Genomic DNA, 46,329 nt, shown 5'->3' on the forward strand with positions numbered 1-46,329 from the left:
ACTCGACCGCTCGCTGCAGGCCTGGGTGACCGACTACAACAACGAGCGCCCGAACAACGGTGACTACATGGCCGGCCGTACGCCATTGCAGGTCAAGAAGGAACTCAAGCGCCGAATCCGCCAGACTGTCGCCTGACCATCCGGTCAACAGTCCAAAGACATCGAACTGTCACCCCGACGCGTGCTCCGAAAGGCCCAGCCGACCAGATCGAAGGTGTCGCCGGCGAGCTCTCACCATTTGAGGAACTGCACGGCTTCAGCATCGATGGCGTCGACCTGAAGACGGCGATCCTCCCCGACGGCTGGCGCAACCGACTGGTCAAGGTGCAGAACGCAAACACCGCGGCGGCAGGCGGCGAACCGCGCTTCGCAGGCTGGTGTCTGCAATGGACTCGTCCCCTTCCGGCCATCCTTGACGGCAGACGCCACCGGATGGGACGTGGCATCAGACAAGGCAGATCCTGCCCGCCCCAGCGCTGGGGTGCAGGGACACCTTTGGGTCAGCGGCTTGTCCGATACGGACATGGCGAATCAGGTGAACAGTGTGGGCACAATCTGGCGCGGCGGCATGCCTTCCATCGGGGCCGGGAAAGCTAAGCGCTTGCGCCCTTCTACCCGGACGACCGTGGTCCGCGAGGTCGTAGGTGGCGCCCCGTACCCGAGCGACAACTCAGGTGCGCGCAGCGGACAAATTCTCGGCGGGAAGCCCCAGGTATCTCCGACCCACTTCGGTGATCTTGTGGGAAGTGTCGCTACGGGACCCGGTGGGGAGCGCGAGGTGGCTGACAGTGAGGCGTACCAGGGCGTCAGCCGCGTCGAAGACCTCCTGTACGTCGAGGTCCGGGAAGTTGGACGTCACCCAGCGCGCAAGCGATCTAGTCGCCAGATCGAGCGACCGCGCCGATGTGGTGAGGAGGGGAAGCATGCCCGTCGCGGACTGGGAAGTCGGGTCGCCGTTGGCGATCAGCACCGCTCGGAGAAGGGGACTGCGCTCCGCCTCTTCCAGGGTGTAGTCGACGGCAGCCGCCAAACCCCGAGACACATCGGAGCGAAAACACTCCAGCACCCCCTCGATCCCGTCGACGAAGCGCACCGCTTCCCTCAGAACCACGGCCTCCCCCAGGCCAGGCTTGTCCTTGAACTCCTTGTAGAGCAACGCCCGCGAGACGCCGACAGTATCTGCGATCTCCCCCATGCGGACCCGGTCCCAGCCACGCTCAACGATCATGTCGTGTGCCGTCTCGAGGACGGCGGCGCGGACATGGTCGCGGTAACGCTCCCGCATCGACTGACGTGGCACGACGGACACACTAGGCCATTTCTGTTGACAACGAGACGCGTGTCACGTCCCACGCATGGGTGACATGCTCATCAATCCGGTCTAAGTTTCGACAATCGTATCTATTTGTTCATAGGAATGAGCCATGGTCAGCCACGACGATTCTCACGTGATCACCTACCCTCATCGGCTCGGGGGGCACTGCGGTTCGGGTGCGATGCGGGACCTGCTTGAGTGGGCGGGCCTGGGCTGGGACGGGCCCCCAAGCGAAGGCCTCGTCTTCGCGCTGAGCGGGTCCTTGGACCTTTCCTACGTCCGCGACGCCCAACTCCTGCCGCCGATCTACTTGGTTGGTCGTGGAGGCGAATTGGAGACCGACCTGCCGAAGCGGCTCGGTGCCGAGGTCACCGTCCGCGCCACCGATGCCCCCCAAGAGGGGTGGGCGTGGGTGCAGGAATCCGTAAAGCGCGGCCGACCGGCCCTGGTCTGGGCCGACATCGCCGAGCTGCCCTACCTGCGCGTTCGCCTGCAGATGAGCCGCCACGACATCGTCGTGATCGGCTACGACGACGAGCAGCAACTCGCCCACGTCGTCGACAACGACCGCGAGGCAGTCCAGCTCGTGCCCTACGACGCGCTCGCCAAGGCACGGTCATCGCAGGGCTTCCCGGTGCCGACTCGACACACCTTCTTTGACATCGAGTGGCCTCAGACGCTGCCGGACCTGGAGCCCCTCAGCCACGCAGCTTTTGCCCAGGCCTCGGCCGCCATGACCATGTCGAGCGGGCCATCAATCATCCCCGACAACGACACCGCCGCCGGGGCCACCGGCCTCGCCGCCGTCGATCTCTTCGCCGAGGACTTGGCCCGTTGGCCTGATGTGTTCCCCGAGGAAGTGCTCCACCTGGTCCTCCTAGGGCTGAGCGCCTTCGTCGAGAAGGCCGGGACTGGCGGCGGCCTGTTCCGCAGGCTGCTTGCCAGTGGCGCTCGCGACATCGCGCGCCTGACGGAGAACGAACACGCCGACCACGTCGCCCTCGCCGCTCACGCCAGCGCCGAGGCCTGGTCGGAGGTCGCCTCCCTGGCCCGTCGGGAGGGGGCACCGGCTGGACGTGCTGAAGCTGCTGCCAGGGCCGCCGCCGCACTTCCCTCGCTCGAGCGCGAGCTGGTCCAAGCGCTTGGTCGCGCCGGAACAGCCCAGGACGCCAGGGTCGGCGCCTGATGGCCGACCACGCAACCCCGCGCGAGGCCCTGGCTCCGGGACAGTTCGTGGACAGCGACCATCCCGCCATCCGCGACTTCGCCTCGACCGTCACCTTCGGCGCCCGGGACCCCCGCGAGCAGATCCAACTCCTGTTCACCGAGGTACGAGATCGCCTCCGATACGACCCGTACAGCGTCACGTCCGACCGCGACGACTACCGCGCCAGCGCCATCTTGGACGGCGGCCCGACATGGTGTGTTCCGAAGGCGATCCTTCTCACCGCCAGCCTCCGAGCCATCGGCGTCCCCGCCGTGCTCGGCTTCTCGGACGTGCGCAACCACCTCAACAGCAAAGCCCTCCTGGCTCTCATGGGCACGGACCTCTTCGTCTACCACGGGTGGTGCGGGGTATACGTCGACGGTCAGTGGCGCAAAGCCTCCCCTGCCTTCAACTCCGAACTGTGCCAGCGGTTCGGCGTCCCACCGTTGGAGTTCGACGGCACGCAGGATGCGCTACTCCACGCCAACGACGGAGCTGGGCAACGCCACATGGAGTACGTCCGTGAGCGGGGGATGTGCCTCGACCTCCCGTTTGAGCAGATGATGAACACCCTCCTCGATACCTACGGGCCAACAATGATGACTAGCGCCGACAGACAGCGCACGCCAGACGCAACCTTCGGCCACTGAGCACGCGTCGAAGCACAGAGACCACGCGCGCAGGGGTTTCCACGCAGCGGGGTGCCACTCGAGCCAGCCCCTGAATACACCACGCCCATGGTCTCCACGAGCACCGGTGCGGGCACCTCGGAAGGCAAGTGGTGAACACAGAATCAACATTCTTACGGCCGGTGAACAAACGAACTTTGTGTCTCTCAGTCAAGCCCGACCGAACTACGAGGAGCCCATCCATGAGTGACTCTTTCCAGCACATCGACGGCGTGGTCGAGCAGGGCGTCGCGGGCTCCGGGGCCGAGCCCGGGGCCGAGGCAACGACGTTGGAGACCTGGATACGTGGAATGTCCGGTGCCGCAGAGTCCACACGGGGTCGCCTTCCCTCCCACTCCCCCACCTGTGCCGGGTGTGGACCGGAAAATCCCGCGAGCTTGGCGTTGCAAGTCGATGCCACCGAGGGGGGCGTGCGCTCAGTGCATCGTTTCGACCCCCGACAGGAAGGCGCGCCGGGGATCGCCCACGGCGGCATGGTGGCAGCGGTGTTCGACGACCTCTTCGGCTTTCTGCTCTATCGCGTGGGAGAGCTCGCGGTGACTCGATCCTTGTCAGTGGAGTACCTCCGCCCGATCCTGCTCGAGACCGACTACGAGTTCACGGCTCGTGTTCGAGAGCGGGCGGGACGACGCATCGAGGTGAACGCGGAAGCATCCAGTCTGGACGGCGACAAGCTCGCGACCGCGCATGCGACCTTCATCATCGTCAGCCACGAGCACTTCGAGCAAGGTGTGGACCGGACTCAAAACTGATGTCTCACTCGGGGACGAACGGCTCGAGCTCGACCACGGGATCAAGAACGATGCCGCGGCGAGTCACCGCGTCTTGGAGCACGAACATGACGTGACAGCCGCTCGGCCACGACCTCCATCGACTCGTCGGGCGCTGATCCAGCCACCAGATGACGGCGGCGACCAGCATGCCCATCACACAGACCCAGATGCCTTGCGGGAAGCTTGCGTGAACGATTACCCGCATCGGTCGCGTGTGGGCCGACCTGTGTGTGTCCCAGATCTACGCGGGCAGCTCGGACATCGTGAAGCCGTTCGTTGCGAGCCCGCACTCCCGAACCACGAACCTCGGCCGACCGGCACCATCCGGGCGACTCCGGCGTCGCAGCGTCGGAACTTGTGCGCGGGTCCGGGCGTGGTTGCCGAGAATTGAGCATGCGCACAAGACGGGAGGTTACCGAATGTGGGACCTTGCCTCATCGCCGCAGGACGGGAGTAGCTGCGACCGACTGCGTGTCGACATCGCTGAAACGGCCCGAGTCCGTCCTGGCGCTGATCCCAACCGAATCGCCATCCCTCGCGCGACTCCACGTCGCAGTCGCACACCTCTCGGGGCGACCAAGATCCGGAGAGCGGGCACAACAACGGACACACCCCCCCATCACCGACACAATCCGCTCGAGAGGACCCACCCATGAGTTCGAATCACTACGACGTCCTCATTATCGGCTCAGGCTTCGGGGGCTCGGTCACTGCGATGCGCCTTGCAGAGAAGGGGTACCGCGTGGGGGTGTTGGAGGCCGGCAAGAGATACACCACCGACGAACTCCCGGCCACGTCCTGGGACGCTCGACGTTTCGTCTGGGCACCGAAACTCGGCTGCTACGGCATCCAGCGCATCCACCTGCTCCGTGACGTCGTCATCCTCGCCGGAGCCGGCGTGGGCGGGGGCTCACTCAATTATGCCAACACCCTGTACCAGCCGCCCGCGCCCTTCTTCAACGACCCTCAGTGGGCCCACATCACCGACTGGCGCGCAGAGCTCGACCCTCACTACCAGACGGCACGCTGGATGCTCGGCGTCGTCGAGAACCCCCACATGACACCGTCGGACGAGGTGCTGCTGGACGTCGCCAGGGACATGGGGGTCGGACACAGCTTCACCTTGACACCGGTCGGGGTCTTCTTCGGTGAGCCCGGCAAGGAGGTCGACGACCCGTACTTCGGAGGCGCAGGGCCACGCCGTACGGGCTGCACCCAGTGTGGGTCGTGCATGACCGGGTGCCGGGTCGGCGCGAAAAACACCTTGGACAAGAACTACTTGTACTTCGCCGAGAAACTCGGCGCAGAGGTGCACCCGCTGACCACGGTCGTCGATGTACGCCCGCGACGTGGCGGCGGCTACTTCGCCGACACTGTGCGCACGGGCAAATCCGCCCGCCGTCGCACGAACCGAGAGACGTTCACGGCCGAACACGTGATCTTCGCAGCCGGGACCTACAACACTCAAAAGATGCTGCACCGCTTCAAGTCAACTGGGTCGCTCGCCCACATCTCCGATCGACTCGGCATGCTCACTCGCACGAATTCCGAAGCGATTCTCGGCGCGAAATCCCGCAATCGGTCGAGCGACTACACCCGGGGTGTCGCCATCACCTCCTCGATCCATCCCGACGAGTTCACCCACATCGAGCCCGTTCGCTACGGCAAGGGCAGCAACGCCATGTCACTGCTTCAGACCGCCCTCACCGACGGTGATGGCCCCGGGCCCCGTTGGTGGCGATGGTTGAGGACGATCGCGACCGACCCCTCGCACCTGACATGGTTCAGCCCGCGGCGTTGGTCGGAAAGGACCGTCATTCTGCTGGTCATGCAGACTCTCGACAACTCGATCACGGTTCGGACGAAGAGGAATCTGTTCGGCCGGCCCACCATCACCTCCGGACCCGGCCACGGGGCACCAAACCCGACGTGGATCCCCGTGGGCAACGAGGTCACTCATCGCGTCGCCGAGAAGATCGACGGCGTCGCGGGCGGATCCACCGGCGAGATTGCCAACATCCCGATGACCGCGCACTTCATCGGCGGCTGCATCATCGGCGACTCCCCCGAGACGGGGGTGATCGATCCCTACCACCGCCTGTACGGCCATGACGGGATCTACGTCGTCGACGGCTCGAGCATCTCGGCCAACCTGGGGGTCAACCCGTCGCTGACGATCACCGCCCAGGCCGAACGTGCCGCCTCGCTGTGGCCGAACAAGGGCGATCTTGACGAGCGCCCGCTACTCGGAGCCGCCTATGAACGACAGGCCCCCATCGCCCCGGCGAATCCTGCGGTTGTCCTGCCGAGCGACGGCACGACACCTGCAGGGCATCGGGGCCCCGACACGGACTGGGAGTGACCTTGGACCGCTGCGATCACCTGTGTGCTCGCAGCGGTCCACTTGCTCGTCAGCGTCCAGGGCAGCGTCTGAACCTACCCATGCGCAGCTCAGCTTCTGCTGACCCGCTCTAGGTAAGCCTGGCGGGCAGCGTGGTCGACCCGGTCGAGGAAGACCGTGTCGGTCCCGAGGAACGCGCCGAGCGGGGTTGCGAGCCGCTCGGGCACGAACTTCATGGCCGCGACCATGGAGCCCGCCACGCGTGTCACGCGCACGAACGGCTGTGGTCGCTCGATGAGCGCCGCTGTCGCGCGCGCGATCTCCTCGGGCTCCGCGTTCCGCATGGCTTTGGCTCCACTCGTCCCGGCCACTAGTTCGGTGTTGGTGAAGGTCGGGCGCACCGTGGACAGGGTGACACCCGACTTGCGGTACTCCAGCCTGGCGGCCTCGGTGAAACCGATGACGGCGAACTTGGTGCCGCAGTAGGTCGCCAGACCCGGGACGGGGAGCTCGCCTGCGAGCGAGGCCGTGTTGATGATGTGCCCCTGGCGGCGCGGCAGCATCCGCTGCAGTGCGAGCTTGGTGCCGAAGATGACACCCAAGATGTTGATCTCCACCTGACGCCGGGTGACGTCATCGGCTTCTTCGTGAGTATGTCCGGTCGGCATCACTCCGGCGTTGTTGATGAGGACGTCGATGGCGCCGAGCGTTCCCTCGGTGACGTCAAGGAAGGAGGCGATCGACTCCGGGTCGGTGACATCCAGCCGAACGGCCACCTCGACCCCGAGGTCCTCGGCGGCAGACTTGAGTTGCACCTCGTCGATGTCGCCGATCGCGACGCGGTGACCACGCCTGATGAGCTCCCTTGCTGTGTGGTAGCCGATCCCTCGAGCGCCGCCGGTGATGGCGACGACCCGTGATCCAGTGGTTGTCTTCATGGTGCCTTTCCTTTCAGAGGCCGAGCCGCTGTCGCAGGCTGCGGCCGGCAGCCAAGCGCAGCGCGCGGCTGGCGATGGCCGTACGCCGGGCGGAGTACGGGTACCAGGTGAGTTCTTTGGTGGTCAGCGCGATTCGCGGCTCGGTGATGGCCTGCACGCGGCAGTACTTTCGCAAACCCTGTGCTCCACCTAGCCGTGCACCGAGACCAGAGGACTTCCAGCCGCTGTGCGGCAGCCCGACCGCGAACAGGTTGCTGAAGACGTCGTTGACATTGACTGCCCCCACGTCGAGCCGGTCGGCAATTCGCCGTCCGCGTGCAACGTCCCGTGTCCACACCGTCGCTGAAAGGCCGTACTCGGAGTCGTTCGCCAGGCGCACCGCCTCCTCCTCGTTGGCTACCTTCATAACCGGCAGCGTGGGACCGAAGGTCTCCTCGGTCATGCACGCCATGCGGTGGTCGACGTCGACGAGCAGAGTCGGAGGGTAGAAGTGCCCCTTCGAGTCGCTGGCACCACCGACCAACACACGGGCCCCCGACTTCCGGGCATCCTCTACGTGCCGCTCCACGGTCTCCACCTGCTCCCGGGTGACCATGGCCCCCACGTCATCGCGAGACCCGGAGCCTTGCTTGAGCGATCCGAGCGCGGCCGCCACCTTCTCCACGAACTGGTCGTAGACCTCCTCGGCCACGTAGACCCGCTCGACGGAGATGCACACCTGGCCGGAGTTGAACATGCCGCCCCAGACGATTCCGTGCGCAGCGCGGTCCAGATCCGCGTCCTCAAGCACGATCGCGGCATCCTTACCGCCCAACTCCAGGCTGACCGGTTTGAGAAGTTCCGCGCAGCGCGTGGCCACCCTGCGCCCCGTCGCCGTGGATCCGGTGAACTGCACGAAGTCGACGGCCTCGACCACTGCTGCTCCCGTTTCCCCTGCGCCCGCAACATGAGCGATCACGGGCGGCGCACCGATCTCGTGCCAGCCCTCGATGACACGAGCGCAGGTCAGCGGCGTCAACTCCGAAGACTTCGTCAGCACGGCACAGCCTGCGGCCAGCGCCGGTGCGGCATCCATGAGGAAGAGGGTGATGGGAAAGTTCCACGGGATAATGAGTCCCACCACGGGGTAGGGCCGGAAGGTACGGGTCAGCCGCTTGGGCAGGCTGAGCAACCCGCCCGCCGCGACCCTCTCAGGGGCGAGGAACTTCTTCGCCTGATCGGCGTAGTAGGAGATGAACTCACACGAGGCCGTCGTCTCGACCAGCGCGTCGGGCCGGACCTTGCCTGTCTCTGCGACAAGCAGATCCGTTAGCTCGTCGGTGTGCTCAAGAATCCACGTTCGCCAGCGGCGCAGCCACATCGCTCGCGCCGAAGGACCCATGCTCTGCCATTCAGCCTGCGCAGACCGGAGCCCGTCAGCGACCGTGTGTACGTGAGCGGCGTCCGCGACTGGCACCAAGCGGATGGCCCTCCCATCCGCGGGCCGGCGAATGTCAAGTGCGGAAGCGGACGATGCGTTCATGAGAGTTCCTATCGAGGTGCGCTGAGGGATGGAGCGGAGCAACGAGTCGAGCACCGGTCGAGCGTCGTCGACCAGGAGTGGCCGACTCAGGGTGCGTGCGACTAGGTGACGCTGACGAGGTCGGTGGCGAAGGAGCCTGGAGGCGGCGTGACACCGTTGTCGCGGCACCAGCCACCGGGCTCGCGCTGGCTGCGGCGCGGGATGCCGCTCGACGGCTCGATCTGCATCGGGATCGGCGGCAGCGGCGGCATCTCCTGGTCCTTCTCGGCCTCGAGCTCGTCGGCGTCCTTCTCCTCCGACATCCCGATCGGACCGACGCGCTGGGCGTTGAGGAACTGACGCACCACCGGCTCCTGCGAGCTCAGCAGCATCTCGCGCGGGCCGAACATCGCGAGGTGCTTGTGGTAGAGCAAGCCGATGTTGTCGGGCACGGTGCGGGCGGTGTTGATGTCGTGGGTGACGATCAGGAACGTCGCGTCGATCTGAGCGTTCAGGTCGACGATCAACTGATTGAGGAACGCCGTGCGCACCGGGTCGAGGCCGGAGTCGGGCTCGTCGAAGAGCACGATCTCCGGGTCGAGCACCAGGCCACGGGCGATGCCGGCGCGCTTGCGCATTCCACCGGAGATCTCACCCGGGAGCTTGTCCTCGGTGCCGAGGAGGCCGACGAGGTCCATCTTCTCCAGGACGATCTCGCGGATCTGCGACTCGGACTTCTTGGTGTGCTCGCGCAGCGGGAAAGCGATGTTGTCGTAGAGGTTCATGGAGCCGAACATCGCGCCGTCCTGGAACAGCACGCCGAACAACTTGCGGATCTCGTAGAGGTCCTTCTCCGAGCACGAGGCGATGTCGGTGCCCTCGATGACGATCGAGCCGCAGTCGGGCTTCAGCAGACCGATAAGGGTCTTCAAGAACACCGACTTGCCGGTGCCGGACGGCCCCAGCATCACGCAGATCTCGCCAGCCGGGATCGTCAGCGAGACGTCCGCCCAGATGAGGCTCTTTCCGAAGCTCTTGGTGAGGTTGTCAACCTTGATCTCTACACCCATGTCAGTCCTTCTGCTTTCGCGGTGAAGCCCTGCTGATACGGCCTGGGTCGACTCGTCATTTGGTCTCCAACCCGGCGATCTTCCAGGTTGACCCGACGCGTTGCATGGTGACGTCGACCCGACTGCCGCTCACCACGGGATCAGGGGAGTTCCGACTTGTGGTCGACTGGGTCAGGAAGATGAGCAGCACGACCTCGTCGTTCTTCGTGGAGACCACGCCTGCCGCATTGACGCTCGCCTGTGTCGTGATCCGCCGATCTGTGGCGGTGTCGCGTACGACGTCGTCGAGCAGAGTCCGAAACTCTTCCGTGAAGGCGCCCGTGGTCTGGCCCAGTGCGGTCGCGAGATCCTCGTCCAAGGTGGTGTGACGGTAGCTGAGCAGCAGGGATATTCGTTCTCGACCGACGTTGAGCGCTTCGTCTCGGGCCGACGCCAGATCGTGGATTTGGCCGGTCCGCCACGTCGCGAACCCGGCAACGGTCGCGAAGACAATCGCCACGCTCAACAACAGCATGGACAGGCCGCGTCTGCGCCCATTTCCGGAGGAGGCAGAAACGGACTGATTCTCAGCGGAATGCTCGCTGGTCCTGTCGCTCATGCCACGAACCGTAGGGTCGAGACCAACCACATGCCGTCAACCTGCTTGAACTCGACCTCGAGCCGATAGTTGCGTGGTTCTGGTTCTCCGGTGTTGAGGTTGTCGACGGATCCCTTCGCAGCCACGATGACCGTCGCTGCGTCGTCTTCAACGCTCACGACTCCCGTAGAGACGACCTCGCCCGTGGCCACAACCTCGTTCTTGATGACCTCGTCACGTATCCGACCGGCTTGCGCACGTAGGTCGTCGCGGAAGGACGCCGTAGCCCCGGCAATGAGCTCGTCAAGGTCCTCCGCCGTCGTCTCCGCGCTGATAGTGATCAGCCCTAAGACCTGCTTTTTCGCGGCCTCCACGACTTCGCTTCGTTCCTGCTCACGCTCGTGAGCGTCCCGCCACGCGACCCCGCGCTCCCATGCAGCGCCGGCCGCGAGGACGACGAGGAGAGTGACAACGACCTGCAGCCCGAGCGGACGCCATCCCCGCCACCAGGTTGTCGCCCTGTCCGCGAAGAACTCCCGGACGTTCTTCATCGCGCCTCCAGCGGACCGAGCATCAGCATCTGCCAGCCCGAACGTTCTGCACTGTCCGGACTTGACGAGCCTTGCAACCCCCGGGCGAGATCAGACCCACGGGACGATCCCCGATTGTTGGGCCACACACCCTTCCCGAACTCGAGTCCGCAGGCCGACGGCAACGGACCGCGCTCCGCGCTTTGTGGGCACGGAAGGAGTCGGGCGCCCCGCACCGATTTGGGGTCCGGGTCAGGCACCGTGCAGTGTGCCAACCGGTCAACCTTACGGACACCTTCGACCGAAGGGTCCCGCCGTTGACTCGCTGGCAAATAGCCCTGAGAGCAGGCGGGTGGGTTGTTGACATTGAGGCGAAGGTCAAGGTTGACGTCCCCGAACTCTTCCCTCGGGTTGATGGCGCTCTGAAGGCGCGCGACGGTGACCGGGTAGTAGACCAAGCCCTCCTGGATCTGCGGGAGGTATGTGTTGAGGACCTCGGCGTTCGTGGTCAAGTTGGTCACGAGGAGGGGAAGCGTCGGCTGGAGGTCGGTGACGAGTCCGGTGGCCGACTCCAGACCGTCGGGTGCTTCATCCAGCAGCGAGCGCAGGTCTCTGTCTCGGTCAGCGAGCTCTGCGGTGAAGGACGCGAGTGACTGTGCGTAGCTGAGGGTCGTGCCTCGCAATTCCTGCTGGGTGCCCAGGACAGGTTGTGCGGTCCTGATCAGTGACGTCGTCGCGGCCAGTCGCGCCTGCGCTGTGATAATCAACTTGTCTGCTGCGTCGATCGTGGCCGCGAGGTCGGGACCGCTGCCCCCCAGTCCCTCATCCACCTGGTCGAGCACACGCCGGGTGCGTTCTCGTGGGATGGCGCCCAGCAGGTCGTTGACCGACTCCAAGACGGGGGTGATCTGCGGCATCGCGATCGTGCGCTCAGCAGGGATCAGGTCGCCGTCGGACATGCTGGCGGACCCGCGCGCCTCGGAAGAGGCACGTGCGGGCGGCACCAGATCGACGTACTGCTCACCGATTGCGGACGTGCTGTGCAGTTCGGCGATCGCATCGGCGGGGATGTCGTGCTGGTCGTCGATCCGCAAGGTCGCGACAGCACCACCGTCCTCGACCTCAAGGTCGGTGACCTCACCGACCTTGACACCCTGGTAGGTCACCATGGCCTTGGGGTACAGACCACTGGCGTCTGGGTATTCAGCACGAACTTCGTACACGCCGACGCCCATCATCGCCGGAACTCGTGCGTAGACCACCGCGGCGAAGAAGAGGGCGACCACCGTGAGGGCCGCGAAGATGCGGAGTTGGCGCTTGATCAACGGGGTGAGAACCATTAGCAGTCTCCTAGCAGTTGGAGGAGGCATAGGCCACCGCTGTCATTCGTGCCGTCGGCGCCCTGGTCGGCGTCGCCGCCCGATGCGCCGCCCCGAGTGCCCTTGTCCGCTTTGCTCTCTGTGCGGGGCTCTTCGATCGGTCCCGTCACGGGGTCCTCGGACTGCAACGACGGCAACTGATCCGTGCCCAGGAGCAGATCGACGAGACTGCGATTACTGACGTCGATGGTGGCGAAGAGGTTGGAGTAGTCCCCTCGCAGCGTGTCCTCAGTGGTCATCGCCGGGAAGGGGATCGTGATCGCGATCTTCAGGGCCTCCGGCACCCGAGTGGCCGCCTTACCGAGGTTGCTCAAGACCGGGCCGAGCGCATCTAGGTTGGCCAGGATCGCTTCTTGACTTGCCTGAATCACCCCGACTGCGCGGGTGCTGGCTCGTCCGGAAGTGGTGACGGCGTCTACGAGACGAGCCCGCTCCTCCTCAAGCGCCTCGAGCCCCGGACCAATGCGGTCGATGGCGCGGGCAATCGTGTTTCGGTCGCCAGCCAACCCCTTGCTGAGCCTGTTGAGAGACTCCAGCGCCCTGACGATCTCCCCCTTCGTGTCGTCCAGGACGCCCAAGAGCTCGTTGGATCGCGTGACCAAGTCGCGGGTGTCCAACTCGCGCTCGTCTAGCGCTGTGGTCAGCTCACCGGTGATGGTGCTGATCTGGGAGAGCCCGCCGTTGTTGAGCAGCAACGCCACTCCCGCGAGCACCTGCTCGGTGGCCGGCGCCCGCCCCGTCCGGGCCAGAGGCACTTCGTCGCCCTCCGCGAGGAGACTCGACGGGACCTCCCCGGTTGTCGCGGCAGGATTGTCCACATCGACGTATTGGGCGCCGAGCAGTGTTTTCTGTCCGATGGTGAAGCGCGCTGTACTACTGATCGGCATCGAATCCAGCAAACGGATGTTGGCCACCGCATGCCAGTCCTCGACCTCGATGGAGGCCACGGTTCCGACGACGACGTCGTCGAGGAGCACCTGGGAGTTCGGGACGAGGTTCTCCACGGCGTCGAAGTGCACGGTCACGGAGTAGCCGTCATCCCCCGTGGCAACCTGCCCGGGCAGCGTGTTCTCGTTCGGCTGCAGAGCGCAACCGGATATCAGCGGGAGAACCGCCATGGCGGTGGCACACACATGCGCCGCGCTCCACTTCCGGCGAACAGTGCGGGTGGTCATGGCTTACCTCCAGTACTGCCGGTCAGCAGGAAACCGAGGCTTTGCAGGAGATCGATCTCAACACCAGCGAGACCCGGAATCGGGAGGTCTTCCCCGTCACCGGGCTCACCGACGTTGATGCCCGGGACCAGGTCTTGGTCCAGCGAGCCCAAGCCCAGCGACTCCAGCAGCGGCTCAAGCACCTGGGTGCACTGGGCAGCAGTCCCGCCTGCCCCGAGGATCGCGCCGCACAGTAGCTGCGGGAGGCTATCGAGCGCGCTGAGCGTTGCGCGCCCCTTCAGGGCGGAACCCTCCACGATATTGGCCAGGTTGATCAGGGCGTTGGTACCGATGTGCAGCGAACCCGCCAGTTCATTGGATCGGTCTGCGAGCGCCGCAGAGAGGAGGTTGACTCGTCGGACCGCGGTCGAAATCCCCTGACCGTTGGCATCGGTGAAGTTGCGGACCGTCTTCAACGTCACTGCTAGGTCACGCAGGACGCTGGTCAGGGCGAAACGATTGCGCTCGAGCACCTCACCCACGGAATCGATCTCCGAGGCGAAGCCCCGAACGGCTCGATCGTTCAGCGCGAGCGCGCGGGTGAAGGTATCGAGGTTCTCGACGGTTGAGAAGAGGTCTGACCTCGGGTTCGAGAGAGCCTCGGCCGACGTCCGAAGACCGGCGATCGCTCGACGCAGTTCGGCGGCGTTACCCTCGTCGAGGCCTTTGTCGAGAGCCACGACCGCTCTCGAGAGGGCACCCCGCCCGGCACCCGGGCGCGGCCCCAATGCTCCGGTCAAGTCGGTGAGTTGTTGCTTGACATCGTCGAAGGTGACCGGCACCGCCGTGCGGTCGATGCCGATTTCGGCTCCGTCTTCAAGCACCGGTCCGCCGGTGTAGACCGGCTCCAGCTGGACGAATCGACCGCTGACCAGGCTCGGTGACACGATGGCCGCTCGTGCGTCTGCGGGGATCGGCTGGTTCTCGTCGATAGCGAGCTCGACCTTCACGCCAGCCTCACCAGGCACAACCTTTCGAATAGTGCCTACACTCACCCCCAGCACCCGGACGTCGTCCCCGGGGTAGAGGCCCTCGGCGCTACTGAAAGTCGCCGACACCGTCCTTTGGCCGGCCCCTCCGACCAAGGTGATGCCGACAGCTACTAAGAGTCCAAGCACGAGAAGAACGATCGGGCTACGCAGTGTGCGAGCGTGCGACAAGGCGGTCACGGGAGCACTCCAGACAGGATCGGCGACAACGTGGCGGGGTCGGTGAGGTTTTGGATGTAGGCGTCGAACCATGGACCGGTGGAGGCGGCGTCGCCGAATGCCGTGGCGTACCCACGAAGGCCCACGATGGTGTCCTGGATCGCCTTCTTGTTGCTGTTGAGAACATCGACGATGTCGTTCAGTTGGCGCAGCGCAGGGCCGATGACCTTTGCGTTCTCGTCGAGCACAGCCCGAAGCTGGTCGGCCAGCGTCTGAGCGCTGACCAAGAGCTCGTCGATGACACGCTGACGTGCGTTCAGTTCGGCGAAGAGAGACTGTCCGGCTGTCAACAACGAAGCGACCTGGCGGTCCCGGTCTGCCAACACCCCGGTCACCCGGCTGGCTCGGGCCAGCAACGTGGCGAGCTGGTCGTCGTTGGCGGCGATCGCGCCCGAGAGGTCGGAGATCCCGCGCAGGGCGGGACCGATAGAATCCTGGGACCCTTCGAGCACTCCGCTGGCCTGGTCGATGGCTTGTTGCAGGGCGGCCTTGTCGATCTGCCCGCTCTCGGAGGGCACTGGTGATGCTGTACGGCGAATCAGTACGGTCGATAGGGATCGTGTCTCCCGCCTTGAGCGATCCGCGGCCAGCGGGCACGAGTTCGACTGCGGCGCGGCCCAGCAGGGTAGTGGTGATGATCCGCGCCTCGGTGCGGTCGCCGAGCTCGACGTCCGGGTCGGTCAGCGCCAGGTCGGCCTCCACGACGCCACCCTCTAGGGTGACCTCGCGCACTTTGCCGATCTCCGCTCCCGAGAGCATCACCGAGTCACCACCGCGCAGTCCCCCGGCTTCGGCGAACTGGGCGTGGATGACCTCGCTGTTGCCCACCAGGGGTAGCCGGTTGAGGTTCAGGCTGGCGAGGACCACCAGCACGATCGCCAAAGTGCCCACCAGTCCTCGCAGTGCGCGCCTTTCCGACAGGCTGCTCATGGCTGGCACCTCTCGGCGTCGGAATTGATCCATGGGGTCAGGACCGGACGGCCGGCCGCCGCGTCGGACTGGATCCGGACGCCGCAGAGGAAGAAGTTGAAGAAGTTGCCGTAGGAACCGGCGTTCTGCAGCTTGCGGTAGTGACGCGGGAGCTGACGGAGCACCGCCACCAGTTCATCCCTCTCCATGTTGAGCCCGCGTGCGGCGACAGTGAGCGCACGCAGGTCGGGCGTCAGGTCGCCGCGCGCCCGAGCGAGCAGCCCGGATGCCTGGCGGGCGAACTCGTCGATCTTCCCAGCCGCGACGAGGATCTCGGTGTCCTGCTGGTCGAAGCGGGTCAGGACGATGTCGAGAGCATCGATGAGCTCTCCGACCTCGTCTCGGCGCCCGTCGACGGTCTCCAGCACCTGGTTGAGGTTGCTGATCACCTGGGTGATCAGTTGCTCTCGTTGGGCGATCGTGGAGGTGAAGGAGCCCACGCGACTCGTGAGTGTCTCGACCGCGGACTCCTGACCTTGCAACACCTGCACGAGTTGCTGCGACAACTCGTTTACCTGGGTCGGGTTGAGACCTGCGAAGAGCGGCTTGAAGCCGTTGAGGAGCGTGTCTAGATCGAGCGCCGACGCCGTGTTGGCGACGGGGATCATGTCGCCGGGCGCCATCTCCTGCGCCGCCTGACCCCCGCTGGCGAGCTGGACGATGCGGTCCCCGATGAGGTTGCGGTACTCGATCGTCGCAGTCGTGGCGTCATCGAGCGTGAGCGACGCGTCGACCGCCACACTCACCACAACGGTGCTGTCGGGCTGAACGTCGATGTCGGTCACCTTGCCGACGCGAACGCCGGCAGCCCGGACCTGGTCCCCCTTTTGAAGACCTGAGACATCGCTGAAGGCGGCGCGATAGGCGACGGTGTCGCCGGAGCGGTACTCGCCAGTGACGGCTGCCACCCAGAACGTCACCAGTGCGGCGACGACCAGAAATATCACGAGCCGGATGAGATCGGCCCGCTCCTTGACACGCAGAGGACTCGTCGCCACGTCAGCGACCTCCCAAACCTAGGATCTCGAGAATGTCAGCGGGTTTCCCTGCATCCGCTTCAGTCGATTTATAAGGATTCACCCCGACGTCGAACGTGGGCTGGTAGCTGAGCGGCACTTCTTCGGGGGTGACGTAGGGCAGACCGAAGCAGTTGGGGCCACGGTTCTCACCCAGAGCCTTCACATCGGTGGGATAGGCGTACGGTTCACGCCCCCGTACGACATGCGTGAAGGTCGTGATCCCCGGGTTGGTTCCGCCGACTGCCACCTCAGCCAGTTCGTTGCCCTTGGCCAAGCCCTCGACCAGACATGGCACCTCCGGGGAATAGCGGGCGAGCGTACCCGTGACGGGTTTCAGAAGTTCCAGGGACGTTGCAAGGCCCGGACCGCTCTCACGCAGCAATGTGTCTCCCTCGCTGCTGAAGGACGTGAGGCTGAGTTCGAGGGCTCGCAGGGAGGCCTGCTGCTCCACAACCGTCTGCAGCGTCGTCGCAGCGCCGTCGAAGGTCGAGATGAGGTCCTCACGGGCCAGTTCGTAGACCGCCGCGACGTCGTCCACGCGACGCAGATCCTCGCTCAAGGCCGGGAGTGCGGGGTTGAAAGACGTCAGGTAGGTCTCCGTCAGGGTGACAAATTCACCCAGCGCCTCACCCCGCTGGTCCAGCGCTCCCGCGACCGCCGACAGCGCATCGCTGACCTGCGCGGGACGTGCGACGTCGAGGACCTCAGTGAGGTTCGTGAACGCCTCGTCCACCTCGACTGTCGTGCTCGTGGCCTGGATCACGTCTCCTTCCCTGACCGGCTCTGCGGCCGAGTTCTCCGACCTGCTGAGCTGGACGTACTTTGCTCCGAACGCGGTCGGCGGCACGAGTTGCGCAGTGACGTCCTGCGGGATGGCATCGACCGCACTTGGGTCGAGCTCGAGCGTGATCTGGACGCGGTCGCCGTCGACGTTGACGTTGCTCACGGCCCCGACCTCGACTCCATAGAGCTTCACCGGAGCCCCCGGTGCCATCGTGAGGCCGGCGCGGTCGGCCTGCACCACGACATCGACACTGGGGCTGAACGAGCCCTTGTACTGCATCACCGTGCCCACAAGGACCGCGGCCACGAGCAGCACAAAGGTCAGGCCCGTCAGCAGCTGTCTATCGATGCCTCTGAACATTGACATTCTCCTCACCCCGCGATGTGGACCGACGGCCCGCCCCACACGGCGAGCGCGAAGATCAGGTCGACGAACATGGTGGCGATCAACGCCGAGCGCACGGCGCGGCCCACGGCTTGTCCCACTCCTGCTGGCCCTCCACTGGCTCGGAATCCGTGAAAGCAGCAGACCGACACGATGACCAGAGCCATGATCAGGACCTTGATGCCGGCGAGCAAGAGGTCGGAGGGGACCAGGAACGTCTCGAAATAGTGTTCGTAGGTGCCCGGAGCTTGGCCGTAGCCGACGGTGACCACCAGCCTCGTCGCCAGCCAGCAGGACATCAAGGCGATCGTGAACAACGGCACCACGGCGATCAGACCGGCGATGATGCGCGTCGTGACGAGGTAGGGGATGGGCGGAACGGCCATCACCTCGAGAGCGTCAATCTCCTCGCTGACGCGCATCGCGCCGATCTGGGCGGTGAATCCCGCTCCGACCGTCGCGGTCAGCGCAATGCCCGCAATAATCGGCGCTACCTCACGGGTGTTGAAGTAGGCAGAGAAGAACCCCGACAGCGCGGAGACGCCGATGTTGTCGAACGACGTGTACGCCTGCAGCCCCACCTCGATGCCAGAGGCAGCGGTCAGGAAGCCGATCACCAGGACCGTGCCACCGATGAGAGCCAGCGCACCCGACCCCAGTGAGACCTCGGCGAGGAGCCGGACGATCTCCTTGGGATAACTCCGGATCGCACGCGGCACGGCGCGGTAGGCCGAGGCGTGAAACTCCAATTGGTCGCCTAGTTCGCGCAGCCCCCGCGCAGGACCGCGCAGCAGTGCTCCTTGCCAAACGGCCATCTCAGGCCCCCAACTTGATCTGCAGAAACAGCGCGCTGATGACGCTATTGGCCGCGAACAGGAGCATGAAGGCGAAGACGACGGTCTGGTTGACCGCGTCCCCCACGCCCTTCGGGCCACCCTTGGCGTTGAGCCCCAGGTAGCACGCGGTCAGGCCAGCCAGCATGCCGAAGACGGCCGCCTTGATCTCTGAGGTGACGAAGTCCTCCAACCCGACGAGCAGAGTGAGGTCGGCGATGTAGAGGCCCGGGGTAGCACCTTGGAGGATGACGGAGAAGACGTAGCCGCCCACCAAGCCCACCACAGTGACCATGCCGTTCAGCGCGACGCCGACGAGCATGGAGGCCAGTACGCGGGGCACGACCAGCCGCTGGATGGGATCGATGCCGAGGGTCACCATCGCGTCGATCTCGTCCCGGATCTTGCGTGAGCCCAGGTCCGCGCAGATCGCTGTGGCGCCGGCACCGGCGACGACGAGCACGCTGACGATCGGCCCAATCTCTCGTACGACCGCGACCGCCGCACCCGCGCCCGCGAGGTCGACGGCTCCAATCTGGATCAATAGCTGGTTGACCTGGAAGATGATGACGACGCAGAAAGGGATCGCGACCAGCAGTGCGGGAGCGAACGACACGGTCGTGATGAACCACGCCTGGGAGACGAACTCGCGGAAGCGGAACTGACGAGTGAACATCTGCTTGAAGACGTTCCCGACGAACGAGTAGAAGTCGCCGACGGCGGCGAGCACATTGAAGACGGTGCTCGAGCGCAGCGCGTCACGAGCAATCTGGCGCGACGCAGGAGTCATGCCGCTGGGCCCTGTGCCGGCGGGGGATTCCTGCGCCGAGGGCACGGCGGGGAGCGTCGTGCTCATCGTTTCTCATCCATGTCCACCGGGACTGCCTGGTAGGGCAGCCGAATCCAATTCGCGTGGTCTTGTTGCGGAGCGGGCTGCGGGCGCCGTGACGCGAAGCGCTCGACGTCGCAGTCGTTGTGCACCCAGCCCGTTGAGGGGCTGTACGGGAAAGCCATTTCCACGCTCCTCAGGACGCAATGTGTATGTATGTGCATTCAGAAGACAAAAAACGCGATCTGATGTGATGCCTATTACAGGACCATCCAGAGCTCAGCGTCTCGTCGGCCGCACCAACCGCCCCCTCCTGTGTTGTACGTTTGCACAGAATTGACGTGAGCAGAGGGAGCGCACATGAGCGGTCAACCGTCCGCGTGGGTACGGCAGTGGGTGAAGGATTTCGTATCCGTTGAAGAGCAGGTCCCCCAGGTGGAGGCCTGGGTGGCGCGAACAGCCGCGTCTATCATGAGCGCCATCCCAGAACTGGCCAGCAGGCATGACCTGGTCGGCGAAATCGATCGGGGCATCCGCGAGCACTGGATCGCTTTTTTGCGCGAACTCGATCGAGCAGAAATGCACTTCGAACTGGTCCCGAGCGCTCAACGAATCGCTCACCAGGCGGCGGAGACCTCCCTTCCGCTGGAGACCCTCGGGCGCGTGTACCGGGTCGCCCAGCGAAGCACGTGGTCCTACGTGACGAGCCTGATGTCAGATGTCCACGGGTCCGAAACGGACCGCACCGAACTGATCATCTTCTTGTGGGAGAGAGCCGCTCAGTGGATTGACAGCTCGGTCGACGAATCGGTCCGGATCTATCAAGATGCCCGGCAGCGAAACGAGATCGGGACGAACGCCTTGCGGTACGAGGTCGTCTCTCAGCTGCTGCAGGGTGACTTGTCGGATGCCGCAAGGGCCTCGGCAGACCTTGGCGGCTACGCCATCAGGAGCTTCAACACGGCTCTGATCCTGTCTTCGCAGGAGCACTACGACTACGCCATCGATGCGCTGGAGGAGATCGGCCGCGACCTGGCCCGGCAGGTCCAAGCCAAGCACCCCCTGGTGGTGCGCCCGGGAGGGCGTCGTGTCTGGGTGTGGCTGGCGACCCAGCATGAGCCCGCCGCTCCCCTACGGTCTGATCTCGTAGGAAGCCTCGATGAGCGCGCCCGCATTGCTGTTGGGCCAAGCAGGAGGGGGATCTCGGGCTTCGTGGAGTCTCATCACCTCGCGCAGCGGGTAGCGGAGGTGACCAGCGGTCATGGTCACGGAGTCCTGAACTTCCGAGAGCTTGAGTTGGTCGTCCTCCTGGGCTGCAGCCGAGATGTCGACATGTTCGTCCGCCGAACCCTCGGCAACCTGGCCGACCCGTCAGCCCACGCGCAACGCCTGCGTGACACCGTGACTTCATTCATCCGGCAGGGCACGAGCATCGATGCAGCCGCACAAGAACTGGTGGTCCACCGCAATACTGTGCGCTACCGTCTCCAGCAGGCCACCAAGTTGCTCAGAGATGATTTGATCCCGTCAAGTCCCGAGGTCTCGCTCGCATTGCGTCATTTTGAGGTCTGCCATCACAGCGACTCCGCGGATCTTCAGGCATGACCCACGACTATTGTCGCCGGCTGCTGATCTGGGTGGTTCTTCGACGCTTCTGAAACATCTGTGGGTGTCCGAGCCGGCCGACCGAGGCGCACGCCGTTGTCCGCCTGAGTTCATGGCTGTGCGTGATATCAGCCGATGGCGGTGCCTGCTGGGGCGCTTCAGGGCGAGAACACCGTGATCGAGCGAGTCGATTTCGACGAGGACGCGGAGTTGGTCGTCGTTCAAGTGCGACCCGCGGCGCGAGAGCATTGACGGTGGCCGCCGGGCCCTGTGGTCGTCGTAGCCTCGGCTACGCTCCCGGTATCGACGTGGACACGGACGGCACCGTCCGGCCCAGGTCGTCGAGTTGGCGGGAACTGGGCCTGGGCGATATCGGCGCAGACTCGAGGCCACCACCCAGTGAGTCACGTGCCGGATCCGCGGGTTGGCTCGGTCCACTGGGTGCGTCGCGGCGCCGGCCCCACCTAGGCCATCGACCGACCATGTCGCCTGGCTGGCAATCAAGGCATCGAAGTCCACGGCCGCCGAGCTGCTGCGGATCGCCCTGCGCACCGTCGGGTCGATCATCACCCCGGTCTATGCCGACATCAACGCCACCCACGACCAAGCGGACGGGCAACGTGCGCGCCAAGACACCAAGAGGCGCACGGTACTTGATGTGGAAGAACCCCGAGAACGAGCAGGTCAAACTAACCTGGCTCGCTGCGCCCGGCCCAACGAAAGGAGAGCCGATTGTTCTCAGAGATCGATCACGGCGAGATCGCCACGGGCGTGCATGGCCCGTAGAAGCTTCTTGTCGAACTTTCCCACGGAGGTCTTGGGCACCTCGGCGACGAAACACCACCGCTCGGGGAGCCACCACTTCGCGACCTTGCCCGTGAGGAACTCGCGCAAATGATCTGGCGCGACGGTGGCGCCGTCGCGCGCGACGACCACCGCTAGTGGACGCTCCTGCCACTTCTCGTCCGGCACCCCGATCACCGACGCCTCGAGTACGTCGGGATGGCCGGCGAGCAGGAGTTCCAACTCCACCGAGGAGATCCACTCCCCCCCGGACTTGATCACGTCCTTCGCGCGGTCTGTCAGAGTGACGAAGCTGCGCTCGTCAATGCGCCCGACGTCTCCGGTGCGCAACCATCCTCCGTCGAACTTCTCTGCGTCCTCCTCACCGACGTAGGAACCAGTGATCCAGGGACCGCGCACCTGGATCTCGCCGACTGACTCCCCGTCGTGCGGGACCACGCTGCCTTCGTCGTCCATCAGTCGCAACTCGACACCGGCCACGGGCCGACCCTGAGTCGCCCGCAGCGCCCAATGCTGCTCGGGGTCGAGCGCCGCGGGCGGCCTCGCGATCGCGGCCAGCGGAGATGTCTCGGTCATCCCCCACGCCTGGACGATGCGCACGCCGTACTTGTTCTCGAACGCCTGCATCAGGTGGAGCGGCACAGCAGAACCACCACAGGCGACCAATTGCAGAGACGACACGTCATGCTCCGGGTTTGCCTCCAGATAGTTCAGCACGTCGCTCCAGATGGTCGGGACCGCCCCCGCGATCGTCGGCCGCTCTGCCGAGACCAGCCGAACTATGGGTTCGGCTTGGAGGAACCGGTCCGGCATCAACAAATCCGCGCCAGCCATGAACGCTGCGTAGACTAGGCCCCACGCGTTGGCGTGAAACATCGGCACGATGGCCAACACACAGTCGTCACCCGTGACGCTCAGACCGTCTGCGGCGCAGGCCGCCATGGAGTGCAGGTAGGTGGATCGGTGACTGTAGGCGACGCCCTTGGGGTTGCCGGTGGTGCCGGAGGTGTAACACATGGCAGCAGCGGAGACCTCGTCGACCTCGGGCCAGTCGAACGTCTCAGGGTGACCGGCGAGAAATTCTTCGTAGCCCAGCACGGTGACCCCATCGCGGCGCAGTGGCGTCAGGTCGATCTGACCGGTCACGATAACGGTGTGGACACTGGGGATCTGCGGCAGCGCGGGAGCGAGGAGGGGCGCGAGACTGCCGTCAAGTATGACGACCTTGTCCTCGGCGTGATTTCCGATGTATACGAGTTGCTCCGCAGTCAGCCGGGGGTTCAAAGTGTGCAGCACCGCGCCCATCGACGGAACTGCGCAGTAAGCCTCGACGTGTTCCTGGTTGTTCCACATGAACGTGGCCACCCGCTCGTCGCCAGTGACGCCGCAGGAGCGTAAAGCGTGGGCCAACTGTGCGGATCGGCGACCTACCTCGGCGAAGCTACCGCTCCTGACGGTCCCGTCGGGCTGCAGGGTTCGCACCCGCGCCGAACCGTGGATGGTTGTTCCGTGACGCACGATCGCGGCCGTGGTCAGCGGAATGTTCATCATCGTGCTCTGCATCGGAGGTCCTTCATGTGAGGTGGAGCGAGCGGAGACGGAAGCATGGGTCAATCAGCGGTGGCAGCGCCGCCCGAAACGGAGGAGAATCAGTCCGCTGCGATCTGCAGCAGCTCGGCGCGGTCGACTTCGAGACCTTCGGTGATCTTCTGCTTGCTTCGCATGAAGTCGCGCGGTCGGTTGACGCAGTCGGCTGCGATCAGCCTCTGCTCACGCAGGTAGAAGCAGGTGAAGTCGCGGTCTAGTGTCGGGTCGCCGCTGAGCAGGATCTCGTCGTACCCGGCGCTCAGGCCGGCGATCTGGAGCTTGAGGTCGTACTGGTCGGACCAGAACCACGGCAGCGCGGCGATGGTCTTCTCCTTGCCGCACATCGATGCCGCCGCGGCTTTTGCCTGCTCGCCGGCGCTGGGCACCGACTCCAGCCGGATTCTGCGCCCGTAGCGCGTCATCCAGTGGCTGGTGCAGTCGCCTGCCGCGACGATGTCGGTGTCGCTGGTGCGGGCGTTGTCGTCGATGACGACGCCGTCATCAACGACAAGGCCTGCGGCCGCGGCTAGCTCGGTGTTCGGCTCGATCCCCACGCCGATGACCACGAGGTCGGCGCGAAGTCGCTCCCCGCCGGCGAGCTGGACCTCACGGACGCGATCTTCGCCTGTCATGGCCTCGACCAGGGCGCCGGTGCGGATCGTGACACCCGCCTCGCGGTGGATCCGCTCGTAGAAGGCCGACACCTCTGGCGCCGTGACCCGCATCAGCACCCGCTCGGCGGCTTCGAGGACGGTGACGTCCAGGCCCAAGGCAAGGAGGGATGCTGCGGTCTCCAGTCCGATGTATCCGCCGCCCACGATCACCGCGTGGCACCCCGGCTGCGCCGACTCCCTGATCTGTTCCACATCGGCAAACGTGCGCAGGTAATGGACGCCCGGGAGATCGGCTCCCGGGACCGGAAGCAGCCGGGCCCGCCCGCCAGTGCACAGCGCGAGCTTGTCGTAGGACACGCTGCGACCGTCAGCCATTACGAGCCGGCGCTCTGCTCGCTCGATCGACTCCACGTGAGCATCGAGCAGCTCGATCTCCTGCTTCGCGTAGAAGTCCGGCTTGCGGATCGCCAGCTCGCCGATGGCGCTCTTTCCCGACAGGTAGGCCTTCGACAGCGGCGGCCGGTGGTACGGAAGGACTGCCTCGTCGCCGATGAGGACCACTCGCCCGGACCACCCCTGCTGACGCAAGCCCGCCACCACCTGCGCGCCGGCGTGACTGGCTCCGACGACAAGTGCGGTCCCCTGCGTCATGCTGGGGCCTTCGGGGTCAGGCGCACCGTGAGCTTGCTGATTCCTCTGACGAAGTTGGACTGGACGTACTCCGGCTCGTCGACGACCTCGATCTTCTCGAAGCGGGTCAGCAGTTCCTCCCACAGGATCCGCAGCTGCATCTCGGCCAGGCGGTTGCCCATGCATCGATGCACGCCGAAGCCGAACGCGATGTGGTTGCGGGCGTTCTTGCGGTCGATGACGAGTTCGTCGGGTCGCTCGAAGACCCGCTCGTCGCGGTTGCCCGAGGCGTACCACATGACGAGCTTGTCGCCCTTGCGGATGAACTGTCCGTTGAGGACGATGTCCTTCTTGGCGATCCGGCGCATGTAAGCCAAGGGGGTCTGCCACCGGATGATCTCCGAGACCATGTTCGGGATGAGGTCGTGGTTCGCCTTCAGTTTCTCGAACTGTTCGGGGAACTGGTTCAGCGCCAGCACGCCGCCACTCATCGAGTTCCGCGTGGTGTCGTTGCCCCCGACGATGAGCAAGGTCAGGTTGCCCAAGAACTCCATCGGACGGTCGATGAGGTCCTTGGTGTCCTCGTTGCTCTGTAGCATCGTAATGAGGTCGAAGCCGGGCTCCTCCCCTGCAGCGAGGCGCGCCTTCTTGTCGTGCCACAGCGCGCTGAGACCGCGCGCCATGTCGGCGATGCCGCGGAAGACCTCGTCGTTGTCCGAAGGCCCTCCGTTCGCCTGCTCCATCGAGCTCGCCAGGTCAGACCATTCGACGAGCTTGTTTCGCTGCTCGTAGGGGAAGTCGAGCAGCGTGGCCAGCATCCGCGCCGTGAGTTCGATCGAGACCCGATCAACCCAGTTGAAGGGTTGGTCGAGCGGAAGCTCGTCCAACACCTCCTTAACGCGGGATCGGATCAGGCCTTCCATCTCGCGCAGGTTCTTGGGCGCGACAACTCCCTGCACCGCCGCCCGCTGCAGGTCGTGTCGCGGCGGGTCCATCGCGATGAACATGGCCAGGTCCATGAACCGCGGCGGCTCGCCAATGACGATGAAAGGCTCGGCGGAGAAGGCCTCATGGTTCTTGTCGACGGCGATGATGTCGGCATGGCGGGTAACCGACCAGAACGGTCCGAAAGGGCTGTTGGCCTGGTAGTGCACGGGTGCCTCGTTGCGCACCCGCTCGAAGTAGGACTGCCACCGGCCCTGCCGGTACAGAAAGGGGTTGCTCAGGTCGATGTCGGCGAGCTCAACCTCGTCCACCGGAGGGATCGGCTGCTCGACGAACATCTTCTGACCATCGGTCCGAGTCACCCATCGTCGCGTCTTGTCGTAGAGATGTGCCCCGCGGATCTGCACCTCCATCGGAACGACCGACTTGACCTTCTCACCAATATCTTCTGCAACGTTGAACATCAACAGTCCACCTTCTCTTCAGTCACATCTGGAACTCGGGCAGGTGGACGGTGAGCCCGTCCCAGCCGTCGGACACGTTCATCTGGCACGAGAGGCGCGAGGTCGGCTGACGCTCGGGATTCATCGACAACATCTCTTCCTCGACGGGGCCGGACCCACCCACCGTGTCGGCCCACTGCGCGTCGACGACCACGTGACAGGTGCCGCAGGCGGCCTCGCCACCGCAGTCGCCGTCGATGCCAGGGACCCCGTTGTCTACCGCGACCTGCATGAGCGTCTGGCCGTCTTCGAGCGGCGCCTCGTGGTTCTCGCCGTCGTACGACACGAAAGTGACAGCTGCCATGGTGACCATCTCCTCACTGGAATTGTCCTTCCACTATTGGCCCCGGCCTTTGCATGTGGCTATGGTCACCAGAGTCATAAGATTGTGATTTCGGGTCAGGGGTTGATGCGTGAGGAACGACGAAGCCGGGGTTCCCCCGTTGGCATTCGTGCAGCTACTCAATAGCGGTGCGCTGGATGCCGGCTCGGTAGCCCACTTCCGCCGCATCGTCGCCGCTCAGTTCACGTCCGAGATGGAACTGGTCGAACGCAACGTGCAGGTCCCCGTGCGGTGGTTCCGCGAGGTCTATCCAGACCTGGCCACCGACAGCGGCACCTCGCTCGGCTTTGCGTTCGCCGAACAGGCACAGCTGACCTCCTTCGGACCTCTCAGCCTCCCGCTGGTCAGCGCCAGTTCGGTGTCCGAGATCTTCGAACTGCTCGGCTACCTGCCCGTCATCTCAACGGCGCTGCGCCCCCACTTCCATCACAGCGAGCGTGGACTGACAGTCGGACTGAGCGGTCACACCGGTGATCCCGCCCTCGATTGCCTGGTCATCGCGTACGCCGGCTCAGCCCTGCTGCGGCTGCTCGACATACTGGCGGGCACCCTCCCCGCAGTGACACTCAATCTGGGCTGGGCGGCACCCCGATCACAGCCGCGACCCGAAAACACCTTCGGCGCAAGAATTGTTTTCGACTCGCCCGCATCCTTCGTGGACGTTCCCGCCAACATCCTGGGCACGCCTTGCCGGTTCTCCGACCCGGTGGCCTACCGCTTGGCCATCAACGAGCTGCGGCGCACCCTGGACCGACGCAGCACTCCCAACAGCTTCACCGAACATGTGAGGCGCTTGCTCGAGCAGGACCCAGGACGCCACCGCGGCTGCGAGGTGGCGAGACTGCTTTCCGTGTCTCCCAGCACCATGAAACGGCGACTGAACGCAGAAGGGACGACGTTTCGTGACGTCCGTCAGTCGTTGCTACGCGAGCGTGCGATCCTGCGGCTGCTCGACCGCTCGATGTCCGTCAGCCAGATCGCTGCAGACCTCGGCTACGGAGACCTCACGAACTTCTCACACGCCTTCAAGCGCTGGACCGGGCAGTCCCCCAGCGAGTTCCGGAACGTCGGCGGCCTCGGACGGGACGAGTAAGAGCTGGCAGTGCCAGTAAATTGGCGGGGATCCGATGATTTGCGCCGTCCCTCCGAGCACACCCGGGGATGATGAGTCCGCACCGCGACGAACCGGCGACTTCGGGGATCGCGGCGCCGTCCCGGTCCCACTCCAGTCATCTTCCAGTCATCGCGGCCGGCCCCGGTCCAATAGGCGAGGCAGAGGTCGTGGTGTGGCGGAAGGTGAGCACTGTCCTCCTACGGTCAGAACTTTCTCATTCCACCTCGCGAGGAGCTCATTCAGAACGGTCGCGGCCGCTCACCCGGCTCGTGCTCTTGGAGGGCAGAACTGTCCCGTCCGGTTGAGGCAGGCTCCGGCCTTGTCCCCCTCCAGCCAGCAGGGCGTCGAAAGTGCCGCCCATCAGGCGCCAGTCGCGCCGGGCGAGCGTGGCGCCAAGCCGTCCAGGAGGAGCCGGGCGACGCCGTTGGCGATGGCGTCCATCTCCCGATGGGCGCCCATGATGGCCTCCATTAGGCCGGCGATCGTGACGGTCCCGAAGATCATGACTGCCTCTGACATGGGGTCCTCGGCCCGGCGCAGGGAACCATCCTCAGCCCCTTCGCGTAGGAGTTTCTCAACCGGCTCGTAGAAGGCTGCACTGAGTGCCGCTGCGAGTTCGGGTAGGCGGGTGGCTCGACCGAGATCGCCGACCAAAGCCCGGCACGAGGCAGGGTTACGGAGCATCACACCCAATTGAGCGCGGACGACACCGGCCAGGCGTTCGCTGGCCCGCCCCTCAGCACTCACGGCTACGGCAACATCGCCGGCGATTGCTGTCAGAAGGTCCTTGAGCAAGAACGCGAGGATCTCCTCCTTGCCGGTGAAGTAGTAATACAAGGTCGCCTTGGGCACACCGCTGGCCTCGGCTATGTCGTCGATCTTGGTGTTGTCTAACCCTTGATCGGCAATGAGCTCGGCCGCTCCGTAGAGCTTGGTCGCGAGCTGCACCGGCAGTTCCCTCATTGACCCTCCTGGAAGTCGAGGTCAGCCTAGCGTTCCATGCTAAGAGTTTGTACTCTCCGTACAGCACTGTGGCGAGAGGCATGAGATGGGGTTTGGTCAAACCCGGTCGTCATAACAAGCATCTTCGGCCCGATCGGGCCACCTGGCCTCGACCTCGACCTCGACCTCATCCTGTGTTGTACTGATAGTCCAAACTCTCAGTCCAGACGATTGGTGTTGAGCCGTGGGACGTGGTGTTCGGACCGGGATCGGTGGACCGGTGCGGTTTGTCCTCGGGTTGGGACACCGCTTTCCAGCGATCGTGGTGTTCGGCTGGGTGCTGGCCGCCGCGGCGCTCTCGCTGCTGGTGACCCCGCTGGGGGCGGTGGTGGAACGGAGCAGCACCGCGTTCCTGCCAGAGGACTCCCCGACTCTGAACGGGCTGCGGGTGATGGACAGCGCGTTCGGGTCTGGCACCACTCAGTCGTACGTGTTCGTGGTCATCACCGACGACGACGGCCTAGGCGTCGGTGACCGCCGCGTCTACGCCGACCTGGTGCGCACCCTCGAGGAGGAGCCGGCGCGGGTCTCGGAAGTCCAGGATTCCCTCGGCCAACCGCAGCTTCGGCGCTCGATGACCAGCAAGGACGGCCAGGCGACCTACCTGGTCGTCGGGCTCCGGTCCGCGGTCGGCTCGCCGGCCTCGGACGAGGACGTGAAGTGGGTCCGCTCGGTTGTCGAGGATCTCGATGCTCCATCCGGTACGGAGGTCTATGTCACCGGAGATCCGGCGATGATCTCCGACCTGACCACAGCCGTGAACGACGCCTCATTGAAGATCACGGCCGTGTCCCTGCTCCTGCTACTCGGCATCTTGTGGCTGGTCTACCGCCGGGTCGCAACCGTCCTGATCTCGCTGGTGACCATCGGCATCGCCTTGTTGTGCACCCGCGGTGCCCTGGCGTGGGCAGGTGAGCACGGGCTGGCACTCTCCACCTACACCGATGCGTTCGTCGTGGCCATCACCTTGGGGGCAGGGACCGACTACTGTGTCTTCCTCATTTCCCGCTTCCGTGAGGAGTACGGCAACGGCCTCGACCCCCTCGACGCGGTCGTTGAGTCGGTCTCCCGGGTCGGGCCCGCCCTGCTTGCCTCCGCGGCAACCGTCATCCTTGGCGCCATTTCGCTGGGCTTCACCGACCTGGCCATCTTCGCCACCACGGGCCCACCGATGGCGATCTGTGTCGCCGTCACCGTCGCGGTCAGCCTCACCTTTACCCCCGCTCTGATGCGCTGGTTCGGACCTCGCATCGGGCCCGCCCCGGCTACGCGAGCGGACTCGCGGTGGGCCCGCACCGGTCGGCTCGTGGGACGCCACCCGGCCCGGATCCTCGTCGCCGGTGTGACGGTGCTGGTCCTGCTGGCCCTCGCGCTGCCCACGATGCAGCTCTCCTACGATGAACGCGCCGCCCAGCCGCCCGACACCCCGAGCAACCTGGGACTGGCGGCGATGGCCGAGCACTTCCCGCCTAACCAGACGCTGCCTGACTACCTGCTCATCCGCTCCGACCACGACATGGCCAACACCCGCGACCTGGCCGTTCTGAACTCGATCAGCACGGCTGTGACCAAGGTCGACGGCGTCGACCAGGTCCGCAGCATCACCCAGCCAGCCGGCAAGCGGCTGAAACCCGCCTCCATCGCCAACCAGCTCGGGAGGCTCGCCAAGGGACTCGACAAGGCCGACCGCAAGCTGGAGTCCGCAGAGCCGGGCCTGGAGCGACTCGCGTCAGGGGCCGGAGGCCTCGAGGACGCCCTCGATTTGGTCTCCACCGGCGCCGGGAAGGCCCAGGACGGCGCCGAGAAGCTCAGCGACGGCAGCCGCCGCATCGCCGGAGGTCTGGGGCGGGCCGCCGATCGCACCGGGCGGGCCGCAGACGGAGCCACCCGGCTGCGCGACGGCGGCGCCGCACTGGCCGCCGGGCTCCGCACCGCCCACGACCAGGTCGCCCAGGCCGTCGACGGGCTCCGGATGATCATCGAAGCCCTCGAGGGCGACACGATCTGTACCGCCGACCCGACCTGCAGGCGTTCGCGTGAGGGCCTGCGCAAGATCTACACCGGCCAACGCGACGAGCTCTTGCCCGGACTGGCGCAAGCTGCCGCCGGCGCCGAACGCCTCGCCGCCGGCGACGGGCGCCTCGCGACCGGCCTCGACCAGCTCACCGAGGGCCTCCGCCGAGCACAGTCGGGAAGCAACCGGATCGCCGACGGCCAAGCCCTGCTGAGCGAGAACCTCGGCGAGCTCGAAGGCGGCACGGACCGGCTCGCCACCGGCGCTGCCGGCATCGCCCCGGGTATCGAGGAGCTCCTGACCCGGACCGAGGAACTGCGCGGCGGGCTCGACGACTCCGGTGACTACCTCCAAGCGGTCAACCAGCGCGCCGACACCCCGGAGGCCGGAGGCTTCTACCTCCCCGCCGCCGCGCTCGATAGGCCCGACTTCGCCCTGGCTCGCACCCAGTTCCTCTCCGAGGACGGGAAACTGGCCCGCATCCAGGTCACCGGCGACACCGACCCCCTCACACCCGCCGGGCAGCAGCGCTACAACGAGATCCAAGACGCCGCCGAGCAAGCCATGAACAACACCCGCCTCGACGACTCCACGATCCTCGCCACCGGCGCCGCCGGCCTCGGGGCCGACCTGGCCCACTACCTCACCGACGACGCCGCCCTCGTAGTCCTGGCAGTCCTGCTCTTGGTGCTCCTCATCCTCATCCTCACCCTGCGCGCCCTCACCGCACCGATCTACCTGCTGGCCTCCGTCGTGCTGTCCTGCGCGGCCGCACTGGGGCTCACCACGCTCGTCTTCCAGCACCTGATCGGACAGGACATCCACTTCACCGTCCCGGTCATCGTATTTGTCCTACTCGTCGCCGTCGGCGCGGACTACAACATCCTGCTCATGAGCCGGATGCGCGAAAGCGGCCTCGCCTTGGACCGCGACGAGGTCGCCCGCGCAGTCACCGCCACCGGACCCGTCATCACCGCCGCCGGCCTCATCTTCGCTTCCACCTTCGTGGCCCTGCTGTTCTCTCCCGTCGAAGCGCTCGCCCAGACCGGGTTCGCCGTCGCAGCCGGACTCCTGCTCGACACCTTCATCGTCCGCACCCTCGTCGTGCCCGCCTGCGCGGCCCTGTTCGAGGACCGCAGCTGGTGGCCACACCGCAGGACAACGCTCGCCGCCCCAGCCGCACTGCAGCCAGCCACCACGTCCGAGACACATGCGTGAACCGACAACCGAGAGAGATGCGATGAGTAACCAGCAGCTGACTTACAGCCCCTTCGACCCGGAAGTCATGGCGGACCCATACCCCGTCTACCGCGAGCTGCGCGCCCACGCTCCCGTGTACTGGTCCTCCCAGGCCAACTGTTGGGTGCTCAGCCGCTACGACGACGTCTGCGTGGCCCTCGCCGACCCGGCGACGTACTCCTCGGCGTCCGGGATCTTTCCCACCCCACCCGGGGTGGACATGACCGACCTGTTTCTGCCGATGCTCATCATGAGCGACCCACCCCGGCACACCCAGCTGCGTCACCTCGTCAGCAAGGCCTTCACCCCACGCCGCATCACCGAGCTCGAGCCACACATCCATAGCATCGTCGACGACCTCCTCGACCAGGTTCCCGCCGCTGGCCCGTGGGACTTCGTCTCCAGGTTCGCCGGGCCCCTCCCGGCCATCGTCATCGCCGACATGCTCGGTGTCCCACGAGAAGACCGCGACCAGTTCCGGACCTGGTCCACCACGCTCATCCAATCGAACCCCACACGAGGCGAGTTCGGCCCCGGCCTGGACGCCGCCGCGGCGCTCTACGAGTACTTCTCGGCGTTCCTCACCGCACGACGCGCGCACCCCCGAGACGACCTCATGACCGCACTCGTCCAGGCCGAAGTCGATGGCGAACACCTCAGCGACGACGAACTCCTCGGCTTCTGTCTGCTGCTGCTCGTCGCCGGACACGAAACCACCACCAACCTGCTCTCCAACAGCGCCGTCATCCTCGCCCAGCACCCCGAGACCCGTCGGCAGCTGGCAGACAACCCAGATCTCATCCCGGCCGCGGTCGAGGAGCTGCTCCGCTACGACTCACCGGTCCAAGGCCTCGCGCGCACCCTGACCCAGCAAGTTGACCTGCACGGACAACCCATGAAGGCCGGCGACACCGTGCTGTTGCTCTTCGGCTCGGCCAACCGAGACGACCACGCGTTTCCCGACGCCGACCACTTCGACATCAACCGTCGCCCCGAACGACAGGTCGCGTTCGGACGCGGCATCCACTTCTGCCTCGGCGCATCCCTTGCCCGCCTCGAAGCACGCGTCGCTCTGCAAGCGCTCCTAGCCCGCCAACACGACTGGGGCGTCGACCTCGACTCAGCGGTCCGACTGCGCTCCGGTCCGATTCGGGGCTACTCCTCGCTACTCGTGCACTAGGTCAGACGCACCCCTCAGCCCTAGGGAAGGAGCAACCTATGAAGGACAAACCGAAGCCGAGCCGCGCCGGCGTCCTCCACCAGGTAATCGAGGAGATCCTTTCTCGAAAGGACGGGCAGATCCCACCCGACATCGAAGGCATCGACGTACTTTTCGACGGCATCGACGACCTCGCGAACGCCCTGCTGCTTCGATGGCACACCCGCCTGGTGGCATCACTAGAACGGGGACTCGCCGACGAACCCGAGGACCGCGAGGAAGCCGTCATCGAGGCATGGCGGCACGCCACCTGGATCTACTGGGGCGTCCGGAAGGTCATCGACGACCTCGCGGACCACCCACCCACCAAAGAAGTTGCTCACGCCGTCCGCACGACCGCACACAACGACCGGGCAGCCATGGCTCTCGCGGCCGGCCTGGCCAGCGGCTACGACGAACCAGCAATTCGAGTCGGCCACCGACTCGAACTCGAAGCGCGACGACGCAATCTCGTAGAGCACAGCACGGCCCGCATCCCCCGGCAGCGAACCGTGCTCGGCAAGGTCAAAGCAATACTCACCGGTTAAGGGAGCTGGGCCTGAAGTTGCGATAGTGGTTCACCACCGACGTGATCTCTGTTCTCAGCCGTAGATGAGTACCCGCGTAACGCTCGACGTCAGCGATGAGGACACGAATCGTTGGCCCTTGCTGACCGTCGCTGGCCGCTCAACTTTCTCGCCCAGCACCGGTTCGGCTCACTCTTCAAGCCTTACAAATCGTCGGCACGCATGCTACGAAGGATCGTGTTGGGTCGCCCTTGGACGGGCGACCCAGAGTCGATTTTCAGGGTAGTTGTTGGACGTTGCTGGCAGTGACTGTGGCGGCGTCCGGGACCGGATTCGGGGTGGTCGGGGTGCGTGGTGGGATGAAGTTCTACCGCGGCAGCGCCGCTGCGGCACGCTCCTACGTCGAGGCCGATCACTCCCGTGCCGATGACTACTACCTCGGCGAGGGTGCCGGGGTCGCGGCCCGGTTCGTCGTCGATGTGAGGCACTCGGTGAGCCCCACTGTGCGGCAGGGTGACGACTTGGACGGCGACGCCTATGAGCGGTGGGTCGGCGGATACGACGTCGACACCGGCGCGGCGAAGGGCCGGCTCCGAGACGATGCGAACGCGTTACGGTTCGTCGAGGTCACCGTCAACGGCCCGAAGACCTGGTCGCTGGCGGCCGCGTTGCACCCGGAGATCTCGGCCGCGTTGGACGCCGCGCAGGACCAGGCCGCGGCCCAGATCATCAGCTGGGTCGGCGCGCACGCCACCACGAGGATCGGACCGCGTGGGCGTCAGGTCCAGGTGCCCGTCGAACGTGTCGAGGCTGCGGTGATCCGCCATCACACCTCACGTGCGGGTGACCCGCACCGCCACCTGCACCTGCAGATCAACGCCCGCGTCTTCGCCGCCGGCGGGTGGCGCGGCATCCACTCGGTCGGGGCACGGGACTCCTTGGAGGCGATCAACGGGATCGGGCACGCAGCAGTCGTCACCGACCCCGGGTTCCGGGCAGCACTCGCCGCGCACGGGTTCACCTTCGACCCGAGCACCGGTGACATCTCAGAGTTGGCGACGTACGCGGGACGGTTCAGTGCTCGGGCGGCGCAGATCGGACGCAACGTCGACGCCTTTGAAGCGACATGGCGGGCGGCGCACCCCCGCCAGGAACCCGGACCCAAGCTCCGGCGGACCTGGGACCGGCGGGCCTGGTCCCAAGCACGACCCGACAAGGTCGTCCCGACCGACGGGGCGACGATGGTTGCGGCCTGGAACGAGGACCTCCACGAACTCGGCTACCGCGACAGGTCAGCACCGAGCACGCGCACCTCGGTTTCCACGCCGAGCGTGGGCAGCCTCGATCGTGACGCAGCTGTCGAGGTCGTGCTGTCGCGGTCGGGGGCGAAGCGCTCGGCGTGGAACGCAGCCGATATCCGGGGACACGTCGAGCAGTGGATCGCCGCGACCGGGATTGTGGTCGAGGCTGGGGTGCGCCTCGAGTTGGCCGAGGACCTCACCGCTCGTGCCCTGTCCGTGTGCACACCGTTGTTGGACCGTGACGACGTCCCAGAGCACGTCCGGGCCTTGTCGTCGCCGCGGGTGATCGGGGTCGAGGACCGCATCACCGAGCTGTTGGGGGTGCTGGCCTACAGCCGCGGAGGGGACGCCGACCTCGACCCACACCTCAGCGCAAGCCTTGACCCAGCCCAGAAGCAAGCTGTCGCTGCCCTGGCCGGCACCAAGCACCTCCTCGTTGTTGAGGGTGCTGCCGGGGCGGGGAAGACCACGACCCTCACCGCCACCAAGACAGCCCTGGCCGCCCAAGGTCGGCGGTTGATGGTCGTGACACCGACCCTGAAAGCAGCCGGGGTCGCGGCCGCAGAGATCGACGGCCCCGCGTTCTCCGCGGCGTGGTTGGTGCATCAGTGGGGGTGGCGCTGGGACGCCGACGGCCACTGGACCCAGGAGTTCCAGGCCCCGACCGACCCCGCCGCACGACTTGACCCCGGTGACCTGCTGGTCATCGATGAGGCCGGGATGCTCGACCAGGACACCGCCCGCGCCCTCCTCGAGGTCGCCCAGGAAACCCAGGTGCGGGTCGCGTTCATCGGTGATCGTCACCAGCTCCCAGCCGTCGGGCGTGGGGGTGTCCTCGACCTCGCCACCCAACACGCCGGAGCTGAGGCGACAGTGTGCCTCGACGTCGTGCACCGCTTCGCCGACCCCGCCTACGCCGACCTCAGCGTCGCCATGCGACGAGGAGACCCGGTCTTCGACCAGCTCTGGGAGGACGGCCACATCGTCCTCCATGCGAGTGAGGCCGAGCGGACCCAGACTCTCGCCACCCAGGCTGCGGAGGCGATCCTGGCCGGGCACACCAGCAGGGCGCTGATGGCCGACACCCGCGAGCAAGTCGCCGCCCTCAACGCAGCCATCCGCGACCGCCTCGTCGCAGCCGGCCTCGTCGATGACCACACCGTCGTGACGACCCGGGCCGGCGAGCGGCTCGGGGTCGGGGACCGGGTCGCGACCCGCCGCAACGACCTCCAACACGGTCTGGCGAACCGTCAGACCTGGACCATCACCGCCATCAACCCCGCCACCGGCTACGTCCTCACGACCTCGAAAGACGATGGCCCGGCCCTGGAGCTGACGTTGCGCAACGAGCACGGCATCACCCGACAGGTGCCGTCCTGGTACGCCTCAGCGTGGGTCGAGTCCGCCTACGCCACCACCGTCTACGGCGCCCAGGGCGAGACCACCGCTGTCGGGCACCTGGTCCTGGGCCAGGGCACAACCGCAGCATCTGCCTACGTGGGGATGACCCGCGGACGGCGCGCCAACACCGCCCACCTGATCGCTGAGACCCCAGCACAAGCCCGGACCATGTGGGAAGGCGCCTGCTCGCGCGAACGGGCCGACCTCGGAGTCGCGCACGCCCGACTGCAAGCTGTCGATGACATCGACCGCTACGGCCCCATCGGACACCCCTCGGTCAAGAAGGTCCCGCGGCAACCCGAGACCGAACGGAAACGAGTCCACGACCCCGCCCACGTCACCTCTCCGCACCGCTCGCGGAGCTCCTCGAAGTCCGGCCCCAGCATCGGGTTCTGACCCACCCACGCCCCGCGAAGCCCCATTTCGAGTCCTCATCGACATCTCGTCGAAAGTTTTTTCAACTTTCGGACGGGCGCTCGCTGACCTGCACAAACACCACCACCAGGGCTGCGCCCGTCCTGCGCCCGTCCCAGGACGGCGCACCCAGGACGGGCGTTTATTGGTGCGCACCCTGAGGAGAGTTGACCCCGCACTGTCCACTCAGCACCCATCACGCGCTTGCAGGACACGCGACAACACCACACCCATCACCAGGAGAAGCCCATGACCACCGCCCTCAACGACGACCACCACGAGCACGACGAAATGCTCACCATCGAAGAAGCCGCCGCCCTGCTCCGAGTCCCCGTCGCCACGATGCGCTACTGGCGCTACACCGGCGAGGGACCCTTCAGCTTCAAAGTCCAACGCCACGTCCGCTACTGGCGCACCGACCTCATCGTGTGGCGCGGCGAGCAAGGCCGCCGACCTGAGCAGAGTTCTCCACACCCGGACGGCTCGAAGAAGTGAACATCGGCGAACCGAGCAAAACTGATAACGGGGATGAGCGATCACGGCCCGAGCAGCTGCACCACCCCAGCGTTGTTCGGGCACAGCGACCCTTCAGTTCGCGTCTGAGGCTCGCGCACCACGCCATCACAGGAGAGGATCACAGGCATGGCCAGCATTGAAAGGCGCCTGCGCGACGGGCAGTCGACCTGGCGCGCGCACTACCGCACCCCGTCGGGCGCCCAACGCAACAAGACGTTCCCCCGCAAGGTCGACGCCGAGCGGTTCCTCGCCGGCGTCGAGCACTCGAAGACGGCAGGCTCCTACGTCGACCCCGCACTGTCGCGAGTCACGCTAGGGGCCTGGGCAGAGCGCTGGCTCGCCGGGCAGGCGCACATCAAGCCCACGACGCACGCGCGCTACGCAGGCATCATTCGCAAGCACATCCACCCGACCTGGGGGCATCTGAGCCTCGCCAGCGTTGCGCACGCCGACGTGCAGGCCTGGGTCACGGAGCTGACACGGGAGCACTCCCCCGCGACTGTCCAGAAGATCCACCGGGTCCTGTCCCAGGTGCTCGACCTGGCCGTGAAGGACGGGAGGCTGGCGCGCAACGTCGCGACCGGGGTGAACCTGCCTCGCGTCACCAAGCACGAACGTCTCTACCTCAGCCACGAACAGGTCGAGGACCTCGCCCACGAATGCGGATCCCCGTCGGAGCCGAGCAAGCACGCGACCTACGACACCCGCACCAACACGACGTACCGGCTCGTCGTGCTGTTCCTCGCCTACACCGGAGTCCGATTCGGTGAGATGGCAGCGTTGAAGGTCGCGCGACTCGACCTGCAGCGCAACCGGGCCGTGGTTGCCGAGTCCGTGACGCCCATCGCCGGTCAGGGAATGGTCTGGGGTACGCCGAAGACCCACCAACGCCGAGAGGTCCCGATCCCGACGTTCCTCGCCATCGAGCTCGCCGCTCACGTTGCCGGCGCTTCCCCCGATGCCCTGGTGTTCGCGAGCATCCGCACCGGCGAGCCGCTGCGGGTCAGCACCTTCCGCCAGACCTTCGGCGTGGCGGCCACCACGATCGGACTACCGGACCTTCACCCGCACGAGCTGCGCCACACCGCGGCGAGCCTGGCCATCGCCTCCGGCGCGGACGTGAAGGTCGTCCAGCAGATGCTCGGGCATGCCTCAGCAGCGATGACACTCGACACCTACGGGCACCTTTTCGAGGACCGTCTCAACGAGGTCGGCGACGCTTTGGACGCCGCTCGTCGGGCCGCTCAGGAGCGTCGGGCAACGCGTAGCGCTCTTTCTGCTGTTGCCCCAGTGTTGCCCGAGCCCGATTCGGGCGAAATAGCCGAAGGGGCCCTGCCCTGCGTTTCCGCAGGTCAGGACCCCTTTTCGGACCTGTACCCCCGACCGGATTCGAACCGGCGCTACCGCCGTGAGAGGGCGGCGTGCTAGGCCGCTACACAACGGGGGCCTGAACAACCTGGTGAAGCCTAGCCACAGCTGGTGCTTCACCACAAATCGCGAGCCCTGCTTGAAGATCAGGACCTGCAACTCGCTGGGATACTAGGACTCGAACCTAGAATAACTGGACCAGAACCAGTCGTGTTGCCAATTACACCATATCCCAATGCGGCCGATTTCTGACTGCCCGAAGGCGCCAGGACGACCGGAAAGAAACACTACACGCGCCCTCCGGTGGGCTCCAAAACGCCCGGGGTCGTTCGCGTCCGAATGCCCATCCTGCGGGCCACGTAGATGGACAGCGCCACGAAGATCGCCGACTTCACGAGCGAGATCGCGACGTCCCACCAGCCGCCCCCGCTGGCGTTGAGCGCCTCGGTCATGTCACCGAAGAAGAGCGCGAAGCCGAAGGCCAGCAGGTTGTTGAGGACGTGGTAGGCGATGGCGGCCTCGAGACCGCCCGTGGCGATCACCAGGATCCCGGCCGCGACACCGAAGGCGAACCGGTCGGTGAACACCGCGAAGCCCTGGCCGGCACCGTGCGCGACGGCGAAGAGCAGCGCCGGCCCGAGGACGGCGAGGAAGCGGGCGACCTGCGCGTTGCGCAGCAGTCCCCCGAACGCCTGCGTGAGGTAGCCCCGGAAGACGTACTCCTCCGCGACGGCCTGGAGCGGGGTCATCAGCACGATCACCAGCAGGAAGTCGCGCGTGACGTCGGTGAAGGCGTTGATGCCTCCCGAGACGTCCTCGCTCTCGCTCGCCCCCGGCAGGAGCGCCCCCAGCACGAGGGCGATGAACAGCGTCAGCAGCGACACCCCGAACGACGCCAGCAGCCACCGCCAACGGATGCGCGGCGCGACCGAGGCCAACCACCGCGGTCGCACTCCGTGCAGCACGCGGGCGCAGAACCACGCCGACGGGATGCCCAGGATGAGCACCGCGTTGAGGAAGAGCAGCACCGACGGCGTCACGTCGTCGGTGCTCGCCAGCGCCGCCACCCGGTCGCCCAGCTCGCCCAGGGGCGTGCCGGTGGCCAGGAGCAGCACGATGGCTCCGGCGAGCACCACGACCGCGCCCACCACGAAGAAGAGGAGGAGCGAGGTGAGGATGCCGCCGACGTACCAGCCCCAGCCCTGACGGCCGGCGCGGTAGATCCGGTGGTACTCGTAGCCCTGCGTGACCTCTGGCGCCGTGGCTGCCGGCTCTGGGGGCCCCCACGGCTGCGCAGGGGTGACGGGCTCCCCCGTCGGGGGCGGGTAGTACGGGTTCTGGTCGACCACGCTCAGCCGTTCAGCGCCCGTCCGAGACGCGACAGGCTGCGCTCACGGCCCAGGAGCTCCATCGACTCGAAGAGCGGCGGGGAGATCCGCTTGCCGGTGATCGCCACGCGCACGGCGCCGTAGGCGACGCGCGGCTTGAGTCCACGCTCGTCGACCAGCGCCGTCTGGAGGGCGGCCTGGATGGCGTCGGTCGACCACTCGGAGAGGTCGGCGACGGCGTCCAGCGAGGCCTGCACGATCTCGCGACCGGCCTCGTCGAGCAGCTTGGCGGCGTCGGCCTCGTCGAGGACGAAGTCGGCCTCGTCGACGAAGAGGAAGCCGAGCATGTCGGGAGCCTCGGCGAGCTTGTTGATGCGCTCGGCGATCAGCGGCATCGCGAGCTCGAGCAGCTGGGCGTCGGCGTCGGTGACGGGGTCGCTGACGACACCTGCCTCCTTGAGGAAGGGCAGCACCCGGTGCGACACCTCCTCGAGCGACAGCAGCCGCATCTGGGAGGTGTTGATGGCGTCGGCCTTCTTGAGGTCGAAGCGCGCCGGATTGGGGTTGACGTCGCCGATGTCGAAGGCGCCGACCATCTCCTCGAGGGAGAAGATGTCGCGGTCACCGGAGATCGACCAGCCGAGCAGCGCGAGGTAGTTCAGCAGACCCTCGGGGATGAAGCCCGCGCGACGGTAGCCGAGCGCGTCGGCCTCGGGGTCGCGCTTGGAGAGCTTTTTGTTGCCCTGGCCCATGACGTAGGGCAGGTGACCGAACTGCGGCGCACCCGAACCGATGCCGACCTCGGCGAGGGCAGCGTACAGCGGGATCTGGCGAGGGGTGCTGGAGAGCAGGTCCTCGCCGCGCAGCACGTGGGTGATCTCCATCAGCGCGTCGTCGACGGGGTTGACCAGCGGGTAGAGCGGGTCACCGTTGGCGCGCGCGAGCGCGTAGTCGGGCACGTCGCGGCTGTCGAACTTCACCTGGCCGCGCACGAGGTCGTCGAAGACGATCGGGCCGTCAGGCATCGTGAAGCGGGTGACCGCGGCGCGGCCCTCCGCCTCGAAGGCGGCCTTCTGCTCGTCGCTGATCGTGCGGCAGAACCGGTCGTAGCCCTGGCGCTTGGAGCCGGCGGCCTGGTGGCGCGCGGTGACCTCGTCGGTCGTGCAGTAGCAGGGGTAGGTGTAGCCGGCCTCGGTCAGGCGCGCGAGCGCGTCGCGGTAGAGGTCGCCGCGCTCGGACTGCTTGTACGGCGCGTAGGGGCCGCCGACACCGGGGCCCTCGTCCCAGTCGAGCCCGAGCCAGCGGAAGAGGTCGAGCAGCCCGGCGTAGGACTCCTCGGTGTTGCGGGCGGTGTCGGTGTCCTCGATGCGGAAGACGAAGGTGCCGCCGTGGTGACGCGCGAAGGCCCAGTTGAACAGGGCGGTGCGGACCAGGCCGACGTGCGGGCTGCCCGTCGGGCTCGGCGCCATGCGCACGCGCACCGTCGGGTCGGGGGTGCTGTGGGTGCTGGCGGGGGTCTTCAACGTCGTGCCACCTTGTTCGTGAGTGCTCCGAGACCGGCGATCGAGACCTCGACCTCGTCACCGACCTGCATGGGACCGACACCCTCGGGGGTGCCGGTGAGGATGACGTCCCCGGGCAGGAGCGTCATCACGCTCGAGACGTAGGCGATCAGGGCCGGGATGTCGTAGATCATGTCGGCCGTCGAGCCGTCCTGGACGACCTCACCGTTGAGGTGGGTCTGGATCGCGACCCCGTCGGCGAAGTGCTGCGGGTCGAGGTCGGTCTCGATCCACGGCCCGAGGGGGCAGAAGGAGTCGAAGCCCTTCGCACGGGAGAACTGGCCGTCAGCCTTCTGCAGGTCGCGCGCCGTGACGTCGTTGCCGATCGTGTAGCCGTAGATCACGTCGGTGGCCTGCTCGGGCGGCACGTCGCGGCAGATCCGCCCGATCACCACGGCCAGCTCGCCCTCGTAGTGCAGGTCCTGGGTCTGGGTCGGATAGAAGATCGGGTCACCGGGGCCCGCGACCGAGGTGTTGGGCTTGAGGAACATCAGCGGCTCCTCCGGCACCTCGTTGCCCAGCTCGGCCGCGTGCGCGGCGTAGTTGCGCCCGAAGCCGATCACCTTGCTGCGCGGCAGCACCGGTGCGAGCAGGCGCACGTCGGCCAGCTTGTGCTCCTGGTCGAGCAGCTTGAGCCCGACGTACATGGGGTCGCCGGCAAGGGCGACCAGGACGGCGTCCTCCTCCGGCTGTCCGAAGGCGTCAAGCTCTCCTGAGAGCACGCCATAGCTGGGTTCGTCACCGGTGGTAAATCTCGCGATACGCACCCCCCGACCCTAGCGAGGGGCCCGAGTCGAGTGCGGAGTCCGGTCGCTCGGCCACCCGGGCCCTCCGCCGTCGGCTTGCCTCGCGACCTCGACGCAGGTTGGCTGCACCTATGAGCGCGGTGGCGGTGGTGGGTCTCGACGAGGCCATCTGGCGAGGTCGGGCGACCGCACACGCCCAGCGGGTCGACGCGCTGCTGCGACCCCACCTCGAGCGTCGCAACGCGCAGGTCAAGCACCCGGTGCACGACTTCCTCTTCACCTACTACGCCCAGCGGCCGGCGCAGCTGCGCCGCTGGCACCCCGGCGCGGGAGTCACGTTGGAGGGTGGCGCCGACGACTACGGCCCGCTCCGGGGCTATGCCGTGTCCGGCGACGACGCTCACGTCGACCCGTCGTACATCGCCAAGCAGCAGCCGCTCGTCGTCGCGCTCCACCGGCTGCTCAAGGCCACGGCGTCGCGCCCGGCCCACACCGGCTGCTTCGGGCTGCACGAGTGGGCGATGGTCTATCGCCTCGCCGACGACGAGACCCGGCACGCCGACTGGCCGCTGCGGCTCGGCGGCGACGGCACCGACGCCGTGGTCGAGTCGCACCGGATCTCCTGCACGCACTTCGACGCGTTCCGGTTCTTCACCCCGCCGGCGCGCTCGCTCAACACGCTCTCCCCCGAGCGCGACGACCGTGCCGACTTCGAGCAGCCCGGCTGTCTCCACGCGGGTATGGACCTTTACAAGCACGCCTTCCGGCTCACGCCGATGATCAGCTCCGACCTGGTGGCCGACTGCTTCGAGCTGGCGCGCGAGATCCGCGAGCTCGACATGCGCGCGGCGCCGTACGACCTGGCCGACCTCGGCTTCGAGCCCGTGCGCATCGAGACCGCCGAGGGCAAGCGGGTCTACGCGGCCGCGCAGGCGGCGTTCGCCGAGCGCGGCGCTCCGCTGCGGGCGCGGCTGCGCGAGGAGTGCGAGTGGCTGCGCGTCCGCTGACGCGGGGCTGGCGCCGAACTGCTGAACAAAGGCGCCCTCCGAGCACCGAGTCACGCGGGGAGCCGACGTCGCGGGGGCCGTTTGTTCAGCAGCTCGGTCTGAAAGGGTGCCCTCATGAGCGACCACGACGGGCAGCACGACGGGCAGACCGTCCGCAGCGAGGACTGGTACGGCGAGGACCTGGGCGCCTCGCGCTTCGTGAGCACCACCTTCATCGACGTGGACCTCAGCGAGATCACCACGAACGGCGCCTACTTCGAGGCCTGCACGTTCCGCAGCTGCCGCCTCAACTCCTCGACGCACCGGGCGTCGGCCTTCGTGGGCTGCACCTTCGAGGGCAGCAACCTCTTCGACCCCACCTGGGACGGGTGCAAGCTCACCGGCTCGACCTTCTCGCGCTGCACCATGCGGCCGATGACGGTGCGCGGCGGGCAGTGGCTGGGGGTCAGCCTGCGCGGCGCCGACCTCTCCAAGCTCGATCTCAGCGGCATCGACCTGCGCGAGGCCGATCTGTCCCTGGCGCGCCTCACCGACACCGTGCTGCGCGACGCCCGGCTCGGCCTGGCCACGATGCGCCAGACCCACCTCGGCGGCACCGACCTCCGCGGCGCCGACCTGGACGGCGTCGACCTGTCCTCCGCCACGCTCAGCAGCACCCGGCTCGACCTGGCCGGCGCGGTCCTGCTGGCCGAGCTGCACGGGGCCGTGGTCGACCCCTGAGTGGCAACAGGTGGACCGCGCACCGCGCCGGCCCCGGTGATCGTCATACTGATCAGCGAACCCCGCCGTGCCACACGCAACACCTGGAGTGCCGATGACCACCTCGTTCGACCAGCTCGCCACCGCCATCCTCGAGGGCAAGCCCGCGACCGAGGACGACGCCCTGGCCGTGCTCCGCGCCCACGACGACGAGCTGCTCGACGTCGTCTCGGCCGCCGGCCGCCTGCGCCGCGAGCACTTCGGCAACACCGTCAAGGTCAACTACCTCGTCAACCTCAAGTCCGGGCTGTGCCCCGAGAACTGCAACTACTGCTCGCAGGCGCTCGGCTCGACGGCCGACATCCTCAAGTACAAGTGGCTCAACACCGACGAGGCGCTCGAGCAGGCCGCTGCCGGCCTGCGCGGTGGCGCGACGCGCGTGTGCATGGTCTCCAGCGGCCGCGGTCCGACCAACAAGGACGTCGACCGCGTCGCCGACATGGTGGGCAGCATCAAGGCCGAGAACCCCGGCGTCGAGATCTGCGCCTGCCTGGGACTCCTCAAGGACGGCCAGGCCGAGCGACTGCGTGACGCCGGCGTCGACGCCTACAACCACAACATCAACACCGCCGAGTCCCACCACGACAAGATCGTGCAGACCCACACCTACGCCGACCGCGTCGACACCGTGAGCAAGGCCAAGAGCGCGGGCCTGTCGCCGTGCAGCGGCCTGATCGCCGGTCTCGGCGAGACCGACGAGCAGCTCGTCGAGGCCCTCTTCGCGCTGCGCGAGATGGAGTCGGACTCGATCCCGGTCAACTTCCTGAGGCCCTTCGACGGCACCCCGTTCGAGAACACCTGGGAGCTCACCCCGGCCCGCTGCGTCAAGATCCTCGCGATGGCGCGCTTCGTGTGCCCCGACCGCGAGATCCGCATCGCCGGCGGCCGCGAGATGCACCTGCGCTCGCTGCAGGCGATGGCCCTGCACGTCGCGAACTCGATCTTCCTCGGCGACTACCTCACCTCCGAGGGCCAGGCCGCCGAGGCCGACCTCGAGCTGATCCGCGACAACGGCTTCGTCGTGCTCGGCTCCGAGGACGCCGCCGCGGGCGAGCCCACCGACGTCTCGCGCGACCCGGCGAAGCGACGTCGTGGCGCGGGCACCGCCGCAGTGCCCAACGCCTGATTCGCAGCGCCTCGTGACCCCGCCGAACGCTGCGCTCCTCGCCTTCGACCGCGAGCACGTCTGGCACCCCTACACCTCCATGACCGACCCGACCCCGGTCCGGATGGTCACCGGGGCGTCGGGCGTCAGGCTGAGGCTGGACGACGGCAGCGAGCTCATCGATGCGATGTCGTCGTGGTGGGCCGCCGTGCACGGCTACGGCCAGCCGTCGCTCGACGCCGCGGTGGCCTCGGTCGACTTCGCCCACGTGATGTTCGGCGGGCTGACCAACGCCCCGGCCGTGCGGCTGGCGCAGCGACTCGTCGAGATCACCCCGGACCCGCTCGAGCGGGTCTTCCTCGCCGACTCCGGATCGGTGTCGGTCGAGGTGGCGCTCAAGATGGCCCTGCAGTGGCAGCGCGGCGCCGGGCGACCGGGCCGCACCAAGATGCTCACCGTGCGCGGCGGCTACCACGGCGACACGTTCGGCGCGATGAGCGTGTGCGACCCGGTGGGTGGCATGCACTCGATGTTCACCGATGTCCTGATGAGTCAGCACTTCGCGCCGCGACCGCCCGCCCCCGGCTCCACCGGACCGTCAGGGGTCGACGCCTGGACCGCTGAGTTCCGGGACCTCGCCGCCGAGGTCGCCGACGAGGTGGCCGCGATCATCGTCGAGCCGCTCCTCCAGGGGGCCGGCGGCATGTGGGTCTACGACCCGCAGTGCCTGCGCGTCATGCGCGAGGTGGCCGACGAGCACGACTTCCTGCTGATCTTCGACGAGATCGCCACCGGCTTCGGTCGCACCGGCACCCTCTTCGCCGGCGAGGCCGGCGGCGTCGTCCCCGACCTCATGTGCCTGGGCAAGGCCCTGACCGGCGGCTACCTCTCGCTCGCCGCCGTGGTCTGCACCGACCGGGTCGCGCGGGGCATCTCGGGCTCGGAGTCGGGCGTGCTCATGCACGGTCCGACCTTCATGGGCAACGCCCTGGCGTGCACGGTCGCCCTGGCCAGCCTGGATCTGCTGATCAGCAACGACTGGTCCGCGCAGGTGGCCCGGGTCGGCGCTCGACTGGTGCACGGACTGACGCCGCTGCGCGACCTGCCGGGCGTCGTCGACGTCCGCACGATCGGCGC

Annotated in this window: 37 protein-coding genes, 2 tRNA genes and 2 pseudogenes; 16 read left to right on the plus strand and 25 right to left on the minus strand. The window is 66.5% G+C overall.

Going from position 1 to position 46,329, the window contains the following annotated elements; translation table 11 throughout:
* Window positions 1-670: 670 nt before the first annotated feature.
* Entirely contained in the window at window positions 671-1,300 is a 630-nt protein-coding gene (locus VOI19_RS00005; protein ID WP_323790891.1) for a TetR/AcrR family transcriptional regulator, read from the minus strand.
* A 124-nt stretch (window positions 1,301-1,424) separates the two neighbouring features.
* On the opposite strand from VOI19_RS00005, the gene VOI19_RS00010 reads away from it, so the two are divergent.
* From VOI19_RS00010 to VOI19_RS00025, 4 genes are all read left to right on the plus strand, one after another.
* A complete protein-coding gene (locus VOI19_RS00010) occupies window positions 1,425-2,501 on the plus strand; it encodes a BtrH N-terminal domain-containing protein (protein WP_323790892.1) in 1,077 nt (358 codons plus the stop codon).
* Window positions 2,501-3,172 carry a transglutaminase family protein gene (locus VOI19_RS00015; protein WP_323790893.1) on the plus strand — a complete coding sequence of 224 codons (672 nt, stop codon included), beginning with the start codon at window positions 2,501-2,503 and terminating at the stop codon, window positions 3,170-3,172. The genes VOI19_RS00010 and VOI19_RS00015 overlap by 1 nt, the downstream gene beginning before the upstream one ends.
* A gap of 221 nt (window positions 3,173-3,393) precedes the next feature.
* Window positions 3,394-3,963, plus strand: a complete 570-nt coding sequence (locus VOI19_RS00020; RefSeq protein ID WP_323790894.1) for a PaaI family thioesterase — start codon at window positions 3,394-3,396, stop codon at window positions 3,961-3,963.
* A 673-nt stretch (window positions 3,964-4,636) separates the two neighbouring features.
* The gene (locus VOI19_RS00025; RefSeq protein WP_323790895.1) at window positions 4,637-6,346 is read left to right on the plus strand and encodes a GMC family oxidoreductase; all 1,710 of its coding nucleotides are present in this window, start codon (window positions 4,637-4,639) and stop codon (window positions 6,344-6,346) included.
* A gap of 89 nt (window positions 6,347-6,435) precedes the next feature.
* Here the strand turns inward: VOI19_RS00025 and VOI19_RS00030 are convergent, their stop codons facing one another.
* The 14 genes and pseudogenes from VOI19_RS00030 to VOI19_RS00090 all read right to left on the minus strand — a co-directional run bounded on the left by VOI19_RS00030 (window position 6,436) and on the right by VOI19_RS00090 (window position 19,521).
* Window positions 6,436-7,263: an SDR family oxidoreductase gene (locus VOI19_RS00030; protein WP_323790896.1), complete on the minus strand. Its 828-nt coding sequence runs from the start codon at window positions 7,261-7,263 to the stop codon at window positions 6,436-6,438.
* Between the two features lie 13 nt (window positions 7,264-7,276).
* Entirely contained in the window at window positions 7,277-8,785 is a 1,509-nt protein-coding gene (locus VOI19_RS00035) for an aldehyde dehydrogenase family protein (protein WP_323790897.1), read from the minus strand.
* A 101-nt stretch (window positions 8,786-8,886) separates the two neighbouring features.
* Entirely contained in the window at window positions 8,887-9,834 is a 948-nt protein-coding gene (locus VOI19_RS00040) for an ABC transporter ATP-binding protein (RefSeq protein WP_323790898.1), read from the minus strand.
* Between the two features lie 55 nt (window positions 9,835-9,889).
* Complete coding sequence (locus tag VOI19_RS00045) at window positions 9,890-10,432, minus strand: hypothetical protein (RefSeq protein WP_323790899.1); 543 nt, start codon at window positions 10,430-10,432, stop codon at window positions 9,890-9,892.
* Entirely contained in the window at window positions 10,429-10,962 is a 534-nt protein-coding gene (locus tag VOI19_RS00050) for a hypothetical protein (RefSeq protein WP_323790900.1), read from the minus strand. The genes VOI19_RS00045 and VOI19_RS00050 overlap by 4 nt, the downstream gene beginning before the upstream one ends.
* Entirely contained in the window at window positions 10,959-12,281 is a 1,323-nt protein-coding gene (locus VOI19_RS00055; protein WP_323790901.1) for an MCE family protein, read from the minus strand. Before VOI19_RS00055 ends, VOI19_RS00050 begins: the two co-directional genes overlap by 4 nt.
* Window positions 12,281-13,495, minus strand: a complete 1,215-nt coding sequence (locus tag VOI19_RS00060) for an MlaD family protein (protein ID WP_323790902.1) — start codon at window positions 13,493-13,495, stop codon at window positions 12,281-12,283. The genes VOI19_RS00055 and VOI19_RS00060 overlap by 1 nt, the downstream gene beginning before the upstream one ends.
* The gene (locus tag VOI19_RS00065; RefSeq protein WP_323790903.1) at window positions 13,492-14,775 is read right to left on the minus strand and encodes an MCE family protein; all 1,284 of its coding nucleotides are present in this window, start codon (window positions 14,773-14,775) and stop codon (window positions 13,492-13,494) included. The genes VOI19_RS00060 and VOI19_RS00065 overlap by 4 nt, the downstream gene beginning before the upstream one ends.
* Entirely contained in the window at window positions 14,700-15,260 is a 561-nt protein-coding gene (locus VOI19_RS00070) for a hypothetical protein (RefSeq protein WP_323790904.1), read from the minus strand. Before VOI19_RS00070 ends, VOI19_RS00065 begins: the two co-directional genes overlap by 76 nt.
* An 85-nt stretch (window positions 15,261-15,345) precedes the next feature.
* Window positions 15,346-15,705: pseudogene (locus tag VOI19_RS19335) on the minus strand (MlaD family protein); the annotation flags it as partial.
* Window positions 15,669-16,709, minus strand: coding sequence for an MlaD family protein (locus tag VOI19_RS00075; protein ID WP_323790905.1), 1,041 nt, complete (start codon window positions 16,707-16,709; stop codon window positions 15,669-15,671). The pseudogene VOI19_RS19335 and the gene VOI19_RS00075, both read right to left, overlap by 37 nt.
* Before the next feature lies 1 nt (window position 16,710).
* Window positions 16,711-17,874: an MCE family protein gene (locus tag VOI19_RS00080; protein ID WP_323790906.1), complete on the minus strand. Its 1,164-nt coding sequence runs from the start codon at window positions 17,872-17,874 to the stop codon at window positions 16,711-16,713.
* Between the two features lie 11 nt (window positions 17,875-17,885).
* Window positions 17,886-18,713, minus strand: coding sequence for an ABC transporter permease (locus tag VOI19_RS00085; RefSeq protein ID WP_323790907.1), 828 nt, complete (start codon window positions 18,711-18,713; stop codon window positions 17,886-17,888).
* A 1-nt stretch (window position 18,714) separates the two neighbouring features.
* Window positions 18,715-19,521, minus strand: coding sequence for an MlaE family ABC transporter permease (locus tag VOI19_RS00090; protein ID WP_416366294.1), 807 nt, complete (start codon window positions 19,519-19,521; stop codon window positions 18,715-18,717).
* A gap of 399 nt (window positions 19,522-19,920) precedes the next feature.
* Here VOI19_RS00090 and VOI19_RS00095 point away from each other — a divergent pair, with 399 nt between their 5' ends.
* Window positions 19,921-21,165 carry a PucR family transcriptional regulator gene (locus tag VOI19_RS00095; protein WP_323790909.1) on the plus strand — a complete coding sequence of 415 codons (1,245 nt, stop codon included), beginning with the start codon at window positions 19,921-19,923 and terminating at the stop codon, window positions 21,163-21,165.
* Between the two features lie 738 nt (window positions 21,166-21,903).
* On the opposite strand, the gene VOI19_RS00100 is transcribed toward VOI19_RS00095, so the two are convergent.
* The 4 genes from VOI19_RS00100 to VOI19_RS00115 all read right to left on the minus strand — a co-directional run bounded on the left by VOI19_RS00100 (window position 21,904) and on the right by VOI19_RS00115 (window position 26,552).
* A complete protein-coding gene (locus VOI19_RS00100) occupies window positions 21,904-23,532 on the minus strand; it encodes a long-chain fatty acid--CoA ligase (protein ID WP_323790910.1) in 1,629 nt (542 codons plus the stop codon).
* Between the two features lie 86 nt (window positions 23,533-23,618).
* Complete coding sequence (locus VOI19_RS00105; RefSeq protein WP_323790911.1) at window positions 23,619-24,821, minus strand: NAD(P)/FAD-dependent oxidoreductase; 1,203 nt, start codon at window positions 24,819-24,821, stop codon at window positions 23,619-23,621.
* Window positions 24,818-26,209: a cytochrome P450 gene (locus VOI19_RS00110; RefSeq protein WP_323790912.1), complete on the minus strand. Its 1,392-nt coding sequence runs from the start codon at window positions 26,207-26,209 to the stop codon at window positions 24,818-24,820. The genes VOI19_RS00105 and VOI19_RS00110 overlap by 4 nt, the downstream gene beginning before the upstream one ends.
* 22 nt (window positions 26,210-26,231) lie before the next feature.
* The gene (locus tag VOI19_RS00115) at window positions 26,232-26,552 is read right to left on the minus strand and encodes a 2Fe-2S iron-sulfur cluster-binding protein (protein ID WP_323790913.1); all 321 of its coding nucleotides are present in this window, start codon (window positions 26,550-26,552) and stop codon (window positions 26,232-26,234) included.
* A 109-nt stretch (window positions 26,553-26,661) separates the two neighbouring features.
* On the opposite strand from VOI19_RS00115, the gene VOI19_RS00120 reads away from it, so the two are divergent.
* On the plus strand, window positions 26,662-27,684 hold the full coding sequence (locus tag VOI19_RS00120) for a helix-turn-helix domain-containing protein (RefSeq protein WP_323790914.1): 1,023 nt from the start codon (window positions 26,662-26,664) through the stop codon (window positions 27,682-27,684).
* Window positions 27,685-28,065: 381 nt separating this feature from the next.
* Here VOI19_RS00120 and VOI19_RS00125 read toward each other — a convergent pair whose 3' ends face one another.
* Window positions 28,066-28,668: a TetR/AcrR family transcriptional regulator gene (locus tag VOI19_RS00125; RefSeq protein WP_323790915.1), complete on the minus strand. Its 603-nt coding sequence runs from the start codon at window positions 28,666-28,668 to the stop codon at window positions 28,066-28,068.
* 259 nt (window positions 28,669-28,927) lie between these two features.
* Between VOI19_RS00125 and VOI19_RS00130 the strand changes: the two genes are divergently transcribed.
* The 6 genes and pseudogenes from VOI19_RS00130 to VOI19_RS19340 all read left to right on the plus strand — a co-directional run.
* Entirely contained in the window at window positions 28,928-31,939 is a 3,012-nt protein-coding gene (locus tag VOI19_RS00130; protein ID WP_323790916.1) for an MMPL family transporter, read from the plus strand.
* Window positions 31,940-31,961: 22 nt separating this feature from the next.
* On the plus strand, window positions 31,962-33,140 hold the full coding sequence (locus VOI19_RS00135; protein WP_323790917.1) for a cytochrome P450: 1,179 nt from the start codon (window positions 31,962-31,964) through the stop codon (window positions 33,138-33,140).
* Window positions 33,141-33,178: 38 nt separating this feature from the next.
* The gene (locus VOI19_RS00140; RefSeq protein WP_323790918.1) at window positions 33,179-33,706 is read left to right on the plus strand and encodes a hypothetical protein; all 528 of its coding nucleotides are present in this window, start codon (window positions 33,179-33,181) and stop codon (window positions 33,704-33,706) included.
* Between the two features lie 338 nt (window positions 33,707-34,044).
* Window positions 34,045-36,783 (plus strand): MobF family relaxase, encoded by a 2,739-nt coding sequence (gene mobF, locus VOI19_RS00145; protein WP_323790919.1) that lies wholly within the window; start codon window positions 34,045-34,047, stop codon window positions 36,781-36,783.
* A gap of 267 nt (window positions 36,784-37,050) precedes the next feature.
* Window positions 37,051-37,296, plus strand: a complete 246-nt coding sequence (locus VOI19_RS00150) for a helix-turn-helix domain-containing protein (protein WP_323790920.1) — start codon at window positions 37,051-37,053, stop codon at window positions 37,294-37,296.
* A gap of 147 nt (window positions 37,297-37,443) precedes the next feature.
* Window positions 37,444-38,496, plus strand: a pseudogene (locus VOI19_RS19340) (tyrosine-type recombinase/integrase); the annotation flags it as partial.
* Window positions 38,497-38,691: 195 nt separating this feature from the next.
* Here VOI19_RS19340 and VOI19_RS00155 read toward each other — a convergent pair.
* The 5 genes from VOI19_RS00155 to VOI19_RS00175 form a co-directional block, all read right to left on the minus strand.
* Window positions 38,692-38,764 (minus strand) — tRNA-Glu (locus tag VOI19_RS00155).
* Window positions 38,765-38,848: 84 nt separating this feature from the next.
* A tRNA-Gln gene (locus tag VOI19_RS00160) sits at window positions 38,849-38,920 on the minus strand.
* A 52-nt stretch (window positions 38,921-38,972) separates the two neighbouring features.
* Window positions 38,973-40,034: a type II CAAX endopeptidase family protein gene (locus VOI19_RS00165; RefSeq protein ID WP_323790921.1), complete on the minus strand. Its 1,062-nt coding sequence runs from the start codon at window positions 40,032-40,034 to the stop codon at window positions 38,973-38,975.
* Between the two features lie 2 nt (window positions 40,035-40,036).
* Entirely contained in the window at window positions 40,037-41,536 is a 1,500-nt protein-coding gene (gltX, locus tag VOI19_RS00170; RefSeq protein ID WP_323790922.1) for a glutamate--tRNA ligase, read from the minus strand.
* On the minus strand, window positions 41,533-42,342 hold the full coding sequence (locus VOI19_RS00175) for a fumarylacetoacetate hydrolase family protein (RefSeq protein ID WP_323790923.1): 810 nt from the start codon (window positions 42,340-42,342) through the stop codon (window positions 41,533-41,535). The genes gltX and VOI19_RS00175 overlap by 4 nt, the downstream gene beginning before the upstream one ends.
* Before the next feature lie 110 nt (window positions 42,343-42,452).
* Here VOI19_RS00175 and VOI19_RS00180 point away from each other — a divergent pair, with 110 nt between their 5' ends.
* The 4 genes from VOI19_RS00180 to bioA form a co-directional block, all read left to right on the plus strand.
* On the plus strand, window positions 42,453-43,328 hold the full coding sequence (locus VOI19_RS00180; protein WP_323790924.1) for a 3-methyladenine DNA glycosylase: 876 nt from the start codon (window positions 42,453-42,455) through the stop codon (window positions 43,326-43,328).
* Window positions 43,329-43,442: 114 nt separating this feature from the next.
* Window positions 43,443-44,048, plus strand: a complete 606-nt coding sequence (locus VOI19_RS00185; protein ID WP_323790925.1) for a pentapeptide repeat-containing protein — start codon at window positions 43,443-43,445, stop codon at window positions 44,046-44,048.
* Between the two features lie 94 nt (window positions 44,049-44,142).
* Window positions 44,143-45,213: a biotin synthase BioB gene (gene bioB / locus VOI19_RS00190; protein WP_323790926.1), complete on the plus strand. Its 1,071-nt coding sequence runs from the start codon at window positions 44,143-44,145 to the stop codon at window positions 45,211-45,213.
* A 13-nt stretch (window positions 45,214-45,226) separates the two neighbouring features.
* The coding region (bioA, locus tag VOI19_RS00195) for an adenosylmethionine--8-amino-7-oxononanoate transaminase (RefSeq protein WP_323790927.1) at window positions 45,227-46,329 on the plus strand (1,103 nt) is incomplete at its 3' end.

Origin of the sequence: Nocardioides sp. (assembly GCF_034670285.1) — a bacterium.
Lineage (GTDB): Bacteria > Actinomycetota > Actinomycetes > Propionibacteriales > Nocardioidaceae > Nocardioides.

What these genes read in the sequence shown, in the direction of transcription:
- VOI19_RS00010 (WP_323790892.1), top strand. Translation starts at nt 1,425, where the DNA reads ATGGTCAGCCACGACGATTCTCACGTGATCACCTACCCTCATCGGCTC.
- VOI19_RS00015 (WP_323790893.1), top strand. Translation starts at nt 2,501, where the DNA reads ATGGCCGACCACGCAACCCCGCGCGAGGCCCTGGCTCCGGGACAGTTC.
- VOI19_RS00020 (WP_323790894.1), top strand. Translation starts at nt 3,394, where the DNA reads ATGAGTGACTCTTTCCAGCACATCGACGGCGTGGTCGAGCAGGGCGTC.
- VOI19_RS00025 (WP_323790895.1), top strand. Translation starts at nt 4,637, where the DNA reads ATGAGTTCGAATCACTACGACGTCCTCATTATCGGCTCAGGCTTCGGG.
- VOI19_RS00030 (WP_323790896.1), bottom strand. Translation starts at nt 7,263, where the DNA reads ATGAAGACAACCACTGGATCACGGGTCGTCGCCATCACCGGCGGCGCT.
- VOI19_RS00035 (WP_323790897.1), bottom strand. Translation starts at nt 8,785, where the DNA reads ATGAACGCATCGTCCGCTTCCGCACTTGACATTCGCCGGCCCGCGGAT.
- VOI19_RS00040 (WP_323790898.1), bottom strand. Translation starts at nt 9,834, where the DNA reads ATGGGTGTAGAGATCAAGGTTGACAACCTCACCAAGAGCTTCGGAAAG.
- VOI19_RS00045 (WP_323790899.1), bottom strand. Translation starts at nt 10,432, where the DNA reads ATGAGCGACAGGACCAGCGAGCATTCCGCTGAGAATCAGTCCGTTTCT.
- VOI19_RS00050 (WP_323790900.1), bottom strand. Translation starts at nt 10,962, where the DNA reads ATGAAGAACGTCCGGGAGTTCTTCGCGGACAGGGCGACAACCTGGTGG.
- VOI19_RS00055 (WP_323790901.1), bottom strand. Translation starts at nt 12,281, where the DNA reads ATGGTTCTCACCCCGTTGATCAAGCGCCAACTCCGCATCTTCGCGGCC.
- VOI19_RS00060 (WP_323790902.1), bottom strand. Translation starts at nt 13,495, where the DNA reads ATGACCACCCGCACTGTTCGCCGGAAGTGGAGCGCGGCGCATGTGTGT.
- VOI19_RS00065 (WP_323790903.1), bottom strand. Translation starts at nt 14,775, where the DNA reads ATGGTTCGACGCCTACATCCAAAACCTCACCGACCCCGCCACGTTGTC.
- VOI19_RS00080 (WP_323790906.1), bottom strand. Translation starts at nt 17,874, where the DNA reads ATGTTCAGAGGCATCGATAGACAGCTGCTGACGGGCCTGACCTTTGTG.
- VOI19_RS00085 (WP_323790907.1), bottom strand. Translation starts at nt 18,713, where the DNA reads ATGGCCGTTTGGCAAGGAGCACTGCTGCGCGGTCCTGCGCGGGGGCTG.
- VOI19_RS00090 (WP_416366294.1), bottom strand. Translation starts at nt 19,521, where the DNA reads ATGACTCCTGCGTCGCGCCAGATTGCTCGTGACGCGCTGCGCTCGAGC.
- VOI19_RS00095 (WP_323790909.1), top strand. Translation starts at nt 19,921, where the DNA reads ATGAGCGGTCAACCGTCCGCGTGGGTACGGCAGTGGGTGAAGGATTTC.
- VOI19_RS00100 (WP_323790910.1), bottom strand. Translation starts at nt 23,532, where the DNA reads ATGCAGAGCACGATGATGAACATTCCGCTGACCACGGCCGCGATCGTG.
- VOI19_RS00105 (WP_323790911.1), bottom strand. Translation starts at nt 24,821, where the DNA reads ATGACGCAGGGGACCGCACTTGTCGTCGGAGCCAGTCACGCCGGCGCG.
- VOI19_RS00110 (WP_323790912.1), bottom strand. Translation starts at nt 26,209, where the DNA reads ATGTTCAACGTTGCAGAAGATATTGGTGAGAAGGTCAAGTCGGTCGTT.
- VOI19_RS00115 (WP_323790913.1), bottom strand. Translation starts at nt 26,552, where the DNA reads ATGGCAGCTGTCACTTTCGTGTCGTACGACGGCGAGAACCACGAGGCG.
- VOI19_RS00125 (WP_323790915.1), bottom strand. Translation starts at nt 28,668, where the DNA reads ATGAGGGAACTGCCGGTGCAGCTCGCGACCAAGCTCTACGGAGCGGCC.
- VOI19_RS00135 (WP_323790917.1), top strand. Translation starts at nt 31,962, where the DNA reads ATGAGTAACCAGCAGCTGACTTACAGCCCCTTCGACCCGGAAGTCATG.
- VOI19_RS00140 (WP_323790918.1), top strand. Translation starts at nt 33,179, where the DNA reads ATGAAGGACAAACCGAAGCCGAGCCGCGCCGGCGTCCTCCACCAGGTA.
- mobF (WP_323790919.1), top strand. Translation starts at nt 34,045, where the DNA reads ATGAAGTTCTACCGCGGCAGCGCCGCTGCGGCACGCTCCTACGTCGAG.
- VOI19_RS00150 (WP_323790920.1), top strand. Translation starts at nt 37,051, where the DNA reads ATGACCACCGCCCTCAACGACGACCACCACGAGCACGACGAAATGCTC.
- VOI19_RS00180 (WP_323790924.1), top strand. Translation starts at nt 42,453, where the DNA reads ATGAGCGCGGTGGCGGTGGTGGGTCTCGACGAGGCCATCTGGCGAGGT.
- VOI19_RS00185 (WP_323790925.1), top strand. Translation starts at nt 43,443, where the DNA reads ATGAGCGACCACGACGGGCAGCACGACGGGCAGACCGTCCGCAGCGAG.
- bioB (WP_323790926.1), top strand. Translation starts at nt 44,143, where the DNA reads ATGACCACCTCGTTCGACCAGCTCGCCACCGCCATCCTCGAGGGCAAG.